The organism is Microcystis sp. M179S2, from assembly GCF_020245805.1.
GTDB lineage: Bacteria > Cyanobacteriota > Cyanobacteriia > Cyanobacteriales > Microcystaceae > Microcystis > Microcystis aeruginosa.
Genome location: NZ_JADBUE010000141.1, coordinates 1 through 57671, shown reverse-complemented (window position 1 = coordinate 57671; position 57671 = coordinate 1). Strand labels below are relative to the sequence as shown.

At 41.1% G+C, this 57671-nt stretch carries 26 protein-coding genes and 1 pseudogene (1 of these 27 running past the window's edge); 15 read left to right on the top strand and 12 right to left on the bottom strand.

Translation table 11 applies throughout. The annotated features are described in order from the left end of the window. Nucleotides 1-11403, bottom strand: the 5' portion of a protein-coding gene (locus IM500_RS08410; RefSeq protein ID WP_190723010.1) for a type I polyketide synthase. It extends 303 nt beyond the left edge of the window; 11403 of the gene's 11706 nt are visible here — the first part of the coding sequence; it begins with the start codon at nt 11401-11403; the stop codon falls past the left edge of the window. Between the two features lie 914 nt (nt 11404-12317). Here IM500_RS08410 and IM500_RS08405 point away from each other — a divergent pair. The 3 genes from IM500_RS08405 to IM500_RS08395 are packed head-to-tail and all read left to right on the top strand — an operon-like array spanning nt 12318 to nt 30949. Next, nucleotides 12318-20681 carry a non-ribosomal peptide synthetase gene (locus IM500_RS08405; RefSeq protein ID WP_287738114.1) on the top strand — a complete coding sequence of 2788 codons (8364 nt, stop codon included), beginning with the start codon at nt 12318-12320 and terminating at the stop codon, nt 20679-20681. A 15-nt stretch (nt 20682-20696) separates the two neighbouring features. Continuing rightward, entirely contained in the window at nt 20697-27077 is a 6381-nt protein-coding gene (locus tag IM500_RS08400) for a non-ribosomal peptide synthetase (RefSeq protein ID WP_287738113.1), read from the top strand. Continuing rightward, on the top strand, nt 27074-30949 hold the full coding sequence (locus IM500_RS08395; RefSeq protein WP_190723013.1) for a non-ribosomal peptide synthetase: 3876 nt from the start codon (nt 27074-27076) through the stop codon (nt 30947-30949). Before IM500_RS08400 ends, IM500_RS08395 begins: the two co-directional genes overlap by 4 nt. A 93-nt stretch (nt 30950-31042) precedes the next feature. Here the strand turns inward: IM500_RS08395 and IM500_RS08390 are convergent, their stop codons facing one another. The 4 genes from IM500_RS08390 to IM500_RS08375 all read right to left on the bottom strand — a co-directional run bounded on the left by IM500_RS08390 (nt 31043) and on the right by IM500_RS08375 (nt 36198). Next, entirely contained in the window at nt 31043-33094 is a 2052-nt protein-coding gene (locus IM500_RS08390; RefSeq protein WP_190723014.1) for an FAD-dependent oxidoreductase, read from the bottom strand. Nucleotides 33095-33337: 243 nt separating this feature from the next. Beyond that, the gene (locus tag IM500_RS08385) at nt 33338-33901 is read right to left on the bottom strand and encodes a Uma2 family endonuclease (protein ID WP_190723015.1); all 564 of its coding nucleotides are present in this window, start codon (nt 33899-33901) and stop codon (nt 33338-33340) included. Between the two features lie 163 nt (nt 33902-34064). After that, nucleotides 34065-34628, bottom strand: coding sequence for a Uma2 family endonuclease (locus IM500_RS08380; protein ID WP_061431783.1), 564 nt, complete (start codon nt 34626-34628; stop codon nt 34065-34067). 43 nt (nt 34629-34671) lie between these two features. Next, the gene (locus IM500_RS08375) at nt 34672-36198 is read right to left on the bottom strand and encodes a bifunctional aminoglycoside phosphotransferase/ATP-binding protein (protein WP_190723016.1); all 1527 of its coding nucleotides are present in this window, start codon (nt 36196-36198) and stop codon (nt 34672-34674) included. Nucleotides 36199-37108: 910 nt separating this feature from the next. On the opposite strand from IM500_RS08375, the gene IM500_RS08370 reads away from it, so the two are divergent. Then, nucleotides 37109-38929 (top strand): EAL domain-containing protein, encoded by a 1821-nt coding sequence (locus IM500_RS08370; RefSeq protein WP_190723017.1) that lies wholly within the window; start codon nt 37109-37111, stop codon nt 38927-38929. Between the two features lie 613 nt (nt 38930-39542). Next, complete coding sequence (locus IM500_RS08365) at nt 39543-40544, top strand: phosphoribulokinase (RefSeq protein ID WP_287738112.1); 1002 nt, start codon at nt 39543-39545, stop codon at nt 40542-40544. A 51-nt stretch (nt 40545-40595) separates the two neighbouring features. On the opposite strand, the gene IM500_RS08360 is transcribed toward IM500_RS08365, so the two are convergent. Together IM500_RS08360 and mtnA are read right to left on the bottom strand one after the other, a co-directional pair. Next, nucleotides 40596-41309 carry a response regulator gene (locus IM500_RS08360; protein WP_287738111.1) on the bottom strand — a complete coding sequence of 238 codons (714 nt, stop codon included), beginning with the start codon at nt 41307-41309 and terminating at the stop codon, nt 40596-40598. A 1069-nt stretch (nt 41310-42378) separates the two neighbouring features. Further along, nucleotides 42379-43440 (bottom strand): S-methyl-5-thioribose-1-phosphate isomerase, encoded by a 1062-nt coding sequence (gene mtnA, locus IM500_RS08355; RefSeq protein ID WP_190723019.1) that lies wholly within the window; start codon nt 43438-43440, stop codon nt 42379-42381. Between the two features lie 220 nt (nt 43441-43660). Here mtnA and IM500_RS08350 point away from each other — a divergent pair, with 220 nt between their 5' ends. The 3 genes and pseudogenes from IM500_RS08350 to prmC all read left to right on the top strand — a co-directional run bounded on the left by IM500_RS08350 (nt 43661) and on the right by prmC (nt 46165). Further along, on the top strand, nt 43661-44095 hold the full coding sequence (locus tag IM500_RS08350) for a hypothetical protein (RefSeq protein WP_045362781.1): 435 nt from the start codon (nt 43661-43663) through the stop codon (nt 44093-44095). A 387-nt stretch (nt 44096-44482) separates the two neighbouring features. Continuing rightward, a pseudogene (locus IM500_RS08345) lies at nt 44483-45275 on the top strand (Tic22 family protein). Nucleotides 45276-45280: 5 nt separating this feature from the next. Beyond that, on the top strand, nt 45281-46165 hold the full coding sequence (gene prmC, locus IM500_RS08340; protein WP_061431789.1) for a peptide chain release factor N(5)-glutamine methyltransferase: 885 nt from the start codon (nt 45281-45283) through the stop codon (nt 46163-46165). Here prmC and IM500_RS08335 read toward each other — a convergent pair. The 4 genes from IM500_RS08335 to IM500_RS08320 form a co-directional block, all read right to left on the bottom strand. Then, the gene (locus IM500_RS08335) at nt 46162-46698 is read right to left on the bottom strand and encodes a hypothetical protein (protein WP_061431790.1); all 537 of its coding nucleotides are present in this window, start codon (nt 46696-46698) and stop codon (nt 46162-46164) included. The genes prmC and IM500_RS08335 overlap by 4 nt on opposite strands. Beyond that, a complete protein-coding gene (pyrF, locus tag IM500_RS08330) occupies nt 46662-47363 on the bottom strand; it encodes an orotidine-5'-phosphate decarboxylase (RefSeq protein WP_190723020.1) in 702 nt (233 codons plus the stop codon). Before pyrF ends, IM500_RS08335 begins: the two co-directional genes overlap by 37 nt. A gap of 14 nt (nt 47364-47377) precedes the next feature. Then, entirely contained in the window at nt 47378-47842 is a 465-nt protein-coding gene (locus tag IM500_RS08325) for an MEKHLA domain-containing protein (protein WP_190723021.1), read from the bottom strand. Nucleotides 47843-48000: 158 nt separating this feature from the next. Continuing rightward, nucleotides 48001-49182, bottom strand: a complete 1182-nt coding sequence (locus IM500_RS08320; protein WP_190723022.1) for a M20 family metallopeptidase — start codon at nt 49180-49182, stop codon at nt 48001-48003. 227 nt (nt 49183-49409) lie between these two features. Between IM500_RS08320 and queF the strand changes: the two genes are divergently transcribed. The 7 genes from queF (at nt 49410) to IM500_RS08285 (ending at nt 56025) form a co-directional block, all read left to right on the top strand. Then, nucleotides 49410-49805, top strand: coding sequence for a preQ(1) synthase (gene queF, locus IM500_RS08315; protein WP_002740916.1), 396 nt, complete (start codon nt 49410-49412; stop codon nt 49803-49805). A gap of 227 nt (nt 49806-50032) precedes the next feature. Beyond that, the gene (locus IM500_RS08310) at nt 50033-51064 is read left to right on the top strand and encodes a PstS family phosphate ABC transporter substrate-binding protein (protein WP_190723023.1); all 1032 of its coding nucleotides are present in this window, start codon (nt 50033-50035) and stop codon (nt 51062-51064) included. 353 nt (nt 51065-51417) lie between these two features. Further along, complete coding sequence (locus IM500_RS08305) at nt 51418-51840, top strand: Het-E N-terminal domain-containing protein (RefSeq protein WP_190723024.1); 423 nt, start codon at nt 51418-51420, stop codon at nt 51838-51840. Between the two features lie 26 nt (nt 51841-51866). Further along, nucleotides 51867-52262 carry a hypothetical protein gene (locus IM500_RS08300; RefSeq protein ID WP_287738110.1) on the top strand — a complete coding sequence of 132 codons (396 nt, stop codon included), beginning with the start codon at nt 51867-51869 and terminating at the stop codon, nt 52260-52262. A 65-nt stretch (nt 52263-52327) separates the two neighbouring features. Further along, nucleotides 52328-55219, top strand: a complete 2892-nt coding sequence (locus tag IM500_RS08295) for an NACHT and WD repeat domain-containing protein (RefSeq protein WP_287738109.1) — start codon at nt 52328-52330, stop codon at nt 55217-55219. 279 nt (nt 55220-55498) lie between these two features. Continuing rightward, the gene (locus tag IM500_RS08290) at nt 55499-55807 is read left to right on the top strand and encodes a type II toxin-antitoxin system HicB family antitoxin (RefSeq protein WP_002754318.1); all 309 of its coding nucleotides are present in this window, start codon (nt 55499-55501) and stop codon (nt 55805-55807) included. A 2-nt stretch (nt 55808-55809) separates the two neighbouring features. Beyond that, a complete protein-coding gene (locus IM500_RS08285; RefSeq protein WP_002797028.1) occupies nt 55810-56025 on the top strand; it encodes a type II toxin-antitoxin system HicA family toxin in 216 nt (71 codons plus the stop codon). A 219-nt stretch (nt 56026-56244) separates the two neighbouring features. Here IM500_RS08285 and IM500_RS08280 read toward each other — a convergent pair whose 3' ends face one another. After that, nucleotides 56245-57459, bottom strand: coding sequence for an ATP-dependent 6-phosphofructokinase (locus IM500_RS08280; RefSeq protein WP_287738108.1), 1215 nt, complete (start codon nt 57457-57459; stop codon nt 56245-56247). Between the last annotated feature and the right edge of the window lie 212 nt (nt 57460-57671).

The window sequence follows — 57671 nt, the reverse complement described above, 5'->3', positions numbered from 1 at the left end:
TTTGTTCCCATTTAACCCTGTCACTTCTCTTAATATTTTCTCCAGTCCTTCTACTAAAGCGGTTATTCGTTCGTCTATAGAGACAGATTTTAATTGTTCTAATAGTTTTGCTGGACTTGTTTGTTTTTGATTGTTTAGGGTTAATACCTCGCTAAAGAAGGGTTGACTAATGTTGAAAGTTTGATTAAAAATTGACCAATTAATATCGATAACTATTCCTTGGTTAATATCATCTAAAATTATCTGGTTGAGATATTGAAACGCTTGCTCAGAAGGCATCATCTGCAAACCCCAATTAGCGAAACGTTGTTGATCAATTTGGTTGCTCGTCTCCCAAGCTCCCCAATTAATACTAATACCAGGTAATCCTAAACTTTGCCGTTGCTGCATTAGAGCATCCATGAAAGCATTAGCCGCCGCATAATTACTTTGACCCGGTGAACCAAGGATGACAGCCGCAGAAGAAAAGCTTACGAAAAAGTCTAAAGATAGAGAGCGAGTATAACGATCTAATAATAAAGTTCCTGCTACTTTTGGACTCATTACCTTTTGATATTTTTGCCAACTTTGATTACTGATAAGCCCATCTTCTAAGACCGCTGCTGCATGAATTATTCCTCGTAAGACGGGCAAGTCTGCCCCAAAACGAGAGAATAAATTTTTCATATCTGTGGGGGAAGTAATATCAGCTTCAATCAAGGTTACTTTTGTTCCTTTCTCTACTAATGGGGCTATCAATTCTGTTGAAGATTTAACATGGCGACTACACAAAACTAGGTGACTTGCTCCCATTTCTGATAACCATTGAGCCACTAATCCGCCGAGTTTTCCTCCCGCTCCCGTGATTAAATAAGCCCCTGACTGATTAATAAACTGTCGTTTTTCTGAGGTAGGAAGAGATGCAGAAACTAACCTGGCTGCGTAGCGGTTTCCTTGACGTAAAGCCAAACGGAATTCATGGGGGAAACACTTTAATTCATTGAATAAAAGTGCAGCTTCATTAGCTTCTTTATGGATTGGTAAATCTAAACAAACACAACCCATTTTAGGATACTCTTGATTAATGACTGCTCCTAATCCCCATAAATGGGACTGTTGAGGAGATAAAGCCGTATCATTGCTAATCTTATTAGCCCCGCGAGTAATCAGCCATAAATGGGGTAATTTCTCCCAGTTATTAGTGAGGGTTTGCACTAAATTTAAGACGGCATGAGAACTCTGATCTACTGTATCTAGAACTTCTTCAGCTTCTGAAGATTCCCAACAAAAAACAACACCAGTCGGAAATTCTCCAGATGGATAAGCTTCTTGATAGAGACGCTGAAAATCAGATTTCTGAGCCGGATTGATCACAAAAGAATCTTGAGAATAACATTGATAATTCTGCCCCATTTCTACAGTAATTACTTTTTCTCCTGCCTTTTTGTATAAATTAATTAGGGAATTTAAGTCTGTTTCTGGACGAACCAAGACTAACCAAGAATTTTGAGGATCGACGGCAACAGTTGGCATTGAAGAAAGTTTTTTCCATTCCACTTTATAAAAGCAATTATTTGACTTTTCTTGCCATAAACTCTGTAAAATAGCTGGATTTATGCGCCGTGCTGTTAAGTCAGTAAAGCGAGCGCAAAGCTGTCCTTGTTCATCATAAATATTAACATTTACTCTCATTTCACCATTAGTATCTGAGATGACCTGAACTTCCGTCCAAACTTGCGAAGTTGGATTTAGGAATATTTCCAAGGAAGAGAATCCATAAGGTAGATGCAATTCTTGACCATGAATTTCGGGGAAAGCTGCCCCAATACTCTGTAAGCAAGCATCCAAAAGAACCGGATGAAAATAATAACGCCGATCCGCTAAACTAGGGTTAATACTAATTTTAGCTTGAGAGCCTTTTTTGAAAGAATATAACTCTTGAATCGCTTGGAACTGCTCTCCATACCTGATACCCATCTGCTGATAAAGCTCATAGAATTCACGAATAGAAATCGATTCTTTAGAGTTTTCCCTTTCTAATTTAGTTTGGTTTAATTCTGAGGCAGCCAAGCTTTGTATATCCTTAGGTTTGACTTCACCTGTAACATGAAGAACCCATTGTTCTTGTGCAGAATCACTGCTAAATATCTCAAAAGTATAAATCAGTTGAGATGATTTTTTAGGTTTAAAAATTATTTGGATTATTGAGGGAGTTGGAGATAAGATTAATCCCTGATGGATAGAGACATTTTCAAGGGTGACAAAATGCCCATTAAATATTTTCTGACTTGCGGCTAAAATGGCTTCAATAAAACCGGTAGCTGGAAATACAATGTTCTCAAATACCTTGTGTTCTTCTAAATAACTAGGGTTAAGAGAACTCACCTCACCTTCAAAGATCATGTCTCCCGTTGCTAACTTTTTAAAATCTCTAATGAAAGGATGTAACTGAGTCTTGATTTGCCCTAGAGAAAATTCCGAATTAGATAGCCAATACCGTTCTCTTTGAAAGGGATAAGTCGGTAAACTAATTCGCTTACCTTGTTTAAATACTTTAGTCCAGTCTACAGAATAACCATTAACAAAAAGTGTCGCTAAACTTCTATACATTTGTGCCTGTTCATCCTGCCCGGGTACAATACTAGGCAACCATAATAGATCCTGGTTGGCAGCAATAAGGCGAGCCATACTCAGTAATACAGGCTTAGAACCGACTTCTAGAAAACAACGATAACCCTGAGCAATTAAAGACTGAAATCCTTGACTAAACTGTACAGTATTACGCAGATGATCTACCCAATAATCAGGAGTTGTAATTTCTGAACCTACAGCTTTCCCTGTCAGATTACTAATAATCGTTAAGTTAGGTTCATGAAAAGAAATTGTTTTTAAGACCTGGGAAAAATCATCAAGAATAGGCTGCATTAAAGGAGAATGAAAAGCATGAGATACCGCTAAACGTTTAGTTTTATACCCTTGATCAATAAATTCTTTTTCGAGTTGCTCAACAATCTCTTTAAATCCAGAAATGACGGTAATTGAGCCATTGGCTGAAGCAATATTAACTTGATTTTCATAAGAAGTTAGAGCGTTTGCTACCGTCTCATAATCAGCATAAATAGCGGACATACTGCCATTGTGGGGCAATTTTCCCATTAATTTACCCCGTTGAGTCACTAATTTTAAGGCATCTTCTAATGAAAAGACTCCTGCCCAACAAGCCGCCACATATTCCCCAATACTATGTCCTAAAAGGGCTGAAGGTTGTATTCCCCAAGATTGCCATAATTTGGCGAGTGCATATTCAAGGGAAAAAATCACCGGCTGAGTGATTTGGGTTTCCTCTAATAACTCACTATTTTGCTCTTGAAAGATTAAATCTAAGAGAGATTTTTCTAAAAGGGGTTCTAGAATTTGATCACAAAGATCTAATGTTTCCTTGAAAACAACTTCTCGGTTATAAAGGGTTTCTCCCATGCCGGAATATTGAGAGCCTTGTCCAGAAAAGAGGAAAGCTATCTTTGGCGGAGTCTCTGATAAAATCGGTCGGATTAATGAGTCAGAATCTTCACCATCTTGGTAATCAATTAATGCTCGTTGTGCCGTGGTTATTGAGTCTGCTAAAATACAGATTCGTTGCGGAAAAATCCCCCGCCCTGTACTGGCGGTAAAACAAACATCAGCTAAATTGATAGACTCAGTCAAAATATCTTGATAACTTCTCGCTAACTCTTGCAGCGATTTTTCAGAACGAGCCGAAAGGGGTAATAGATAAAAATTATTCTCCGAAGGTTGAGGTAAATCAGCGTCAATTTCCCCAACAATGATATGAGCATTCGTTCCACTAAATCCAAAGGAACTTACTCCAGCAATCCTTGGACGTTCGCTGATATGCCAAGGTTTTCCTTGTACAGGAACTTCAAAAATATGAGAACTCCAATCAAAGCGGGGATTAGGATTTTTAAAGTGAAGATGAGGAGGTATTTTATGGTGTTGTAACGCTAGAACGGTTTTAATTAATCCGGCAATTCCGGCAGCACCTTCTAAATGGCCTAAATTCGTTTTTACTGAACCAATAATTAAAGGCCGATTAGGGGAGCGTTGGCCAAAAACGGCGGACATACTTTCTAATTCAATGGGATCACCAAGGGCTGTTCCAGTGCCGTGAGCTTCAATATAATCGATTTGTTCAGGCTTGAGATTAGCACGTTTAAGGGCTTGATGTAATAATTGTTCTTGAGCTTGACCATTAGGAACAGTTAGCCCACTACTTGGACCATCATGATTGACGGCTGTGCCATAAATTTTCGCTAAAATTTGGTCTCCATTCTTAACTGCTTGGCTCAATCTTTTCAGAACAACTATTCCACAGCCTTCTCCTCGCACCATGCCATTCGCGCTCTCATCAAAGGTTTTGCAATGTCCATCAGGGGCAAGCATATGGGCGCGACTTTCGATTAAAGAAATAATGGGAGTTAAAATCATATTAACCCCTCCAGCCAAAGCCAGATCGCACTCACCATTAAGTAAGGCATTATAAGCTAAATGAATCGCTACTAATGAGGAGGAACAAGCGGTGTCAATAGTCATTGATGGACCCTGTAAACCAAGGACATAAGAAAGACGACCCGCCGCCATACTAACAGAAGTTCCTGAACCAGTATAAGCATTAATGGCTTGAGGAGAATAACTTAATTGGGCATAATCTTGAGTCATGCAACCGATAAAAACTCCCGTCTGACTGTTGCGTAATTTTTGGGGATTTTGTCCAGCAGATTCTAAAGCTTGCCAGGTGGTTTCCAAGAGTAAACGCTGCTGAGGATCCATAGCGACAGATTCTCTAGGAATAATGCCAAAAAATTCTCCATCAAATTCCTCAATTTGTTCTAGAAATGCACCGTAAGGAGCGTATATTTTGCCGGGGACATCGGGATTAGGATCATACCATGTTTCCTGATCCCAGCGCTCTTGAGGAATTTCTGTTATAGCATCTTTTCCCTGTTCTAAAAGTTCCCAGAAAGATTGTAAATTCTTAGCACCGCCGGGGAATCGACAAGCCATGCCGACAATAACAATAGGATCATCATCGAGTTGTGATTTTTCTGGCTGTTTTTGAGAAATTTCTGCTTTTATTTGAGGGGTAAATACTGGTTGACAATTATCTAGAACTTCTCGCTGTAAATAATTAACTAAGGCTTCAACGTTCGGAAAACGAAAAGTAATTGTCGAAGGGAGAGAACAATTAAAGTCAGTTTGTAACAGATTTCGTAACTCTGTAGAAGTGAGAGAGTCCATCCCCAAATCAAAAAAGCCTTGTTGAGGGGAAAAAGTTTCATCATTTGAGCGTCCTAAGACAGTAGAAACACGCATAATGATATGATTAGTTAGCCAATTAGGACGCTCTTTTAAGGTTAAATTTTGCCATTGTTTTAAAAACTCAGATGAGGGGGCTGCTTGGGGGTTTCCTTGAGGCAGAAAGTTTTTATAAAAGCTTTGATGAATATAAGGAAATTGTTGCCAGTCAATCTTAATTACACCAGCGCGAATAATCTGATTTAGGAGAATTTTTTCGAGAGCATTAAGGGCTAAATCGGGTTTCATAGCCCCATATCCTTTAGCGGCTAATCTCTCCAAAACATTGCGATCTACTGCTGCACCTATTTCGCTCCAAGGACCCCAATTTATGACCGTTCCGGGTAAATGATGCGCCTGACGATAATAGATAAAAGCGTCTTCAAAGGCATTAGCTGCCGCGGCATTGGCTTGTCCAGCTGAGCCAATTAAAGATACAGCAGAAGTATAACAGACAAAGAATTCTAATGGGTCATTTAGGGTGAGTTGATGAAGCAACCAAGTTCCTTTAACTTTGGGAGCTAAAACATAATTAAAGCGCTCTGGTGTTAGTCTTAATAAGGTGGTATCGTCTAAGGTTCCAGCAATGTGAAAAACGCCCCGTACAGGATATTTAGAACGGCATTCTTCTAAGACAGTGTGCAGTTTTTCAGCATCGGTAATATCAAGTTTTTTGAGGGTAATTTCTGCCCCACTAGAGGAGAGATTGGCTAATATTTCAGGGCTAACTCCTTCTGCCCCTCGACGACTACACAAAACTAAATTCCGCGCCCCTTTTTCAATCATCCATCGGGTTGTTGCTAATCCTAACCCCCCTGTGCCTCCTGTGATTAAATAATAGCCATCAGGACTAAAATTGATATTTCCCTCTTCAAGTTTTCTCTGCACTAAACGGGGATAAAAACGCTGTTCCCCCCGCAAAGCAACCCGGTTTTCTTGGGGATTACTGTAGATTTCTTGCAGCAGTTTGTCGGCTGAGTTTACTTCATCTGGATCTAGGTCAATCGCCTTAAAATTAAGTTCAGGATGTTCTAAGACTAGGCTGAAGGCTATTCCTAATAAGGATGCTTGAGAGGGAGAGGTCAGGGTTTTAATGGCTTTTGCTGGTACTGCTCCTTGAGTCACTAAAATCAGAGCCGGCGGATTTTCTTGCTGCAATAACGCTTGTAAGAAAAAGAGAAATCTTTGACAATGAATCTCGACTTGTTGATCCATTTCTCCAGGGATTTTTTCTAAGCCCCAGAAGTACAGTATTTGACGAGTTTCTGAAGTTATCGAGTTTCTCAATATTGATAGGTAATCTTCAGCAATTTCTGGGTTAATATCTTGGGAAAAGACGCAGGAACAACTTATTCCTCTCTGTTGGAATAGAGGGATTAAACCGTTAGCAATTCCTTGACTATCTGCCCAGATTATTTGATGATAGTAAGATTTTGCCGAAAGAGAAGGTAATTGCTCACTGCTGCGACTAATGATGACACTTTGTTTTAATAAATTTCGGGTTTTTGCTTGGCTTGGTTCGATAATATTAATGTCTTCAAATTGATTCTCAATCAGTAAATTTTGCCAATCTTTTGTGCTGATTAACGGATAACCATTCCGCCGCAGATCTTGACTACATAACCACCATCCTTCTGTCAAGCCAAAGGTTAAATCTACCCAACGTCTTGCCCCTGTACTTTCTAAGAGGATTAGTAGTCCCTTAGGAGCGATGAGAGAGCGCACATTTTCCAGGGTTTTTTGAAGGTTGGCTGTGGCATGAAGAACATTAGCGGCGATGATTATGTCAAAACTGCCGGGGAGAAAATCTTGAGTAAAGGGATTTTTTTCAATGTCTAAAGTTTGATATTTAATAAAGGGGTAGTTTCTAAAATTTTCCTTAGCTCTTGTTAAGAAACTAGAGGAAATATCGGTGAATACATATTCGATATGTTCTGTGGGTAAGTGAGGTAAAATGCCAGCAGTAACGGCTCCTGTTCCTCCTCCAATTTCGAGAATTCTTAGGGGATAATGGGGGGGTAAATTCTCAATAGCACGGCTGATTGTGGTGGCGACTAACTGATTCATCAATTTAGCTCCGGCAGCTTCCGAATAAATTGATGCGATCGCTTCTAAATCCCCTTGAGGAAAGAGTAGTTCTAATGGCTCAACTTGACGACTCATGACTGCTGCCAAAGCAGAGCCACAACGCTCCATGAGACTAATTTCTGCTGGATAATCGGCAAATTCTTGGCGGAGAATTTTAATTTGCGATGGCGATGAAGGTGCTTCTAATTCTTTGAGGAATAACCAGCCATCTTTTGTCTGATTAACGATTTTTTCTTCAGCTAAAATGCTTAAACATCGAGATAATAAAGGTCGGTAAAAATCGACAATTTGACCTTGATTTGCTATCTGTGCTTCGGAATAAGTTTGACCTAATTTTGGCTGTCCATTAAGTTTTGTTAAGGCTTGCCAAATATAGGTTACGCTTAACTTTTCTAAGGCCTCCATTAAGCGCTCATATTGCCCCAATTTTTCCCCTAGTTGTTGTTCTAACTGTGCGGGGTGAATTTGATTTTTAATCACCTGGGGAGCTACTAAAGTGTCTCTACCATTCCCTAATAATTCCTCGCAAGGTATCCATTCTTCTAGATAGATTTGAGGGGGGATTTCTTGGGGGATAATCTCTTGAGATTGAACGGCTTTTAGTTCTAAGTTGGTGAGGGATGCTAAGGGTTGACCTTGGGGGGAATAGATATCAATATCAGCGATAATAATGTTAGGGTTAGGGGAGGAGTTCTTCAGTCGAACCGCGCTGATTACCTGCTCATCAGGAGGGTGGAAAAATGCCAATTTACCAAGGCGAACAGGAACATAAGTTACTGAGGATTCTTCTTTAAATAAAATGGCAGCAATACCTTGAAAACAAGCATCTAACATAGCGGGATGGAAATGATATTTTTCCCGCTCTAACCTATCGGTTAATTTGATTTGAGCAAAAGCTGTATTTTCTCCGCGCTTCAGTTGATGAATGAGCCGAAAGTTACTCCCGTAATTTATCCCTGATTTTTGATAAGTTTCATAAAAGGAGTTTATATCGACTTCTTCAGGACAATTTTTGGCGATTTCTTCTAGATGACAATGGGTTAAATTAGTTGATTTCAATTCCTCAATTTTTCCAGTAACTAATATTTCCCAATTTGGCTCAAGTTCATGGTAAATTTTAAAGCTTTTTTGCTCAATGATTAACTGTAATGTGTCTTCCGTATCTTTTAAAATTAATGCCTTCTTAAATTCAACATTTTCTAAAATAACTCTTTGATTCTCCCCGGCAGCTAAAGCCATTTCTATCAAGGCAGATGCTGGCAATATGGCCTGATCAAAAACCTGATGTTCTCCTAAAAATGCAGGTTTATGTTGACTAATGCTCCCTCGATATTGAAGGAGAGCTAAGGGAGAAGGAAAACGATCGCCTAGTAAGGGATGTCCAGAGTAATAATTAGGGTTTTTATAGCTAGAAGACTCTGATTTATTGCCAGAATTTATCCAGTAGCGTTTGCGGATAAAAGGCGAATTAGGTAAACTAATTTTTTGCCCGGGATGTGAGCGATGAAAGGCTTCCCAGTTAATATTAAATCCTCGTACATAGAGTTGACCTAGCACCCTTTGCTCATGCTGATCACTGTGACAATCTTCCCCTAAACTAGATAACCATAGAATTGAATTTACCCCTAACTTTTGACGACCTATATTAATGAGATTGGCACTGATTCCCATTTCTAGGAAGATTTGATATCCCATTTGATGCAAAGTAGAAATTCCCTGGGCGATTTCGTCGGATTTTTGCCTAATCCTTTCCCCTCTATTCACGGAATTTCTGAGGGATTTTTTCACCACTTCACCCTGATAAATTAGGGTAATATCGGGAGAGTTAGAATCGACTTCTGGGGTGCTTTTGAGCAAGGATAAAAGTTCTTCTGAGTTGGGGTTTTGTGGACCAATTTGAGCGCGTTTCGTCACCAGCTTGACGGTATCTTCAAGGGAAAAAACGCCCGCTTGTTGAGCGGCGAGATATTCCCCTAATCCAGAACCTAAAATCGCAGAAGGAGAAATTCCCCACGATTTCCAGAGTTCACAAAGAGCATATTGATAGGCAAATAATACCGGTTGTACAGACAAAGGAATCTGAGGCTCTAAGGCTTTTTTAGATGACAATAATTCCTGAAGAGAAAATTCTAAATATTTTTTAAACAGATGATCACAGTGCCTAAAAGCATCATAAAATACTGGCTCATTATTGAGCAGGGTTTCAATGATTTCTGGACTAATTTCTTGCTCGTCATGGCAGAGAAAAGCAATTTTAGGATTGCTTTGCGCTTCTCCATAAATGATGTCGAAGCTATTATTTTGAATATTTTGAAATTGCTTTTCATCCCCATCGCTCTTGAGAAAAGCCTGAATGCCTTGGCGCAGATTCTCTTGATTAGAAACTAAAAGAGCGAGACGATGTTTATGGGGAAAACGACCGGTATTTAAAGATAGGGCAATGTCCTTGACGTTGAGAGATGTTTTCTGCTCAAGATCATCCACAAATTGAGTCGTAAAAAGACGTAAACGTTCGGGTTCTTTAGCCGAAAAAGTAACGAGAATGGGGGATATTTTGGGGTTTTGGGGTTGCGGTTGAGGCGGTTCGCTTAAAATAACATGAGCGTTGGTTCCCGATGCTCCAAAAGAACTGACTCCAGCCGCTTTGAGCTTGCCATTGTTAACATTCCAAGGACAATTTTGCGTAACGATACTAATCGGTAAGGCATCCCAATTAATATGAGGATTGGGTTTTTTAAGATTTAGATGAGCCGGAATTTCACGGTAGTGTAGCGATAATGCGGTTTTAATTAATCCTGAAATTCCAGCCGCCGCCGCCAGATGACCTAAATTAGTTTTGAGAGAACCGACTAATAACGGGTTAGATTTCCGACGATTGAGGCATAATGCCTCGGCTATGGCTTTAATTTCGATGGGATCTCCCAAAGATGTTCCTGTACCGTGAGCTTCAACATAATCGATCGCCTCGGCATCTAAACGAGCGTCAGCCAGAGCTTCTCTGATTAATTCTCTCTGCACAGGCCCATTAGGAACGGTAAAGCCGCCACTAGCTCCATCGTTGTTGACTGCGGTCCCTCGAATCACTGCCCAAATGTGATCACCATCTTCCAGAGCGTCACTGAGTCTTTTTAAGACGATGACTCCGCAACCTTCGCCGATTCCAAACCCATCGGCACTTTCGTCAAAGGTTTTGCATTGGCCATCTGGGGCCAACATCTGATTGCGGCACAAGGCGATGACGACTTCTGGAGTTAAAACTAAGTTCACTCCTCCGACTAAAGCTTGTCTGCATTCTTGGGAACGTAAGGAACGGCAAGCGAGATGAACAGCGACTAAGGAAGAAGAACAAGCGGTATCTACTGCCAAACTCGGACCATTAAGATTTAAAAGGTAAGAAATACGCCCAGCTGCCGCATTAGTATGATTACCCGAAATATGATAGGCTCCGATGGCATTATAGTCCTCATTTGAGGTAAGAATACGGGCATAGTCATTGTTGGTAATCCCGATAAAAACCCCTGTTTTTCCCCTTCTAGCCGTCGTTGTTGCCATTCCTGCATTTTCCAAAGCTTCATAGGCTACCTCTAAAAGCAACCTTTGCTGAGGATCCATAGCGACGGCTTCCTTGGGAGCAATTCCGAAAAAATGGGCATCAAACTGGGAGACATCATCAAGAAACCCCCCCTGAGAAACATAGATTTTACCCACTTTATTCCGATCTGAATCATAAAAATCCTGCTGGTTCCAGCGCTCCTTAGGTATTTCTCTGAGGTTATTTTTACCCGCTTTGAGGAAAGACCAGAAGGATTCAGGTGTCGCAATATTATGACCGAAACGACAACCTAAACCGACGATAGCTAAGGGTTCGCTTTGTTGAGACTCGAAAGCTTTTAATTTTTCTTTAGCTTCACTAAGAGCTTTAAAAACTCTAGCTTGGATTGATTGGTCGTTTTCGGATAAGTTCTTTTTATCTTGAAAGTCCATAGTGTTAGAATCGACTTGGAAAAGAATAATTATTGCGACTGACGGGGTGACAAGCAGATGGAAAGTGAAACAGGGTGTAGAGTGTCGGGGTTAGGGTGTAGGGAAAAAGCTTGAGACTTTCGCCGAAAGATAACGAGGGAATTTGGTTTTTACCTGGTGAGTCGATTAATTTGATGGCTTACAGTGAGGAAATTTTCCCCGCACCTCACTTAAATTTCCACCTCGTTGTCACTTCTTCAGCTATTACGACCAGACAGCTAATCGTACCTGATCAAGGTAGTAATTGTCAATAGACATCTGCAATAAACGTTTATGGGGTGTGGCATCCTCAGATCTGATAGTCTTGCGCTAATCTATCTTTAAATGTCACACTTTCCGCACTTCTTAATATTCAATTAATAATTTTTACTAATTTATTGCTCCCACAGTAGTTTCTACAATGAAGATTTTTCGTCAAAACATCCCAGGGAATGTAAAAATTTGTAAAAGTATATGGAGATGTGCAGAATGTCGGTTAATATGCTATGATGTCGAGGCTCAGAACAATTGTGAACAAGCGACAGAAACCTCGACCTTAGCCCTAGGCGGGTTTCCTGTAGTTCGTATAGCAATAATCCCACTCGTCAGAGACGGGAATTATCGCTTTAAGGGAACTGGGAACGGGGAAAAAAGCATTGTACCCCATGACTCTGAATACCGCCATCAACTACTATTTAGGGAAAAGGTTAAGTAGTCGGACATAAATTCTGTTGTCTATCTTAAGAAATGTAAATTGCCGCAATTCTTACTGACTCCTGACTTGAAAGTGGCAAGTGGCAAGTGGGGAGAATACACAAAAGCTGTCTCCTGTCTCCTGACTCCTGACTCCTTACCCTACAGTTAACTTTACTTTTGTCCAACTACTTAGAACAGCAATGGAAGCACATCTGGTTTCAATAGATTACCAAATTCGGCAACTTCAAGAAATAGATCCAGTAACTACTCTATTTGGTAATGTAAGTCAGAATAAAACCGGGGAGCAAGATAGCGTTATTGAAGTTATCTCTACAGATTTACAGGAAAAAATCAACAGTTTAACGGCAAACAATTCCGTTAATAAATTAGCATTTTATCTGGCTGTTGTCCAAGTTTTAATGTTTAAATATACTGCTCAAGTCGAGTTTGCCACGGCTACAGGAGCTTTGAATACAGAAAAATTAGAGAGCCTGATATTCTGCCGATTCAATCAACAGAATTTTAGTTCATTTAAAGATTTACTAAGAATCATTCGTAAAGATTTACAAGAAGGATATCGCCATCAAAACTATACTCTGGATAGTTTGGTCAAAACCTTGGCAGCAAGAGGAGGAAATCTAGAGAATATTTTTGACGTTGCTGTGATCAAAGAAGGGCTGTGCGCCGACATTTCTTCCTTAAATCGGTTTCAATTAGTTTTTGCCATAGCAGCGGATGATAGTGGTGTTTCTGTCACTTTTATTAAAGATAAATTTCCCAGAGATTTTGTCGAGAGAATGCTAGGACATTACCGGAAAATCTTAGAAACAGTGACGAGTAATCCCGATATATATTTATCAGAAATTGATATATTAACGACAAAAGAACGAGAACAATTGCTGAGAGATTGGAATGATACGGCCATTCAATATCCTGAAAAGCAATGGATTCATCAGCTATTTGAAGAGCAAGCCAAACTTTACCCTGAGAGAGTGGCGGTCATTTTTGAAAATCAAGAATTAACTTATCAAGAATTAAATGAAAAAGCCAATCAACTTGGTCATTATCTACAAAAATTAGGAGTAAAACCAGAGGAATTAGTAGGAATTTATCTAGAGCGTTCCTTAGAAATGGTAGTAGGATTATTGGCTGTTTTGAAGGCCGGAGGAGCTTACGTCCCCTTAGATCCTAATTATCCTCAAGAACGCCTAAGTTATCTATTAGAAGATACTGGGGTAAAAGTGATCATTACTGCGGAATCGCTGCGGGGATTGTTGGCGGAATACCGGGGAATTGTTGTTGCTTTGGATACAGATTGGCCAGCAATTTCTCAAGAAAGTCAGAACAATTGTGACAGTGGCGTAACGGGGGAAAATTTAGCCTATGTTATTTATACTTCGGGATCCACAGGTAAGCCTAAAGGCGTAATGAATAATCATAAGGGGATTAGGAATCGTTTGTTGTGGATGCAGGATACTTATCAGTTAACTAAGAGTGATGGCATTTTACAAAAAACCCCTTTTAGTTTTGATGTTTCAGTCTGGGAATTCTTTTGGCCCTTATTAGCCGGTGCAACCCTAGTGGTAGCTAAACCAGAAGGTCATAAAGATAGTACCTATTTAATACAATTGATCCAAAAGCAGCAAATCACTACCCTTCATTTTGTCCCCTCAATGTTGCGAGTGTTTCTGCAAGAACCAGAGCTAAAAGAATGTAGTTCTCTCAAGCGGGTTTTCTGTAGTGGGGAAGCTTTGTCATTAGAGTTAACACAACGCTTTTTTGAGCATTTTGACTGTGAACTTCACAACCTCTACGGTCCGACTGAGGCGGCGATTGATGTGACTTACTGGCCCTGTTTGCCGGAGAATCAAAAAGCTCTAGTGAGTATTGGTCAACCAATTGCCAATACTCAGATTTATATTCTTAATCCGGATTTACAACCAGTTCCTATAGGAATTGTGGGAGAATTACACATTGGTGGCATAGGTTTAGCTCGTGGATACCTCAATCGTCCCGAATTGACGGCCGAGAAATTTATCCCTAATCCTTTTGCTAAGGTCGAAGGAGAAATAGGGGGAGAAATTAGGGCAAAATTATATAAGACGGGAGATTTAGCCCGGTATTTACCCGATGGAAATATTGAATTTTTGGGGCGTATTGACCATCAAGTTAAGATTCGAGGTTTCCGGATTGAGCTTGGGGAAATTGAAACTATACTCAGTGAACATCCAGCAGTTGAGCAAGCGGTAGTCATTGCATCGGAGACAGAAACAGGGAGTAAAACACTAATTGCTTATGTTGTGGGTCAGTCTCAAGAGGGGGAACTCTTGGCGACTTCAGAAAAAGGGCAATTATTCGATGAGCAAATCGAGCAATGGCAAAGCCTCTATAACCAAATTTACAGCCAAACATCGGCAGATTCTGAGGGTATATTTAATATTGTTGGCTGGAATAGTAGTTACACGGGGGAACCTATCCCAGTTGCTCAGATGCGAGAATGGCTAGATGATAAAGTTAAGGTTATTCTCGCTCAACAACCTAAAAAAGTTCTGGAAATAGGTTGTGGAACCGGGTTAATATTATTCCAAGTTGCTCCCCATTGCCAGTGTTATTGGGGAACCGATATTTCATCAGTAGCCTTAGACGATATTCAGCGAATTAATCAAGAAGGGCCTCAGCTAGAGCAAGTCAGGCTATTGCATAGCACAGCCGATAATTTTGAGGGTTTGGAGTCAGAAGGATTCGATACAATTATCCTTAACTCGGTTGTGCAGTATTTCCCCCATATAGATTACTTACTGAGGGTTTTAGAGGGAGCTATCAAGGTACTAACTCCGGGGGGGTGTATTTTCCTTGGAGATGTGCGAAACTTGCAACTCATGGAAGCTTTTCACGCTGATGTAGAACTTTATAAGGCTAACCCTGAAGATTCGATTAAGGATTTTAAACAGCGAGTACAGAGAAAAATTGAGCAAGAAAATGAATTATTTATTGACCCAGATTTTTTTAGAGCAATTCAGTCCTATTTTCCTCAGATTACTGAAGTCGAGATTCATCTAGAGAGAGGTCAACACCACAACGAATTAACTCAATTCCGTTATAATGTTGTTCTGCGGATTGAAACGATTCTGGATTTTAGCACCGACTTTCCAGAATTAAACTGGACTGAACAGCAGCTGACTTTATCTGAGGCAAGAAATCAACTGGGGAAATCTGAGGGGTTAAGGGTGATAGGTGTCCCTAATTCTCGCTTGTTCAGACCTTTAAAAAGTGCGGAATTGTTGAGGAATTCTCAAGACTTGGGGACGACCGAGGAATTTCAAGCCATTAAATCGGACATTATACCAGAAAATGCCGTAGAACCTGAAGATTTTTCGGCTTTAGCTGAGGATTTATCCCTTTCGGTTTGGGTAACTTGGTCGGATACTCCAGACCGTTACGATGTGATTTTTGCCCCGCTGGAAAATTCCCGTAGAAATTACATCGCTTTTACCCCCACCCACACCGCAAAACCTGAATGGCAACTTTATGCAAATCACCCTTTAAGGTCTAAGTTAAACAGTAAACTGATTCCCCAACTGCGGAGTTATCTGCAAAACCAACTCCCAGAATACATGATACCTCATGCCTTTGTGCAATTGGATGCTATTCCTCTGACAAATAGTGGAAAAATTGACCGTCGCGCCCTACCCTCTCCAAGCTATAACAGTTTAAGGAATTCGGAGAATTTTGTCGCACCTTGTACCCCTCTTGAGGAAATTTTAGCACTGATTTGGGCTGAAGTTTTGGGCATCGAAGAGGTTGGTATTCACGATAATTTTTTTGAACTTGGGGGGGATTCGATTCGGGGAATACAAGTGATCGCTAAGGCGCGACAAATGGGTTTTCATTTTTCCTTACCCCAATTATTGCAACATCAAACCATTCAAGAATTGGCCAATTGCGTTAGCTATGAAATTGATACTTTAGGGACTGAAAAAACGGAAGTTTTTAGTTTAATTTCTCAAGAAGTTCGCCTCAATTTACCGGAGGAAGTGGAGGATGCTTATCCTCTAACTGCTCTACAATTGGGGATGATATTTCATAGTGAATATCAGGGGAATCTATCGGTGTACCATGATGTGTTTACCTATCATATTCGTGCTGATTTTAGTTTTCCCGCTTTACATAGTGCTATTCAGGAGATTGTCCAGCGGCATCCGGTATTACGAACCAGTTTCGCACTCTTTGAATATCAGGAACCCCTACAATTAGTTCACCGACAAATCGATGTTCCTTTAGGATTAGATGACCTAACCCATCTATCTACTTCTGAACAAGACACGGCTATTGATGATTGGATTGAGCGGGAAAAAATCTGCACTTTTGACTGGAATAGTCCTCCTTTATTTCGCTTTCATCTCCATCGCCGCAGTCAGGATAACTTTAACCTAACTTTCAGTTTTCATCACTCTATTTTAGATGGTTGGAGTGTGGCTTCGTTGCTCACAGAATTGTTACAGCAGTATCTCTACCTTCTCGACAAAAAAGTTCTCCCTCTCTCTCCACCTCCCGCTCTCAGTTTTAGGGATTTTGTTGCCTTAGAAAAGAAAACTATTCAATCGCCAGAATGCCAGAATTATTGGCAAGAAAAACTCAGAGATGTGACGCTGACTAAACTTCCTCAGTGGTCGAAATCTAATCAAGTTAATCAAGATTGGGATTGGTTAGTTCCTATATCTAGTCAGGTATCTCAGGGATTAAAACAACTCGGTAAACAAGTGGGAGTCCCCCTAAAAAGTGTTTTATTGGCGGCTCATTTTCGGGTATTAAGTTTACTGAATAATCAGAGGGATATTGTTACGGGTTTAGTCTCTAATGGACGGTTAGAAGCAGCCGATGGGGAAAAGATATTAGGTTTATTTTTGAATACTTTGCCCCTACGTTTAGAGTTATCTGGAGGCCCTTGGAGCGATTTAGTTAAGCAAGCTTTTGATGTTGAAAGAGAATGCTTATCTTGGCGAAGATATCCCCTCGCTGAGTTACAAAAATCAGGTCAACCTTTGTTTGATACGGCTTTTAATTTTATTCATTTCCATGTTTATCAAGGTATCATCGGGGTGAAAGATTTAGAGGTCTTAGGAGGGAAGTTTTTTAATCAAACTAATTTTACATTGTTAGCTAATTTTAGTCTTCATCCCCTTTCATCTCAAATAGAACTTACCCTTAAATATGATGGGAATTATCTAGGGGAAAAGCAGATGGAGTTAATCGGAGGATACTACGAGAAAACTCTCATCGCTATGGCAACGGAAGGGTTAGAACGTTATGAAACTTGTTGTTTACTTTCTGAGCAAGAACAACATCAATTATTAAAAGAATGGAATGATACTGAGGTTCACTATCCGGATGGGTGTATTCATCAATTGTTTGAGGAGCAAGTTAAGCGCAGTCCTGATGCGATCGCTATTATTACAGAAAATGAACAATTAACCTACCGTCAATTAAACGAAAAAGCGAATCAATTAGGGCATTATTTAGGCAAAAAAGGGGTAAAAACGGAGTCTTTGGTGGGAATTTGCCTAGAACGGACCCCTGAGATGGTTATAGGGTTATTAGCTATTCTCAAAGCAGGGGGAGCTTATGTACCTTTAGATCCAGCTTATCCAACTGAACGCCTCAATGTTATCTTAGAAGATGCTCAAGTTTCCTTGTTGCTAACACAAGCAAAATTAGTAGAGAAATTAGGGAATTATCCAGGGAATCTGGTGATATTAGAGGCAGAAGCCAGAAATATAGCCCTAGAAAGTCCCGAAAACCTCTCTTTACCCGTAAGTTCCAGTAATACCGCTTATGTGATTTATACCTCCGGTTCAACGGGGAAACCAAAAGGGGTTGTCATTGAGCATCACAGCACCACAACCTTACTGAATTGGTCCAAGGAAGTCTTTAGCAGTGAGGAATTAGCGGGGGTTTTGGGAGCTACTTCTATTTGTTTTGATTTGTCAGTATTTGAACTATTTTTGCCCTTGGCTGTGGGGGGTAAGATTATTCTGGCCCAGAATGTTCTAGATTTGCCTAGTTTAAGTGCAGCCAAAGAGGTAACATTAATTAATACCGTACCTACAGCGATCGCTCAACTGCTGGAAATTGAGGCGATACCTGAGACTGTGCAAACGGTAAACCTCGCCGGAGAAGCTTTGTCTAATCAATTGGTCCAGAAGCTTTACCAGCAGGAGAACATTAAGAATGTTTATAATCTCTACGGTCCGTCAGAAGATACCACTTATTCCACTTTTAGCTTAGTGCCTAAAGGACACCATGGACAACCGAGTATCGGCCGGCCTATTGCCAATACTCAAGTTTATATTCTGGACTCTTTTAAGCAACCGGTTCCTCTAGGAACTATTGGTGATTTATATATCGGGGGTAAAGGGTTAGCTCGATGTTATCTGAATCAACCTGAATTAACCGCCGAGAAATTTATCTCCAATCCGTTTAGTAATGAACCCAATGCCAAACTCTATAAAACAGGAGATTTAGCCCGATATTTACCCGATGGAAATATTGATTTTTTGGGGCGGGGTGATAATCAGGTAAAATTGCGGGGTTTCCGTATTGAATTAGGAGAAATTGAGGCAACTCTAGGGACTTATCCCCAAGTTAAGCAAAAGGTGGTGAAGGTTTGGGAAGACTCCTATCGGAATAAGAGGTTAGTCGCTTATCTAGTAGGAGAAAATGGCCCGATAAATACTGAGGATTTGCGTCGTTTCTTGGGACAGAAATTGCCAGAGTATATGATTCCGGCTCTTTTTGTCTCCTTAGAAGCTCTCCCTCTGACTCCCAATGGAAAAATTGACCGTTCCAGTTTACCCCTCCCTGAGATACCTTGGACATCTGAGCAGGATTTTGTCCCCCCGCATACTCAGAAAGAAAAGATTTTGGCCAGTATTTGGCAAGATGTTCTCAGAATTAAACAAGTGAGTCGTTATGACCGCTTTTTTGAAGTTGGGGGCGATTCTATTCTCAGTATTCAGGTTGTCGCTCGCGCTCGTCAAGCCGGGTTGAAGATTACCCCTAAACAGATATTTGAATATCCTACTCTTGCTGAACTAGCTACAGTTGCCGATTATTCCACAGCCGAATTAGCTAAACAGGGTTTAGTGACGGGTATTGTGCCTCTCACTCCCATTCAACTGTGGTTTTTTGAGCAAAATCGCGCTGAAATGCACCACTTTAATCAGTCTGTCCTCTTAGAAGTTCCCCGTCACCTGAAAGCTGATTTGTTAGCTCAATCTCTGAGAAAATTAATTGAACATCATGACGCTTTGCGGTTACGGTTTACTGTGGAGGAAGGACAATGGCAACAAGTTAATGAAGGAATGCCGGAGGAAGTACCTTTTGAAGTGATTGATTTGTCTTCTATTCCTCAATCTCAGCAAAGGGAAACTCTCTTAGCAATGGCAACAACTCAACAGGCAAGTTTAAACCTCTCTACTGGACTATTAATCAAGGCGGTACTATTGGAATTGGCACCCTATCAACCCAGTCGGTTACTGATTATTATTCATCACTTGGGGGTTGATGGTGTATCTTGGCGAATTTTGTTAGAAGATTTATTGATGACTTATCAACAGCTAGAAAGGGGGGAGAATGTAGAACTTCCACCTAAAACCATAGCCTTTCAGGATTGGGCGCTTCTCTTGAGGGATTATGGACAAGGGGAAAAAGCGAAAGAGCCATTAGACTATTGGTTAACTCAACCTTGGTTAGAGGCGAGAAATTTACCTGTAGATGACGAGGCTGGAAAACAATACAATACAGTAGCGACGGCAAATGATGTCACGGTGACTCTAGATGAAGAACAAACCCGCACCCTCTTGCAAAAAGTCCCCGCTGCCTATAACACTCAAATTAATGAGGTTTTGTTAACCGCTTTAGCGGAAACTTTGACAGAATGGACAGAAAATTTGACCATATCTCTTGATTTAGAAGGACACGGACGAGAAGATTTGTTCAGTGAGGTTGACTTATCGAGGACGGTAGGTTGGTTTACCAGTCTTTTTCCGGTTATTTTGCGACTCCCCCCCGAAAATCACCCCGGTGAGCGGCTCAAATCTATTAAAGAACAGTTACGAGCTATTCCTCACAGGGGAATTGGCTATGGAATTTCGCGATATTTGAGTGATGATGCTGATATTAAGTCTCAATTAGCTGAAATTCCTGCCAGAGAAGTTTTGTTTAATTATTTAGGTCAATTTGAGCAAGGACAATTGCAAAAAGGGGATTGGAAATTAGCGGATGAGTCTAAGGGGCCCAATCACAGTCTTAAGGGACATCGTAGTCATTTATTAGAGATTACGGCCAGAGTTATCGAGGGACAGTTACAAGTAAACTGGACTTATAGCGATCTCATCTATGAACGTTCGACGGTAGAATATTTAGGGCGCAGCTATAAAGAAGCTTTGCTGAAATTGATTGAGCATTGTTTATCTCCTGATGCTGGGGGTTACACTCCCTCAGATTTTCCAGTAGCGCACTTGAATCAACAGGAATTAGACGATATTCTGGCAGAAATTGACTAATAAGGAGAATCTTTCATGGCAGACACAAAAAATCAACCCGCCAAAAATGTGGAGTCTATTTATCCTCTTTCCCCCATGCAGGAAGGGATGCTCTTTCATAGTCTTTATACTCCTGATTCAGGGATTTATTGTAGTCAAACTCTAATTACTCTGGAGGGAGAAATTAACCTTGCAGTTTTTAGGCAAGCGTGGGAAAAAGTTGTAGAGCGTCACTCGGTATTAAGGACTCTATTTCTTTGGGAAAAACGGGAAAAACCTCTGCAAATTGTGCGAAAAAAGGTTGATTTGCCTTGGGATTATCAAGATTGGCGCAATCTTTCCCCCACAGAGCAACAACAACGTTTAGATTTATTGTTAGAAACAGAGCGTCAACAAGGGTTTGAACTCAAAGTTGCTCCTTTAATGCGTTGCTTGATGATTCAACTATCGGACCAAACTTATAAATTCCTCTGCAATCATCATCATATTATTCTGGATGGTTGGAGTATGCCTATTATTTATCAAGAAGTTTTAGGGTTTTATGAGGCAGGTATTCAAGGGAAAAGTTATCATCTTCCTTTGCCGCGTCCTTATCAAGATTATATTGTTTGGTTACAGGAGCAAAACCCATCTATTGCTGAGAGTTTTTGGCAGCGAACTCTTGAAGGGTTTATGACTCCCACCCCCCTGAGGGTGGACAGACTCCAGTTAATGAAATCTGAAGGTAAGCCGACTTATAAAGAGTATAACTGTCATTTATCGGCTTCTCACTCCAAAGACCTGCAATCTTTGGCGCAAAAGCATAATCTGACCTTATCTACTCTAGTACAGGCCGCTTGGGCGATTCTTCTCAGTCGCTATAGTGGGGAGTCAGAAGTTTTATTTGGGGTTACGGTTTCTGGTCGCCCTCATGATTTATCAGGGGTAGAACATAGGGTAGGATTATTTATTAATACATTGCCGCTGCGAGTCTCCATCAGAGAATCAGATTTATTGCTATCTTGGTTACAGGAATTACAGCAAAAGCAAGCAGAAATTCAGGATTATGCTTATGTTTCTCTGGCTGAAATACAGAGATTAAGTGATATTCCACCGGGGGTTCCCCTGTTTGAGAGTTTGGTCGTTTTTGAGAATTATCCTAGAGAAGCGTTATCGAGAGATTCTCGTCAATCCTTAAGGGTTAAGGATGTGGAGAATTTTGAGGAAACTAATTATCCTTTGACGGTGGTTGCTATTCCTAAAGAGGAGTTACTGATTCAGTTAGTCTATGATACTAGCCGTTTTACTCAGGATACGATTGAACGGATGGCAGCACATTTACAGACTATTTTAACAGGGATTGTTACTGATACTCGGCAACGGGTAACACAATTACCTATATTGACAACACAAGAGCAACATCAGTTATTAGTAGAGTGGAACAATACCGAGGCAGATTATCCTTTAGATAAGTCTTTACATCAATTATTTGAGGAACAAGTTGCACAGAATCCGCAGGGAATAGCGGTTATTTTTGAAGGACAAAAATTAACCTATCAACAGTTAAATAACCGGGGCAATCAGTTAGCTCACTGTTTACGAGATAAGGGTGTAGGTCCAGAAAGTTTGGTCGGGATTTTTATGGAGCGTTCCCTAGGGATGGTCATCGGTTTATTAGGGATATTAAAAGCCGGGGGAGCTTATGTACCTTTAGCTCCGGATTATCCTACCGAGCGCTTGGGGGATATCCTCTCAGATTCGGGGGTTTCTTTGGTGTTAACTCAGGAATCTTTAGGGGATTTTCTTCCCCAAACTGAGGCCGAGTTACTGTGTTTAGATAGGGATTGGGAAAAGATAGCTACCTATAGTCCAGAAAATCCCTTCAATCTAACGACTCCTGAGAATTTAGCCTATGTTATTTATACATCAGGTTCAACGGGAAAACCCAAAGGCGTGATGAATATTCATAGAGGAATTTGTAATACTCTGACATATACTATTGGTCATTATAATATTACCTCTGAAGACCGCATTCTCCAAATTATTTCCTTGAGTTTTGATGGTTCAGTCTGGGAAATTTTTTCGTCTTTAATATCTGGTGCTTCTCTAGTCGTGGCTAAACCTGACGGGTATAAAGATATAGATTATTTAATAGATTTAATTGTGCAAGAACAAGTAACTTATTTCACTTGTGTTCCCTCAATATTGCGAGTTTTTCTGCAACATCCCAAGAGCAAATATTGCCACTGTTTAAAACGAGTAATTGTCGGGGGAGAAGCCTTATCTTATGAACTCAATCAACGATTTTTTCAGCAGTTAAACTGTGAATTATATAACGCTTATGGACCAACAGAAGTAGCGGTTGAGACTACTATCTGGTGCTGTCAGCCAAATTCCCAAATTTCTATTGGAACTCCCATTGCTAATGCCCAGATTTACATTCTCGACAGTTATCTCCAACCGGTTCCTATTGGTGTTGCTGGAGAATTACATATTGGTGGAATGGGTTTAGCGCGTGGATATCTCAATCGTCTGGAATTAACTCAAGAAAAATTTATTTCTAACCCTTTTGCTGAGGGGAAATTATATAAAACCGGAGATTTAGCTCGCTATCTTCCTGAGGGCAATATTGAATATTTAGGGCGGATTGATAATCAAGTTAAGCTGAGAGGTTTACGCATTGAATTAGGAGAAATTCAGACGGTTTTAGAAACTCATCCCAACGTTGAACAAACTGTTGTGATTATGCGGGAAGATACCTTATATAATCAACGGTTAGTTGCTTATGTAATCAGAAAAAATTCTTTATTAACTCCTCAGGAGCTACGCCGTTTCTTACAGCAGCAACTCCCCGCTTATATGGTCCCTTCTGCCTTTGTAATGTTGTCGGATTTTCCCTTAAATAACAATGGCAAGATAGACAGGAAAAAATTACCTATCCCCGATGAGACATCAATTATTGAATCTGCTTATATAGCCCCAAGAAATGAAAAAGAAAGCCTCTTAGCTCAGATTTGGCAAGATGTTCTTCAGGTATCCAAAATAGGGGTTAGTGACAACTTCTTTGAGTTAGGAGGACATAGCTTAAAAGCTATTTCTCTAGTGAGTAAAATTCAGGAAAAGTTAGGGCAATCTTTGCCCATTAAACAAGTATTTGCCCATCCTACCATTGCTGAACAAGCAGCATTATTAAGCACTGTTACCCCTCTGACGGTAGCCACTATTCCCCTTGTATCTGCACAGGAAACCTACGAAACATCCCATGCTCAGAGACGTTTCTATGTCTTGCAACAGATGGATATCAATAATGTAGCTTATCATATTGTTTCCACCCTCAAAATAGCAGGAGATTTTAGCCCAGATGTCTTTGAAAAAGCCATACAATTATTGATTTCCCGTCATGAATCCCTGCGGACATCTTTCATTTTAATTAACGGTGAACCACAACAGAACATCCTGCAAAATCGTCCTTTTGATTGGGAATTTAAAGACTGGACAAATAAACCTGATGAAGAAATCCTAGAAACGATTGCAAAAGAGAGAAAACCGTTTGACTTAGAGAAAAGTCCCCTGGTGCGCTCTAAGATTTATAAACTATCTCCGAATGAATATATTTTAGAGTTAGAAATTCATCATATTATCTGTGATGGTTGGTCAATGAGTTTGTTAGCTAAAGAATGCTTACAATACTACTCTGATTTAGCCAAAGGATTACAGCCTAGTATAGAGCCATTGCCGATACAATATAAAGATTATGCAGGATGGCAAAATAATCTTTTAAGAAGCGAAAATAATCCCAAAAACCTAGATTACTGGCGGCAAAAACTGGACAATGGACAACTGACCAGAGTTCACTTACCGACAGACTTTAAACGTCCCCAAATAAAGACGTTTAAGGGTTCTCATTTAAGCTGGACATTTGACCGAGAAACGATTTCTAAATTAAGAAAAATTTGTCAAGAAAACGAAATAACCCTATTCATGGCATTGGTAGCGGCTGTAAAAATATTACTGTATCGCTACAGTGGTCAACATGATATTACTATTGGTACAGAAATCGCCACCAGAAGCCATCCTCAACTGCAATCTCTAATCGGTTTATTTCTCAATACCTTAGTTATTCGTGACCAAATTGAACCCGAAAAAGGCTACAAAAATCTACTCGCAAAGGTTCGTCAAACCGTTACCGAAGCCTTAGAACATTCCGATTATCCCTTTGATATTTTAGTAGAAAAATTAGCTGTTTCTAGAGAAATTAACCGCACTCCCTTGTTTGATATATTAGTCCTTCTGCAAAATTTTGATCAACCTGTAGGCTTGGAAAATATACAAATAAAATCTCTAGATTCCCTGACCCCGACCAGTAAGTTTGATCTATCTTTTGTGTTTAGTGAAGATCAGGAAAAACTCAGATTAGAGCTAATTTATAACACCGACTTATTCCAAGAGGAGAGGATGAAAAAATGTCTCATTCACTTCGATAAACTCTTGAATGAAATGCTATCTAACCCCGCCCAACCAGTCAAAGACATTTCTTTGTTATCGGCAGCAGAAACCGCTTTTATTGCCAATTTTATCAATCCTATTCCTCGCTTAGAAACCCGTACTATTATCCATGATTTTATTGACCAAGTTGCAGCCAAACCAGAGAAAACATCGATAATTTATCCTGGGGGTAAATTTAGCTATCAAGAATTACATGAACTAACTAACTTTTGGGCTTATGCCTTAAAAGAATTAGGCGTGGAAAAAGACAAGGTTTGTGGTGTTCTCCTAGAGGGAGATTATCGTCAGTTAATCGCTATGCTGGCAGTATTTAAAGCTGGAGGAATCTATTTACCTTTACGTTTAGATGAACCAGAGGAGCGCCGGCAACGCATGATGATTAAAACTAGCCCCGAAATTATCTTAGTTGCGGCTGAGAATTTAGAGGGGATTAAACCCCAACTATCCGCATTAGAAAAACCGCCTCATATCTTAGTGGTTAAGGCTCATAAAATTCAGCAATATCATCAGTGGAATGGCATGGATTATCAAGAGTTTCCTTGCCAATTAAGCAAACTGCAACCCCTTCTAGCTATGCCGGATGCTGATGATTCTAATTATATTATGTTTACTTCTGGCTCAACCGGTGAACCTAAAGCAATTTTAGGCAGTCACGGCAGCTTACGTCATTTCATTGATTGGGAAAAACGGGAATTTGGCATTAATGAAAGTTGGCGCTGTTTACAAATTGCTCAAATTAATTTTGATGCTTATTTGAGGGAAACCTGTGTGACTTTATGCTCAGGGGGAACTCTGTATATTCCAGAGAGTACAGAGCGAGAAGACTTAGAGCTTTTATTACTGCGAATAGGAGAATGGAAAATTAACTTACTACACACTGTCCCCTCGGTAATGCGTCTATTTTTAAAGATGGGGCGTGGTTTAGTTAATGCACATAATCTCCTGAAAAGTTTGCGAATTTTTGTCTTAGGAGGAGAGCCTTTATTTGTGAAAGAACTGGCTGAATGGCATCAAATTTTTGGCTCTCAGACAGAATTTGTGAATATTTATGGGGCAAGTGAAACTACATTTGTTAAGCATTTTTATCGAATTCCTAACCCTAATAATATTCCCTATGAACGGGTTCCGGGTGGTCAAACTTTGCCAGATGCCGCTTATGCAGTGGTTGATGGAAATCGCGCCAGGGCAATAGGAGAAGTAGGAGAAGTGTTCGTTAAATCCCCCTATTTAACCAAAGGTTATTATCAAGATGAAAGCTTAACTCATTCAGTTTTTGTGCCTAATCCTTTGAATGGGGGGAGGGATATAGTTTATCGTACTGGAGACTTAGGCAGACTGCTTCCTGATCTAACTTTAGAAGTAATAGGACGCAGTGACAATCAAATTAAATTAAATGGGGTACGGATTGAATTAGGAGAGATTGAAGATGTCCTCAGTGGGATTGAGGGAGTAGAAAAAGCCTTAGTTATGGCTAATAAAAAGGAGGAATTAGTAACCGTAATTGCTTATTATCAAGCAGAGGATACAGTTCATCAGGAATATATTCGAGGTAAATTAAAGCAACTCTTACCGATTTATATGCAGCCTAGCTTTTTAATGCGGTTAGAAGCTTTTCCCTTGTTACCCAATGGAAAAATTCATCGTCTAGCTTTGCCAAAACCCGAAGAAAATATTACTGACTCAACTAACCAAGTCCCAGATTTTAATCCACAAGAAGCTTTATTAGCTTCCCTTTGGGGTGAGTTATTAGAAGCAGAAGTTAGTAACAGTAATCAGTCATTTTTTGAACTAGGAGGAAACAGTCTAAAGGCGATGCGCTTAGTGTCACAAATCCGTAATCAATTTGGGGTTTCCCTCCGATTACGGGAAATTTTTACCCATAATACTTTAAAAGAACAAGCTGTATTAATTCAATCCCGACAAAAACGATGATCAACTTACCACAATCTGACTCAATTAACCCACTGGAAAAACAAAAATATTACCAAGTCTCTCACGGTCAAAGAAGGCTTTGGATTTTGCAGCATATCAGCGAATCTTCTAGTGCTTATAATATTAGGCTTGCCATGAGAATTAATGGCAAGTTAGATGTTTCTATATTAACAGCAGCCTTTCAAGAACTGGTGAACCGTCATGAAATTCTCAGAACCACTTTTACCAGTGTTGGGGGCAATATTAAGCAAGTTATTCATGAGCAAATACCCACAGAACAGTTAATCATTTTTAAAGATTTAAGAGCAGAAAAAGATGCTGAACTCTTGGCAGATGATTTAATTCAAGAGTCGGCAAATTTACCTTTTAGTTTAGAAAAGTTGCCCCTTATTCGGGTCTTATTGGTGCAGATTAAGTCAGAAGAATTTATCTTTGGTTTGACTGTCCATCATATTATTGGAGATGCACAATCACTTGATATTATCTTTCAAGAGTTCTTTACATTATACTCTGCTTATAGTCAACAAAAAAAAGCTGAATTACCCCCTCTTACTCTACAGTATAAAGATTATGCGGCATGGCAAAATCAGTGGTTAGAAAGTGAAGAAGTTAGAGAACAACATGAGTATTGGTGTGAGGTTTTTACCGAACATCCCCCTATCTTAAACTTACCGATAGACTTCCCTCGACCTCAAGTAAAATCTTCTCAAGCGGCTTCCTACACTTATCAATTTAGTGAGAGTCTTAGCCAACAATTACAAACCTTTGCAACTGGAAATCAGACGACTCTATTTATTACCCTACTGACCTTCTTTAAAATATTACTCTACCGCCACACCGGCCAGCGTGATTTAGTAGTTGGTATCCCTATTTCAGCACGAAATCATCCTGATTTAGAAAACCAGATCGGGTTTTATGTTAACACCTTGGCTTTGAGATCTTTATTACCAGAGGGAGTAACTTTTAAGCAAGTCTTAGGGGAAGTAACTAACACCTGTCTTGATGCCTATGAATATCGTGATTATCCTTTTGATAAATTAGTATCCGCTCTCAATTTAGAACGTGATTTGTCCAGAAATCCCTTATTTGATGTCATGTTTTCTTTACTGGGTAAAGAAAGCAAAACCGTCTTAAAAATTCCTGGTTTGGAACATCAACCCTATCCCTTAAAACCACGCATGGCTCAATTTGATATGACTTGGAGCTTCTTTGAAGATAGTCATAATCTTACATTAGCTATTGAATATGAGCCAGATTTATTTTTGCCTGAAACTATCGCCAGAATGAACGGTCACTTTTTACAAATTATTGAAAGTGTAATTCAGAATCCCGATTGTAAATTATCTGAGATTAATTTATTAACCCCTGAAGAACGGCATCAATTACTAATAGAGTGGAATCAAACCGAAGTCGCTTATTCTCAACAGTGTCTGCACCATTTATTTGAAGAAAAAGTTAGAGATAATTCCGAGGCAATAGCTCTTATTTTTGAGGGCAAAAAATTGACCTATCGAGAGTTAAATAGTCGAGCTAATCAAGTCGGTCACTATTTACAAGAAAAAGGCGTAACTTCAGAAGTTTTAGTGGGGATTTTTATTGAGCGTTCTTTTGAGATGATCATCGGAATATTGGGAATTATGAAAGCTGGGGGAGCTTATGTTCCTTTGGATCCTAATTATCCCCCTGAGCGCTTGGATTATATGATATCTGATTCGGCGATTTCTCTGTTGTTAACTCAGCAATCTTTAGTTCAATCTCTGCCCGAAAATCAAGCCGAAATACTGTGTTTAGATACAGATTGGTTAAAGATAGCTAATTATAGTCAAGAGAATTTGACCTCTCCAGTTAAACCAGAAAATTTAGCTTATGTTATATACACTTCGGGTTCAACGGGAAAACCTAAAGGTGTGATGAATATTCATCAAGGAATTTGCAATACTCTAAAATACAATATTGACAATTATAATCTTAACTCTGAAGATCGCATTCTCCAAATTACTCCCTTTAGTTTTGATGTTTCAGTTTGGGAAGTTTTCTCATCTTTAACATCTGGTGCTACCCTAGTCGTGGCTAAACCTGACGGGTATAAAGATATAGATTATTTAATAGATTTAATTGTGCAAGAACAAGTAACTTGTTTCACTTGTGTTCCCTCAATATTGCGAGTTTTTCTGCAACATCCTAAGCTCAAAGATTGTCACTGTTTAAAACGAGTAATTGCCGGGGGAGAAGCCTTATCTTATGAACTCAATCAACGATTTTTTCAGCAGTTAAACTGTGAATTATATAACGCTTATGGACCAACAGAAGCCGCCGTTGATGCTACTGTCTGGTGCTGTCAGCCAAATTCCCAGTTAATTCCTATTGGACGTCCCATTGCTAATGCCCAAGTTTATATTCTCGATAGTTATCTCCAACCAGTTCCTATTGGTGTTGCTGGAGAATTACATATTGGTGGAATGGGTTTAGCGCGTGGATATCTCAACCAATCTGAATTAACGGCTGAAAAATTTATTCCTCATCCTTTTGCTCAGGGGAAATTATATAAAACGGGAGATTTAGCTCGCTATCTTCCTGATGGAAACATTGAATATTTAGGGCGGATTGACAATCAAGTTAAGCTGAGAGGTTTCCGCATTGAATTAGGAGAAATTCAGACGGTTTTAGAAACTCATCCTAACGTTGAACAGGCTGTTGTGATTATGCGGGAAGATACCTTATATAATCAACGGTTAGTTGCTTATGTAATCAGAAAAGATACTTTATTAACTTCCCAAGATTTGCGTCGTTTCTTACAGCAGAAATTACCCGTTTACATGATCCCTTCTGCCTTTGCCATGTTGTCGGATTTTCCCTTAAATCCTAATGGGAAAATAGACGTTCATAAATTGCCTATACCGGATGAAACTTCTCTAGTTGAATCACCCTATTTAGCCCCCCGCAATTCAACGGAAACTATCTTAGTAAGCCTTTGGCAACAACTTCTACAAGCTGGCAAGATAGGGGTTAATGATAACTTCTTTGAGTTGGGGGGTCATTCCTTACAAGCTATGAATCTTATGGCTTTAATTTATGAAAAAATGGCCATAGAAATTCCTTTATCAATGATTTATGAAAAGCCAACAGTCGCCGAATTAAGCGATTATATTATCTATGCTCAGGAGATGAATATTCAACCGAAAGAACGCCCGTATGTGGTGTTTAATAAGGAGCAAGAAAAGGCCGTCTTTTTATTTCCACCCGCCCTTGGTTTCGCTGCTGCTTATGCCAATTTAGCAGAGTATCTAAGGAATTATGCTATTTATACTTTCCGGTATATTAGCGATGAATTAATGTTAAAAAAATACGCTGAATTAATTGAGGATTTGGCTCAGAATCAAGATATAAAATTAATGGGACATTCCGCCGGCGGATTTTTAGCGATGTTAATGGCGCAACAATTAGAAAGTCGAGGGAGAGTTGTTTCTGATGTCATTTTACTGGATACTTACAGAGGAGGACGTGAGGCTAAAAAAGCTGATATGTCAGAGATTCAAGAAGGGGTTGATGCTTTCTTATTAAATCCCAAACGTCAGGAATTAAGAGGTTACTTTTTAGAAAATCAAAAACTCCGTGATCGCACTTATCATCAAGTGTGGGAATACTTTAATTTTCTTTGGAATTCTGACTTAAAAAATGTACAAATTCAAGGGACCATTCATTTGATTCGTGCTGAGGGAAACTATGAAGCTCAAGATGATTGGACACAAGCAACAAAAGGAGAAAGAATCAATCATTATGCCACTGGTATTCATCGTGAAATGATTGATCCTCCTTATCTTCCAAAAAACGCTCTGATTATTAATAGTATTCTCAACCCAAAACAGTCGTAACCGTTGAGGGGGGGGGACGAAATCGGGCAATCTGAGAGACATGGATGAGCAGTACCTAGGGTCTGCTGAAAAAGTTTTTTCAGCAAACCCTAATTAATACCAATCATCCATCGACCGGAAAATTGAGGCATCGGGGAACACAGTTGGATTACCACTAGCAGCGATTTTTTGCCGTAATTCTCGCAATTGTTGATTGCCGATGAGAAAATCACTTTCTACTAATTGATAGGGCAGTACATTATTATCTAAAGCATACACTGCCGTGATGCCAGCAGCTACCCCAGAGGACCACTCGAAGGAATGGACACGATAGGCAGCCGCAGCAATATGACTAAGGGCGATACTTTTGCCCGCTATCAGTAAATTATCGATTTTTTGGGGAATTATAGCCCTTAAAGGAATCTCAAAAGGATAAGCTTGGCCCTGTCCCCGTCTTTCTCCTGCTTTTTCTGTATTACCCGGTTTTTCGGGGGGATGTTCTGTCATGCAGGGATGAAAATCAATCGCATAGTGACCGATACCGACGGAATCGGGGTAAATAGTCGATCGCTTGCGTTTAACGGCCTGATCGGGGGATAATGTGCCATCAAGTACGGAAAATCCCTCTAATCCTGCCAAGGTGGCAATTAAGCGCCGATATTCTGCCGGAGAAAGATTTTGACGATAGAAATCGCTTTGAAAATTTTGTCGGGAAATATCGATTTCTGTGACGGTAAAACCAGCGGGGTAAGTCAGGGAAGGACGACCGATAATCCGTCTTGCTTCCCGAATATAGGGATATTTTGACAAACCGTGGGCAGTTCCCATGGGAGAATCAAAACCGGAGAGATAACGGTTATTCAAATGGGGAACTTTTACCCCGTCCCCTAACTGGGAATCGGTGGTCCCTTCTACTAACCAATAATAGTAGGAAATGGCGTGTTCTTCGCCCCTCGCGAGGGTTTCGGTGCGTAATCCTCCCATCCATCCCCCCGGAGATAACTGTCCTAACTTTTGCAACTGTTCACGGGTGTAGATAAAGTTATCCTTCGCAGTCCCCGGACGGTAATCATTTCCCCAGGTCCAATTCTGCATGGAAATATCCCCCGGGACGGGTTCGGTAAAAGTAATTCCCCCAAAGGTTTTCTCTTTACCCAGTTGCGGACTCCAAATACGACGATAGGTGAAAACTAGGTCAAAATCGGCTAATCGCGGCAATTCATAGCTAAAATAGGGGGCATAGCGTTCATAATAAACGGGTTTCTCGTGGGTTTGTGGTTTTTCTGTTTCCTCCATGGCGAAGGTATAGGTAAAGCCTTGGGTACAGTAGGGGTCTCCAGTGACGCTAGAGGAAGAAGGTTCGAGATAACTGCGCTTATCGACACCTAAACGGTAGGGAATATCTGATAATCCGATTATTTCCCCGGTTTCGGTCGCTTCAATCACATACCAATCTGCTAATTGATTCGGTTGGGAGGATTTGGGGACAAAACGGAGGATTTTCTTATCAAAACGGGGAGAATTTTCGTAGCGATAGATATCCTCCATTTTTTGCGATAAAAACTCGGTATTTAGGGGAGGAGTACCTTTTGCGGGACTATGTTGAATAGCAATTACACCGGTAATCTGTTGACCAGTACCGCGATTGGGTAAAGTTTCAATATTTAATTCTTTGACTACCGTGGAGGGAAACCATTTCAGAGTTCCTTTGCCTTTTTTGGCAGCGTCTTCTAACTGTTGAAATAATAATTTATGTCCATCAAAAGGCAAAAAACAAGACCCGCTTACCCAACATTCTCCGGGGTTGCGTTTCCCGTAATGCTTTCTAATTCTTTCCCTAAATTCTAGATAACCTTTCGGGAAAAATAATTTTTCTCTTTGTGTCCGTCTTTCATCTAATGCGGAGGTTCCCTGAGAAGATATCTGTCCCCCCACCCAGTCGGTAATCTCGGTTAAACAGACGGTTTTTCCTAATAATAAAGCTTCGTAGGCCGCACCGGCACCGGCTAAACCACCACCCACCACCAGAATATCACAGCCGACGGTTTTATCCAGTTCTCGCGGGGGGGCAGCTAGGGTAAGGGGAGTGAAAGCTTGTAGGAGAAATAATCCCAGAGAGAGGGATTTGAGGGGAGTAAAGTGATGATTGAAAATTTTAGGGGACATTATTGACAAATATCAATGTTGTGACTGAGAGTTTCCTCTTTCTTTGAAGAAGAAGCCAGAGCATCTGTTCCTGAAATCCTGATTGTTTTTTTGGACAATATTGAGAACTTTGTAGCTTGATGCTGGCTTTTGAGAGATTATACATCGCCAAGCTGACAATCGATCGCTTTTCCGGAAATGTTTTGACACAATAGAGATATCCTGATTCTGTCTCATTCCCTTTGTTATTCCCTGTCATCCTTGCTAAGTTAAATTCAAAACAAACCCGGGTAACACATCTTCCCCGGATAAAATAGCAGGTAAATTAATAATTTCCCCATCGCTATTTAGTCGGTAGATTTCCACCTGCTGCTGTTGAGGATTAATCAACCAACCTAAACGTAAACCACTGGCTAAATATTCACTCATCTTGTCGCGTAAAGAGGTTAAAGAATCGGTACGAGAACGTAATTCAATCACAAAATCGGGACACAAAGGCGGGAACTTTTCTCGCTCTTCTGCGCTCAAAGCTTCCCATCTCTCCCGTTTTATCCAAGCAACATCAGGAGAACGATATCCTCCATTTGGTAAACGAAAAATTGTCGAAGAACTAAACACCTCACCAATTTGAGTTTGCTCGTTCCATACCCCAACTTTAACAATCAAATTAGCTTCTTGTTTACCAGTATTTCCACCCACGGGAGGCATAATTAATAATTCTCCTTTTTGATTACGTTCTAAATTCCATGTTTGATTAGCCTGACAGAGATGATAAAATTGTTCATCAGTCAAATTAACTGTCTCTAGATTTAACACTACAGTTTCCATAATCGCTTCTCCTTCTTGCTGCTTTATACAAGATAACTCATCGCATTTATCTTAAGAGTGAGGTACAAAGTCTCTGGTTTTAGGGAACGCCAGAACTGCTGTATCAGTTATCAGTTCAGAGAAAAATATGTGTAATTAATTCTGTCTGGGTACTCAATCCTTCCTAAGTTAAATTCAAAACAAACCCGGGTAAGACATCTTCCCCGGATAAAATAGCAGGTAAATTAATAATTTCCCCATCGCTATTTAGTCGGTAGATTTCCACCTGCTGCTGTTGAGGATTAATCAACCAACCCAAACGTAAACCACTGGCTAAATATTCGCGCATCTTGTCGCGTAAAGAGGTTAAGGAATCGGTACGAGAACGTAATTCAATCACAAAATCAGGACACAAAGGTGGGAACTTTTCTCGCTCTTCTGCGCTCAAAGCTTCCCATCTCTCCCGTTTTATCCAAGCAACATCAGGAGAACGATATCCTCCATTTGGTAAACGAAAAATTGTCGAAGAACTAAAGACTTTACCGGAATTACTTTGACGATTCCAAATCGTTACATCAGCAATTAAATCAGCTTCTCGATTACCACTATTTCCACCCACGGGAGGCATAATTAATAATTCTCCTTTTTGATTACGTTCTAAATTCCATGTTTGATTAGCCTGACAGAGATGATAAAATTGTTCATCGGTCAGATTAACTGTCTCTAGATTTAACACTACAGTTTCCATCGCTTCTCCTTTTTGCTACTTTATATCATTGATTCATATCAACCTATTTACCTAATTGACTCTCTAAAAATTCTGGCCAATTGGGATTAGTAGTATCTAGGGAAATTAGATAGGGTTGTTCTTTTTCATTAAAAGGTTCTGTTTTCTCAATTTGGGCATTTAAAACCTCGATAGTAGCGTCAGAAATATCGCCTTTTCTAGCGGCAATCCGTTGTTTTAAAACTTCTATAGGTGCGCGACAATGGACAATATGAAAAGGAATCTGTAAATTTTGGGCATAGGTTAATAAGGGTTCTCGCCAAGCATATTTATCGTAGCGTGCATCGAGAATAACCGGATAACCTAAAGCTATTAAAATTTCGGCTAATTCCGCCAGTCGAGCGAAGGTTTTTTGACTCATTTCGAGACTATATATGTCTAGACTTCCTGTTTGATTTAAGTCAATTCCAGCCAAATGTTTGCGAACTGCATCGGAACGAATCTGAATAGCATTAAGATTTTTAGCAATTACTTTTCCTATGGTACTCTTACCCGAGCCAGAAAATCCCGACATCAGAATTAATCTCGGTTTCTGCGGTTGTGTGTACTGCCAAGCTAATTGATAATAATCCTGTGCATTGGCTTTAATTTTCTCAGAAAAAGTGTCACCATCAAGCAAAAAACTATTGACTTTTGCCCTCACATACGCTTGTCTAGTCAGGTAGAGAGGCAAGACTTTTAAACCCTCCCAGTCGGCGGTTTGTTCTAAATAAGTATTGACAAATAAATTAGCGAAATCTTCTCTCCCCCTAGCGGTTAAATCCATGGCTGTAAAAGCAAGATCATACATGACATCAACGAAGCGAAAAGATTCATTAAATTCTATGCGATCAAATAATTGTATTTCTCCCTGCCACTGACAGATATTATTTAAATGTAAGTCGCCGTGACATTCGCGAATCATCCCTTTTATTTGTCTTTCCTCTAACCAATCTCCGTGTTCTGCGAAGAATTTATCTGTATAAGCTTTCGTTTCATCGTATTGTTTTTGGGTTTGGACAAAATTAATATATTTCTCGGTTTGTTGGTAGTTTTCATCAAAAGCTTGTTTAATAACTTCTAAATTGCCAAATTGAGTAATATAGGAATTAGTCACAGCTTGTCGATGAAATCCTGCCACTTTTTCAGCCAAAGATTTTATAGCTTTTTCCGTTAGTTCTCCCCGTTCAAAAACTTTACTCAGTAAACATTCTTGGGGAAACTGATTCATTTTTAAAATGTATTCGATCGCTTTCCCTTCTCCATTTAAACTTATGCTACCCCGTTCCTCATTAATTGACAAAACTTCCAGATAGATATTCGCAGCAACTCTTTGATTTAACTCTAGTTCCTGTTCTAGATAATACTTTCTCTTTTCTAAAGTGGAGAAATCTAAAAAATGATAATTAACTGGTTTCTTGACTTTATAGGCATAATCTCCTGTCAAGAAGATAATTGAAGCATGGGTTTGGATAATTTCAACGGGAATTTTGACAGAATGAGGATAAAAGTCGGGATTTTTTAATTCTTCGATTAATCGGTTGCTATCCATAGGGAGAACTCCTGTCGGTTGCCTCTCATTTTTGTAAATTTACTAGGTTGGGATTTTTAAAGGGAAACTCTCGGCTAGAATTGGCTGTTATTTCCGATTTTATCACTTAATCTTTGACTCTTGGGGGATTCTACCCCCCAAACCCTCCGTTGGGGAGTGGGAAGTGGGAAGTGGGGAGAAGGGAGCGGGTTTTTCAAGTTTGATTGGCAGTTAATCGTACCACTAAAAACCGATTTGCTATCAGATGTCCGTGGAGGAACTGTCTCCCCCAAACGCTGGAAAGCATTAGCGGGAGCAAGTGGGATGCTTACAGGGGTTTGTTTATACATTTGTACCAGTTTAAGGATGACTGTTAACGAAGGCAGGGGGCAGGGGGCAGGAGGCAGGAGGCCGTTTTTGTAACGGGGATTTATGCCCCGCTCCCAAAACTTTTCGCCTTAAAAGGCGAGGTTTTAGACCCGATTTTTTCGATAATTGCTGATTGTCGGTAAGCTGTTGACTATCTAAATTACTCGTTAAGACCCCCTAGAAGCGGGGTCAGCTTTAAGCCAAGGAATTAGGGGTACAGTTAGTTTTAGATAATTTTGATGCTGGCTATTCCTTCTTAAGTTATATTGATAAATATCCCCTCGACAGCTTGAAGAGCGAACCTTTATCCCATCTTTACCATCAAAAACCGAGCATTTAGCCATGTTATCGACTATAATCGGCCTAGTACAGAATTTGAAGAAGTACAAGGATTTTGGTTGACTCAGGCCTTGAAACCAGAAGATGTGACTCAATTCTTGTTAAGTAACTGTTCCGAATCACACCCAACACTTGATTGAGAAAATAAATTAAGTCAAAGACGAATAAGCCATGACTTTTTGAGGGAGCATATTAACTTATATTTTGTCGAGGTATCGAAAAAATGATTAATGGTTCATCCAATTCCCGTTATCTCCTCATTGTGGAAGATCCTCAAGGGAGAAGAACAATTACCCTAGAAGACATGAAATATTCTCTCGGCCGTAAGTCCGATAATCAAATTGTTCTTCGCTCCAAATACGCGTCTCGCTATCATGCGACTTTAATTAAAAAGAGTATTGATCGCCAAAATTTTTCCTATTGGATTCTTGATGGTGATTTAGAGGGAAATAAAAGTCATAATGGTATTTATGTCAATGGGTCTAAATGCTTGGTTCATGAATTAAAAGATGGTGATTTAATTAACTTTGGCTGTGATATAAACGCCAGTTTTCATTTAATAGCCAGTCAAGAAAAAATAGAGCAAGCACCGGTTAAAAGTTCAGGACAGCTACGAGTGGATCTGACGGAAAATGAAGCAAATTATAGCCGGGATAACCTCCACACAAAAAGTACCCTAATTCTCCATCATTCCCCATCCCAGACCATTAGTTTTGATCACAGGACTCAAGAGGAATCTTTCCTAGATCCTCTCACGAATTTGCCTAACCGTTCTATCTTTAATGAATATCTGTCAAATGCTATTAATAATGCCCAGAAAAGTAATCAAATGCTCGGTCTGTTATTAGTGGATGTAGAGCGGCTAAGAAATGTCAACAATCGACTAGGTTATCGACTGGGAGATAAGCTATTAAAAATCGTCAGTGAACGGTTAAGAAAAAATTTGAGATCGGGGGATATAGTCGCTCGTTGGGGAGGGGACGAATTTATTATCCTGCTGCCACAAATTAATAAGGCTAATGATCTGGAAAAAGTTAGTCAAAGAATTATTGAAACCCTAGAAAATAATTACGAAATCGAAAATCACTCCCTAGCCGTGCGATTCAATTTAGGTTCAGTTATCTGTCCCCCCGTCGGCACAGACAGAAAAATAATTTTACAGAAACTGGAGGAAAATTTAGTAGCGGTCAAGAATAATATCAATAATAACTCCAAGATAGAGTCAGTTAATGTTCACCCTAAAAATACTCGTAGTTCTAAAGTTGAATATTTTCTCTATCAGGCAATCAGAAATAATGAATTAGCTCTTTACTATCAACCGCAAGTTAATATGACTCAGTGGCAAGTGGAAGGGTTAGAGGTATTATTGCGCTGGTTACACCCTCAATTCGGATTAATCGCTCCTAATCGTTTCTTACCCTTAATCCAAGAAAGCGAGTTAATCCTTGAGCTTAATCGTTGGGTGCTGAAAAATGCCTGTCAACAAGCACAAATATGGCAGCAGCGAGGATTATTATACACTCCCATCTCGATCAATCTGTCCCCGCACCAATTGCGGGATCCGCAGTTGCTCACCATCCTCAAAGAAGTCTTGACTGAAAGCAAAATCGGGCCTTTCTTTCTGGAGATGGAAATAACCGAGACAAGTTTACTAGAAAATAGCCGCGAAACCGGTCGAATTCTTGGGGATTTGCAGGAATTGGGTATTAGTATCACCCTTGATGATTTTGGCAGCGGTTACGCGTCGATCGCCTATCTCGGTCAATTTTCCGTGAAAAAACTGAAAATAGAGCAATCTTTAACGAAAAACCTGAGTAATAATCCCCAAGATACCCGTTTTATCTCGTCATTGCTGGCGATAGCGAAAAGTTTTAACTTAATAGTGATCGCCAAGGGAGTAGAAACCCAACAACAATTAGAAATCCTGCAAGAATTAGGTTGCGAGAGAATGCAAGGCAATCGCATCAGTGGCCCTCTAGCAGTGGAGGAAATGACTAAATTTCTCCACACCCACCGCAGCCTGTCAGTAATCAGTGATCAGTGATCAGTTACCAGTTATCAGCTCTGGGTTTTTAGTAAGGAGGAGTAAATAGGGTTTGCGGCAAAAAGCTTTTCCTAGGGGCAGGGTGTGGGGTGTGGGGTGTGGGGTGTGGGGTTTTACCCATTTTCAGGTGGTCAATTACCTAATTTTCAGGGAAAAATTACCTGAATTTTCCCCCCAATCACTCCAATGGTCGGCACTTTTTGAGGTCAAAAAAGTCTAAAAGCCTTATCCAAAAAGGTTTTTAGATTTATTCAGCAAGCCCTAAATAGCATTAAGTACCTAAGCAAAATTAATTACACATATCTAACCACCTCTTGCCTCTTGCCTCTTGCCTATCTTCACTAGGAAATTAATTTTGCACGACTACTTAACAGTGCTGTCCTTTCACTGATCACTGTTTACTGATAACTGATTACTGATAACTGATTTTGGTCACTGATTCCGGTATGATCTGAACAGAATATCTAGTATCAAATACCTACTCATTCTAGCGTGAGGCTCTTGCCGAACCTGTCAGCAGCAGCAATTTGTGGCGGCGGGGTGCTGCTGGATCCAGAGTCTGGTTTAATTACTACTATGGGTTAACAATTAGTCGTGTATTTAGAGGGAAACTATGGCCAATAAGCCAGAGCGCGTGGTTCTAATCGGTGTAGCTGGGGACTCCGGTTGTGGGAAGTCTACTTTTTTACGTCGTTTGACGGATTTATTCGGGGCCGAGTTTATGACAGTGATCTGTTTAGATGACTACCATTGCCTCGATCGCAAACAGAGAAAAGAGGTGGGTGTCACCGCACTCAATCCGAAAGCGAATAACTTTGACCTGATGTACGAGCAGATTAAAGCTCTCAAGGAAGGTCAAGCCATTAATAAACCTATTTATAATCATGAAACGGGGATGATCGATCCCCCCGAAATCATCGAACCGAATAAGGTAATCGTGATCGAGGGACTGCACCCCTTATATGATGAACGAGTCCGGTCCCTATTAGATTTCAGCGTTTATCTCGATATTAGCGATGAAGTCAAAGTTAACTGGAAAATTCAACGGGATATGGCCGAGCGCGGTCACACCTATGATGATGTGATGGCGGCTATTAATTCTAGAAAACCGGATTTCAGTGCCTATATCGATCCCCAGAGACAGTACGCTGACGTGGTGATTCAGGTGCTGCCCACCCAATTACTCGAAGATCACGAAAGTAAGTTACTACGGGTCCGTTTAATCCAGAAAGAAGGGGTGGAAAACTTTGAACCCGCTTATCTGTTTGATGAAGGTTCCACCATCGATTGGCGGCCCTGCGGTCGTAAATTGACCTGCGCTTATCCCGGCATTAAACTCTACTATGGTCCAGATGGCTTCTTGGGGAATGAAGTGTCGATTCTGGAACTAGATGGTCAATTCGATAACCTCGAAGAAATGATCTACATCGAAAGCCATTTGAGCAAAACCGGCACTAAATACTACGGTGAAATGACCGAATTACTGCTCAAACACAAGGATTATCCCGGCTCTACCAATGGTACGGGTTTATTCCAAGTATTAGTCGGTCTCAAAATGCGTGAAACCTACGAAAAACTAATGGCAGCCGAAGCAAAAGTGGCAGCCCAAGTCTAGTTTCTAGTTTTGACCAAGCCGGCATCCTACCCGGGTAGGATGCCGGTTTTTTTAATCCACTAATCCCGATCGCAGGGCCAGCACTGCCGCTTGAGTCCGATCATCCACAGAGAGTTTATTTAAGACATTGCGGACATGGGTTTTCACCGTGCCGATGGTGATATAGAGTCGCTGGGCAATCTCGGCATTACTACAACCCGCGACAATCAGATCGAGAATTTCTCGCTCTCGTGCCGTTAGGGGGGCATTTTCCAGCAATTGGTGATATTCTCGGTCAACGCCTTGAATTATCACTGTTTTGGTCCCGGCAGCCGCACCGACGGGAACATTTTGGCGCACTTGTTGCAGAACAATATTGGCGATCGCAGGGTCAAGCCAATGATTGCCTTCGTGGGTGGAATAAATCGCCTCGATTAACTTATCAATGCTAATATCCTTCATACAGTAGGAATCAGCACCAGCACTAAAAGCCGCTAAAACCTGTTCTTGGGTTTTGTGCATGGTTAGCATGAGGATTTTCGTGGCCAGGGGGTCTTCGCCCCGATTTTGTTGGAAGCGTCGCACTAACTCGATCCCATCGATCATGGGTAAACCTATATCGATGATCGCTACATCGGGTTTAGTCTCCTCTAGCAGTTTCAGTCCCTGTAATCCACTGATCGCTTCCCCTACCACTTGGATACCTTCCCGATGCTGGAGAGCCACCACTAAGCCCATGCGGGTTAAATCGTGATCTTCTACAACGATAACCCGGACTTTATCCATATTTTTTGACCAGTTTCGCCGAAGTAAGTGATGATTTGATAATTTTGGCTTTTCGATTATTAGAGCCGCTCCTTAACATTGACTTCACTCCCTTCCTCCTTCTCTGAATTCCGCTTTCTTATCTTCATTCGGCAATCCCCTTTTTCCGGTTGATTTTATTGATACTTACTAAAAGCAGAGATGGCAAATATACTTAGCCTCCCCTAAAATATACTCAAATCTACCCAAATTACCCAGAATTTTCTGCTTTAATTATTTATTTATAATATCATACAAATCTCGATTATGCAAGGATTTGGCTTTTCTGGTTTCTGTGTGGAAACGAGGCCTATACTGATAGTTGATTTATTCACCAAAATAGCCCTGAAAGTCTTTCCCAGTAAACATTTCAGAATTTGATCGGCAAAAATTATTACACAAAGTCGAGAAGAGCCAAGATAATTTTAAGAAGAATACATCTTTGAGCTGCTTGGATTTTCATAGAATAGAACCAAACTCTGGTTCAATTAATTTTTTAGTCTATTGGGACTTAGGCATTTTCGGTCTCGGTCAAAAAAAGGATACATTTGAAGACTAATTAAGTGGGTGGGTGGAATTAAATATAAGATGAACGTAGGTTGGGTTGAAGCATGAAACCCAACGTCCGCATGGGTTACGCTACCGCTAACCCATCCTACAAATAATTGTGCCTCCCTACTTATTAGGGTTTGCTGAAAAAGTAGGGACGCGATCGCCGCAAGATGCAAGGTTTTCGAGCCACTAGCTTTAAAAGCTTGCAGAGCCTTCGCCAAAAAAGCCACCACAACGCTTACCCCGTCTATATTTCACATTTATTCAGCCAACCCTAATTAGGATTATTAACTAAATAATAGTGTTTAACTATAGATAAAAGTAAATCTTAATCATGGTTTTTCTTGATTGTATTGTTGTACACCATTTTGGTTTATTTGTCAATAGTGATCTTACCCATTTTTTCCTTGGCCGTCACCTCCAATGGGATTGAGGCGGAATTTTTCCCCACTGTGCCAATCCAGATAAAAATGGTGTCAGTGGGGAAAAAGCTCACCCCCTAGGAGTCCTGTAAAAAAATTAATTCAGCCGGTGTTACCGCTCCTTTTTCCGTAATGATAGCGGTGATTAAAGCGGCGGGAGTAACATCGAAAGCGGGGTTATAAAAGTTAACATCTCTAGGGCAAAGGGTAGTTGTCCCCACCTGATAAATTTCGGCACGATCGCGCTGTTCGATCGGTATCCCCGTACCATCCTTAAGGGAAAAATCCACCGTCGATAGGGGGGCAGCCACATAAAAAGGCAGATGATGAGCTTTTGCCAGCACCGCAAGGGAATAGGTGCCGATTTTGTTGGCCGTGTCCCCATTGGCCGCAATGCGATCGGCCCCAACGATCACCGCATCGATCAGTTTTTGCTGCATACAGTGGGCCGCCATGCTATCGGTGATCACGGTGACGGGAATTCCCTCCCGCAGACATTCCCAGGCGGTTAATTTTGCCCCTTGCAGCCGCGGCCGGGTTTCGTCTGCATACACTTGTATTAATCTCCCTGCTGTCCAAGCGGAACGAATTACCCCTAAAGCAGTACCATAACCGGCCGTGGCTAGGGAACCAGTATTACAGTGGGTTAAAATTGTCAGTTTTTCCGGTTGCTCCGGCAGCGCCAATAAACCATGGTGACCGATCGCCCGACAGGTTTCCACGTCTTCTTTTTGGATATTTTGGGCAGTTTCAAGGAGATTTTTGGTAATTACTGCCACTTCTGGGCCACTTTCCCTGGCCACTTTTAACATTCGCTCGATCGCCCAGAATAAATTCACCGCCGTCGGCCGGGTTTGGGCTAATCGATCGGCTATTCTAGTTAAATCAGCCAGAAATTCCTCTTTCTGGTCGGTGGTAATTTCCTGCGCTCCTAAAACCATACCGTATGCAGCCGCCACCCCGATCGCCGGAGCGCCGCGGACAATCATCGTTTCGATCGCCCGGGCCATGGCTTCACTGCTGGTGATTTCAACTTCCCCATACTCCATGGGTAAACGGGTTTGATCGATCAGCCAAACTTTGTTATCTTGCCAACGCACGGGATAGATCGAGTTACTCTCGCAAGCGGTTGTGGTCATAAACATTTTTAGATTGAGAATTAGCTAAATTTACCACTATAGCAGCGGCCTTTCTCCACGGCTGATCAGCAGTAAAAACTATTTTGTGTTTTTTTGTAAAAAGTAATTTTAAATACAGAAACTTTTTTTAGAATGTATAGATAAGTGACTAGGAAAAATTTAAGAATACTTTCTCACCTAGCCCGACCTTTTATACTAACCGATTAAGAGGATAATTACCGTGAAAACAGCAAAATATCCCGAAAAAATTGCCGCTCTCTGGACAACATTCCTCTTGGGAACCCTATTTCACACCCAACTGGGTTTAATGCCGCTCTTCCATGGTCAATCGATCGTCGAGAGTCATCAAACCAGCAATCTCGATCCGATTTTCTGGGGAATGTTGCTCTTTTTTTTGCTGCCAATGTTAGCGATTATCGGGGTCAATTTTAGCGAAAGTCGCTCCTTGAGAAAGACCCATTTCTGGCTGACAATTCTCTATTCTGTCTTGAATTTAGCCCATCTGATCGCCGATCTTCTGGTCAGACCGATCGCCTGGTATCAAATCGCTCTCATGGCAATTTTATTGATCATCGGACTGATTTTAAATCTAGTTTCCTATCAATGGCTGCGGTTAGCGATCGCCCATCCGCACCATCTCTCCGAAAGTCATTAGTAGTGCCAAGATCAAAAGGTAGCCAGTTGACTAACTGATTCAGACAAGAGGAGGCCTTTTGATCTCAAGTTGGTGCTTATTAAGGCAAAAGCAAGCTTAAACCGTAGCTAAAGCGATTTTTTTGAAAATATAGCTTAAAAAATCCAATTAATCCCTATTATTCCCCAGATCAGCCCATAAATTGCCCCTATTTCCTGGCCGCCGCTGCGACCACATCTCACCAAATATGGAGCTTTTTAGCTATGATGGTTCAGAAGCAAGCCAATAAAGGGAACTTTTGGGGCTGGTTATTCATCGGAAAACTCCTGATCGGAGGAGTTAAGCAGACGATATAGTTCAGATTAATGGCAAATATTGGTTAATAGTAATAACGAGGTAATTATTTTGATGAAATCTCTCATTCGTTGGACAGCAACTCTTGGTTTAGTAGGAACGACAATGTTGACTTCGCTGCTGGGCAGCTATTCTAAAGCACTCGCTTTACCGGAAGAACAAATCGTCAAAACCTTGCAGTCTGTACCTGTCTTCGCTATTGCCGACGATCAAGGAGTTCCCCTAATTGCCGTAGGAGAAAAAGAACAGAAATTCACGGGGGTTTTTATCAGTCGGCAGGACGCACAAAACTTTTTTGAACGACTGAAAAAAGAGAATCCTGAAGTGGCTAGTAAAGTTAAAGTTCAGCCTGTTTCTTTGGCACAGGTCTATAAAATGCAAACCAGTCAAACCGATCAAAATCGTTTAATTATCGATTTTGTTCCCAAAGAGTCGGAAGTAGAATCAGCGAAAAAACTGCTCAGTGAAAGAGGTCAACAATATCAAGGTGGTGTACCTTTGTTTGTGCCGAAAGCAGGAAAAGAGAGTAATTTTCTGGTGATCAGTCGCAATAATCAGGATTTGATTCCTTTCTTCTTTGAAAAGGCCGCCGCTTTGCAAATGGTAGAACAATATAAAAAAGCTAATCCCGCAGAAGCGACCACGGTGAAAATTGATGTTATTCCCTTAGAAAATGTCATCGCCACCCTACAACAAAGCAACGATGAAGCTTTAACTAAAATTCTCCTCTATCCTAGCCAAGAAACGATTGATTTTATTCGGGCAAATAGCAACCAAAATGCTCCCAAACAACCGCCAGCAAAGCCCTAATCATAATACCAATAATCCCCCCGCCCCCAATCGTTAAGTCTTGTGTCTGCTAGTATTTCCGGTCAAGAATTAAGTCAATGGCGCCAACAGGCGATCGCCGATTTAGAGCAAGCGCAACTATCTCCGAAAGAAGTGGATATCTTTCTGCAAGCAGTGACAGATATAGATACTCTTTCCCTGCGCTTACAATCCTTTCGCGAACGAGAAAAAATCCCTTTGAGTTATTCTTGGTCGGAAATTACTAAACGCTGGCAAAAACGCCTGCAATCAAGGGTTCCCTTACAGTATTTGCTCGAATCGGTGGTCTGGCGTAATTTTACCCTCAAAGTCTCCCCAGAAGTCTTAATTCCTCGTCCCGAAACCGAGTTATTAATCGATATTGTTGGAGAAACCGTCAGAGGAGAAGACGGGGGAATCTGGGTAGATCTGGGAACCGGTAGCGGTGCGATCGCTATTGGTTTAGCCAGTATCTTGACAAAAGCAGAAATATATGCTATTGATTACAGTCAAACGGCTTTAGCGATCGCCAAAGAAAATATCATCAATACCGGTTTTGCCGAGAGAATTATCTTAAAACAGGGTTCTTGGTGGACACCCCTAGAGAAGTGGCAAGGACAGATTAGCGGTATGCTGTCCAATCCTCCCTATATTCCCAGTGCAGAAATCCTTGACTTACAAATTGAAGTGCGGGAACATGAACCCCGTTTGGCCCTCGATGGAGGTGAAGACGGATTGACCGCGCTGCGCTATCTAGTGGCCACTGCTCCCGATTATCTGCGATCGGGAGGCCTTTGGCTAGTGGAAATGAGAGCCGGTCAAGGGGAAAAAGTAGCGCAAATGCTGGAAAATCAGGGCAATTATCGACAAATTCAGATTATTAACGACCTAGCAGGTTTCGATCGCTTTGTTTTGGCCGAGCGAATTTAGCGCAATGCAGCCGCTTCGCAGTCCCGCAGCCAGAGACGCACCGCTTGGCCGATGGTGCCTTGGCTGGTTTCTAGGGGAGGTAAGGGGACTTGAGCGGGTTCAAGGGCAGCTAATTGACTGTAAACCGTCACTAATCGCCATCCTTCCCCAGTTTTAGTTAAAAATAACCAGTGATAATTCTGGAGAGTGACAAAGCGATTTTTGCTATACTGACGCTCTAAAGTCGTAAAAAAAACCTGTTGAGTGTCATCGGCAATTTGACCAGAATATTGACTGGCAGTTAAAGGTAGGGGTGTAAATTCGGGACGACCGGCAATAATCACAAAAACCGGTGTAGATAATTCTTGATCGATTTGGGAGCGGGTAATAACTCGATTAGCATAACTGGGTAAATCTGACAAGAGGCGATCAACTAAAAGATTTAAATCCTCCGGACAGCTAGAAAGAGGACGACTAACTGCTGGCAAGTTAATCCCGAAAATAACCAGTAATACCCCTAAATATCGGCTAATTCGTGACAAATTTTTGCCCATGCTACCTTTGGCTCCTCGGCACCGGTGATCGGTCGTCCAATTACTAGATAATCAGCCCCAGCTTTAAGCGCTTGGGCCGGAGTCATCACCCGACTTTGATCCCCTTTCGTTGACCAGGAGGGACGAACTCCGGGGCAAACTAAGAGAAAATCCTCTCCACAGACGCGACGCAATTGCGCCACTTCCTGGGGAGAACAAACCGCCCCATCAATTCCCGATTCTTTGGCCAATAATGCCAGATTTAACCCATATTCCGATAGTTCTAGGGGAATTTTGAGGTCGAGGGCTAATTCGCGGGCGTTAAGGCTGGTTAAAACGGTGATAGCGAGAAGTTTTGGCGGCGATAGCAGGTCAGAGATTGCCCCCTTAGCCGCCGTCAGTGCTTGCCGTCCGGCCGTAGCGTGCAGGGTGAGTAAATCCACTTGATAGCGACTAGCTGAACGACAGGCCCCGGCGATTGTATTGGGAATATCATGAAATTTTAGATCGAGAAAGCTCTTTTTTTGTCTTTCTTGCAGAATCCCTAGAATTTCTGCACCGCTACTGACAAATAATTCTAGTCCCACTTTCCAAAAATTGACTTCCGGCAACAGATCAAGCAGTGCGATCGCTGATTCTAAATCCGGCACATCGAGAGGAACAATAATTCGGTCTGAGTTGGTCATATTGGGGTGATAAATCAGAGAAAAATCCAATCGGCAAAAGTGGCAGCCTGTCCGCAGTAAATGCCATCACGATCGATGATATTCCAAACGATCGCTTTTTCGATGCGAAATAGTTGACCGTTTTTCGTGATCCTTACCCCGTGATAATCGTTGATATAGCCCTGTTTTTTGACTAAATCTAGCATTTTTTGGCGTTCTTTGGCGATTTCCTCCCCCTCTACCGTCGCTCGCGAAGGAGTTGTTAATAATTCTGGCCAAGTTAAACCCCAGAGATCGAGGGCGCAGCGATTACCATAATTGAAGATCGGATTAGTTTGTGTACCGTGGGAAACTAGCACAAAAGGGGCATAAAAGAGCATTTTACTCTGTTCTTTGCCAGTACCGATCCGGGGTAAAAGCGATCGCCCGATTAATCGTTCATAATTATCCAGCAGCAATTCCGTCCAAGCTATAATAGCTAAATCTTCCCAAATTTCCATAAAATTATCTTGAAAAACCGGTTTAAGTAGGGAGGCACAATTATTTGTAGGATGGGTTAGCGGTAGCGTAAACTATGCGGGTGTTGGGTTTCATGCTTCAACCCAACCTACGTTCTAAATCTTGCCAAATTTCCATAAAATTATCTTGAAAAACCGGTTTAATCTGGCCGTTGCCAATATTTATAGGCCGCGTAGGCTAAAGTAATCACTCCCGTGAGAATTGCCGACTCATCCACTAAAAATTCCGGATGGTGAAGGGGGGGATTGAGGAGGTGAGGAGAACCCACTCCCAGACGGAACATTGTCCCCGGGGCCTGTTGCAAATAAAGGGAAAAATCCTCGGCCCCCATGGAGGGTTCCGAGAGAATTAAAACCCGATCCTGTCCCCAAGCTTCTAAACCAGCTTCTTCGACTAACCGGGTTAAAAATTGGTCATTTTGTACCGATGGCACGCCCCGGCGATAATTTACTTGACATTTAGCGTTATATGTGCTACAGACATTCGTGACCAAACTCTCGATCCATTCCGGGAGATGGGCGTGGGTTTCTGGGTGCAGCGATCGCACGGTTCCCGCCATGCGTACCTGATCGGCGATGACATTGGGGGCGCGACCACCGCTAATCTGCCCGATGGTGAGGACAATGGGACGCAAAGGGTTTTGAGTCCGACTAATTGCCTGTTGTAAAGTGGTGATTACTTGCGAAGCGATCCAGATAGCATCGATCGCCTCGTGGGGCCGGGCCCCGTGGCCGGATTCCCCTTGAATAAAAATCTCCAGATCGTCGGCAGCTGCAGTTAAGGCCCCGTAACGAACTCCGATCGATCGGGCCGGAATCGAGGGGAAAACGTGCAGCCCCAAAACGGCGCTGACATCCCGCATCACCCCCTCCCGGATCATCCAATTGGCCCCCTGGGCGATTTCCTCTGCTGGTTGAAAGAGAAAGCGTATTTTTCCCCCCAAAGGTTCCGAGAGACGGGAAAGCACCATCGCCACCCCTAAACCGACGGTAGCATGAACATCGTGACCGCAGGCGTGCATAATCCCCGGTTTGCGGGAAGCAAAGTCTAAATCGGTTCTTTCTTGGATCGGTAGGGCATCCATATCGGCGCGGATGGCTAAAATCCTTCGATCACTGCCTTTTCCCGCCAATTCTCCCTTAACTCCCGTTTTTCCCACCGCTTCCTGCACCGATAGACCACAGGAAGACAAAACCCCGGCAATATAGGCGGCCGTTTGATATTCTTGCCCACTTAACTCTGGATTCGCGTGAATGTGGCGGCGAATCTCCACTAATCGGGGTGCGAGACTCTCGGCTATGTTTTTAATCTCGGAGAGCATGAAACCAGTTTTACAGTATCTTTAGAGTTAATCATAGAGCATTTTTTACCTGAAAATTCGACTTGGCTGATTTTAAGTCTGCATTGTCTTCTCGGCATTCTTTCAACCCTGGACTAAGCTAATTTGTCAATAGGATGCAGGAGTTACTATTCATCTGTTGATTCGGTAACGCCTCTTGAGAGAATATTCCAGCTATGATAGGAAACATTGTCTAGTTAGGAAAAAACATGGTTCAGTCTTCCGAAAAAATTGAAGTTAAGTACGGGGAAAGAGAAATTGCCGAAGGAACATTAATTACTTTCCCCAATCCACGCCCTGGCAGAAATTACGATATTCAGATCACTCTGCCGGAATATACCTGTAAGTGTCCCTTTTCCGGTTATCCCGATTTTGCCACTATTTATCTTAGCTACGTTCCCGATCAAAAGGTGATGGAATTAAAGGCGATTAAACTTTATATTAATAGTTATCGCGATCGTTATATTTCCCACGAAGAAGCAATTAACCAAATTTTAGATGATTTGGTGGCCGCTTGCGAACCCTTGCAGATGAAAGTTAAGGGGGATTTTCATCCCAGAGGTAACGTACATACCGTGGTGGAGGTGATGTATAAAAAAGAATAGCATAATTGTCTAGTTTGGGGATGGGAGCAACCCCATCCCTTGCTGTTCTAGTTTTTGTTGTTCAAGTTTTTTGCTGTTGGAAGGTGTTCTGCGCTCTGCTTTCTGTTGTTCGTGTCTCTATGGTTGCTCCTTAACCCTTGGCACAACCCGAAAGAATTGTAAAAGTTAGTGTCATTAAAAAAAGCTGGGATTATCATTAAAGTAGTCCGAATCGTGATCCTGATTTTATGTCCCAGAAAAATGAAATTCTTCCGCTGCTGTTGACGGTTATGGTGACATCGACACTTTTAGGAGGAATTGCTTGGTGGTTGCTCAACAAAACCTTTCCCAATCTCAATGATCGATCTAATTCTTCTTCCTCCTCGAATAATCAAATTTCCGAAACGTTAGCTGCGGTTAAAAATGTCCCGGAAGGATTATTTAACTACGGGGGAAGTACCACTTGGGCCCCGATTCGCAAGGAAGTGGACTTTATTATCCAGCAAGTCTGGCCGAAATTTCGCCTCGTCTATACCGATCCCACTGCGGGAACCCCCGGCACCGGCAGCGGTATTCGGATGTTAATCGAGAATCAATTGGCTTTTTCCCAAGCATCTCGATCGCTCAAAGATGAGGAAATACAACGCGCTCAACAACGGGGATTGACCTTAAAAGAGGTTCCCGTGGCTATCGATGGAATTGCGATCGCAGTTCATCCCGATTTACCGGTTTCCGGTCTAACAATTACCCAGTTAAAAGATATTTATACAGGAAAAATTCGCAATTGGCGGCAAGTGGGCGGGCCTAATTTAGCCATTATTCCCTATTCCCGACGCAAGGAAGATGGGGGAACCGTGGAATTTTTTATCGATCAGGTTTTAGAAAAAGCCGATTTTGGAAATAATACTCAGTACGTTTATAGTACAACTCCCGCTCTCAGAAAAGTTTCCCAAAATTTAGGAGGAATTTACTATGCTTCTGCACCGGAAGTAGTTCCCCAGTGTGGAATTAAAACTTTACCCCTCGGTAAAAGCGAAAATAAGTTAGTTGCCCCCTATCAAGAACCTTCGATCCCGTCTTCCCAATGTCCCCAGAAGCGTAATCAACTGAATGAATTAGCTTTTCAAAAGGGAGAATACCCGATCACCCGTCGTCTTTTTGTTATTATCAAACAAAATGGTCAATTAGACGAACAAGCGGGGGAAGCTTACGCTGATTTATTATTAACCGATCAAGGACAGGAATTAATTGAAAAAGCTGGTTTTGTTCCCTTGAGATAATTTAATCCAACTTCTACAAATCTAGGTTAAAGTGAATTTGAGCAATTTTCATCTGAGTGTGCGCTTGATTGGGCGCATCTAGAGGACTGCTACTCCCAGTTTTGTCCAGATTTTCGGCTATCCCGTCGCAATCATCCCTCAGTGCGAAAGATTTTTACCGAACAAGCAGGGCATCGATGACGGTGGGATTTACACCTTCTGTCGCTACTATCCCACCTACGTCCAGCTTGCAGTAGTAGCCAACAACCCCGACGAGCAAGCCATTTGCGCCCAATACCTGCGCCATAATCGCGTCAGATACTTTGCTTTGATCTAAAATTGAGTCAGCAATATCTAATTTGGAGTCTCAGGCAATGGAACCAATTTCTCTAATTCTCGCTGCGTTGGCTGCTGGTGCGGTTGCTGCTGCTAAGGATACGGCAGGAACAGCGGTTAAGGATGCTTATGAGGGTTTAAAAGCGTTGATTAAGAAGAAATTTGCAGAAAAAGGGAAAACAGATGATAGTGATATCGTCGATAAACATGAGAAAAAACCAGATTCAGAGGGGGTAAAAACACTGCTCAAAGAAGAGTTACTTGAAGCAAAAATTGATAGAGATGCAGAGGTTATTAAGACAGCAGAAGCATTACTCAAGCAATTAAAACCTGAAGAATTTGCCGCAGGTAAGTGTAATATTAATGTTGGTGGTGATATTAAGGGAATGGTGGTAGATGGTACTTTTAAGGGAATTGCAGGAGAAATTAGTGGTGGAGATATTAGTCAGAACATTAATTAGTTGAGGATTATTTAGGAGGGAAATTTATGTCAATTACTGTTGAGGTAGAACTTAAAGATTTTCTAATTCAAATCAATCAAAAGTTAGACAATCTTCAAAAAGATGTTACTGATATTAAGATTGAACTTAGTGAAGTTAAAGGTGAAATTAAGCGTCTGGAGGGAAAAATTGATGGTGTCGAGAAGCGTCTGGAGGAAAAAATTGATGGTGTCGAGAAGCGTCTGGAGGAAAAAATCGATGGTATTGAGAAGCGTCTAGAGGGAAAAATTGATGGTATTGAGAAGCGTCTAGAGGGAAAAAATGATGGCGTGGAAAAGCGCTTAGAGAATCAAGAGTTTGTCAGTCGAGGGATTTTAGTTGCTTTAATTGTAACGATTTTAGGCGGTTTGGCTAAATTGTTTGGTTTAGTAGGAAGTCCTTAAAGAGTGCTAATTCTAAAACTGCAATTTAAAGTTAACTTTAAAAGAATAATTTTGGGGTAGCAAAAATGACTGATAAAAGTTATTATTTAGAAATAGGGGGTGATGTTAAAGGTCTTATTGGTGATGGTGAATTTAAGGGAATTGCAGGTGATATTAGTGGGGGTGTAATCAATCAATATATTATCACCCAAAAGTCAGGAGTTGAGATTCAGGCTCAAACTTTAATTACGGGTTCACCTTATTTGGGTTTAAGGAAGTTTGAAGTAGATGATAAGGATAGGTTTTTTGGAAGAGATAATTGGATTATTGAGTTAACTGATTATTTAAAGCAAAAGAATGTTTTATTGCTTTTAGGTGCGTCGGGAAGTGGTAAGTCTTCTCTCGTGCAAGCGGGTTTAATTCCTAAGTTAAAGGATGATTTTGGCGCAAATAGATTGGTTAATTTAACTTTTGTTCCTGATGTTAATCCCTTTGAGTCTTTTTATGGTTGTCTTTTGGCAAATAGATATAAACAATACCAAGCAAAATTAGCACAATCTGTTCAGGAAGATACTTTAATTAAGGTGGTTGAAGGATTAAAAAATAATTCTGATTTATGGTTTATTTTTATTGACCAATTTGAGGAATTATTTACTCGTACACCGAAGACGGAAAGAGATATTTTCATTAAAAGTTTGATTAAATTAATTGAAAAGAATGATAGTTTAGTTAAAATTGTAATGACAATGAGGGCGGATTTTTTAGATAAATTAAGTCCTTATCCCAGTTTAGGAAAAATCCATGATCAGTATAGCAAGATGTTAACGGATATGGACGAAAGTGAGTTAAGATTAGCTATTGCTGAACCGGCGGCGAGAAATGGGGTAATCTTTGAAAAGGGATTAATTAATCAAATTATTGCCGATTTTTATGAACAGGCTGGCTCTTTACCTCTGTTACAATATACGTTAGATTTATTGTGGCAAAAAGATCATATTCAAGAGCGGGTTTTAAATATTAAGATTTATCAAGAGATTGGTGGGGTAACGGGTGCGCTAGAAAAACAAGCGGATAAAATTTATAGTAAATTTGATGAACAGCAACGGAAAGCAGCAGAGGAAATTTTTCTAGAGTTAATTAGTTTAGAAGGGGAAAAAGCGGTTAGCAGAAGGGCGGATAAATCGAGTTTTGAACAGGAGGAAATGCAAAGGGAGGTTCTCTATCAATTGATAGATAATCGTCTTTTGGTGAGTAAGGGAGAAGACGGGAAAGCAACGGTTGAGGTGGCACATGAGGCGTTATTACGTTCTTGGAAAGTGTTACAGGATTTAATTCGAGAAAAAGAGGAGATAATTGTTCTGAGAAGTCGTTTATATGCTGATGCTAAACAGTGGGATGATTTACAGAAGCAAGATGCAGTAAAAGCGAGTAGTGAGCTTTGGGGCGGTTCTAAGTTAGCCAAAATTGTTGAGTTTCAAAAGAATAATTCTCTGCCTAATTTAGATCCTGTGGCGATTGAGTTTATTAAGGCGAGTATTAGTCAAGCTGAACGTCAAAAAAATGAAAAAATTAGAACAGCGAGAAGGATTGCGGCGGGTTCCTTGGTGGCGGTGGTGGTTAGTAGTAGTTTGGGTTTGATGGCTTGGAATAAGACAAAAGAAGCCGAATTTAATCAAGCTGAGTCTCTTGGTAGATATTCCTTATCTCTATTGAATGAACATAAAAACTTGGAGGCTTTCGTCGAAGCGATTAAAGCGGGAAAAATTCTACAAAAGCAGCAGACGTACAACAAGGAGGTGACTAATGCCTTACAGGAACTTCTCAACCGCAAAAGTGAACGCAATCGCTTAGATGGGCATGATAGAGATGTCACAAGCGTTAATTTTAGTCCCGATGGCAAGACTTTGGTGAGCGGTAGTTGGGACAAGACTATCAAACTCTGGAATGTAGAAACAGGCCAAGAAATCCGCACCCTCAAGGGGCATGATAACTGGGTCAATAGCGTTAATTTTAGTCCCGACGGCAAGACTTTGGTGAGCGGTAGTGCTGACAAGACTATCAAACTCTGGAATGTAGAAACAGGCCAAGAAATCCGCACCCTCAAGGGGCATGATAGCTATGTCTTAAGCGTTAATTTTAGTCCCGACGGCAAGACTTTGGTGAGCGGTAGTTGGGACAAGACTATCAAACTCTGGAATGTAGAAACAGGCCAAGAAATCCGCACCCTCAAGGGGCATCATGGCAATGTCATAAGCGTTAATTTTAGTCACGACGGCAAGACTTTGGTGAGCGGTAGTTGGGACGGGACTATCAAACTCTGGAATGTAGAAACAGGCCAAGAAATCCGCACCCTCCATGGGCATGATGAGCCTGTCAATAGCGTTAATTTTAGCTCCGACGGCAAGACTTTGGTGAGCGGTAGTGATGACAAGACTATCAAACTCTGGAATGTAGAAACAGGCAAAGAAATCCGCACCCTCAAGGGGCATGATTACCGTGTCACAAGCGTTAATTTTAGCCCCGACGGCAAGACATTGGTGAGCGGTAGTGATGACAAGACTATCAAACTCTGGAATGTAGAAACAGGCCAAGAAATCCGCACCCTCAAGGGGCATGATAACTGGGTCACAAGCGTTAATTTTAGCCCCGACGGCAAGACATTGGTGAGCGGTAGTGATAACAAGACTATCAAACTCTGGAATGGGTCAACAGGCCAAGAAATCCGCACCCTTAAGGGGCATGATGACAACGTCAATAGCGTTAATTTTAGTCCCGACGGCAAGACATTGGTGAGCGGTAGTGCTGACAACACTATCAAACTCTGGAATGGAAACAATGGCTGGGATTTAGATGCTTTAATGGAACGTAGTTGCGATTGGGTGCGGGTTTATTTGCACAATCCTAATTCTGGTGTCAGGGAGGAGGATAGGCATTTGTGTGATGGGATTGGGGGTAAATCGTCAGTATCAGGATTTTGAGGATTAGAGGATTTTCAGGATGCTCAATCTTAAAAGATTGTCAGGAGTTTCCAAGTAAATAATCCAGTTAATCCTAAAATCCCGTTAATCTTGGTTTAGACTTCTTTGTGAGGATACAGAAGGATTATAGGGCGATGCAGAAGAGTTGTAGGACAATACAGAAAGATTGTAGGACAATGCAGGACTTAAACGCTTTAATGGGGCGTAGTTGCGATTGGGTGCGGGTTTATTTGCAGAATCCTAATTCTGGTGTTAAGGAGGAGGATAGGGGTTTGTGTGATGGGATTGGTGAGGAGAAGTGATAATATAGTTACATATTATGGAGATTTAGAGAAGAAAATGATCTTACTCAATTATTGTGAAAAAGCTTTACAAAAAGCACAATACAAAAGGCTAAATGACGGTACTTGGTTTGCTGAAATAGAAGGCTTTCAAGGCGTTTGGGGAAATGGATTGACCGTTGAAGAATGCCGTCAAGACTTACTAGAAGTTCTAGAAGAATGGATCATTTTAAAATTACAAGATGGCGACCCTTTACCTATCATAGATGGATTAGAAATTAAAGTTACAACAGTTGCAGAAGTTTAGTTATGCCATCAGCAATTTCTCGCAGAAAATTAATCAGAAAATTGAAAGCTTTAGGTTACACAGGACCTTTTTCTGGTAGTAAACATCAATTTATGAAAAAGGGTCAACATAAAATTCGCATCCCTAACCCTCATGGAAATCAAGAAATCTCTATAGATTTAGTTAAGGAAATTCTCAAACAAGCGGGTATTAGTGATGAAGAATGGGACAACAGTTAAACAGTATTGGTTATATATTTAGGATTTGATCTTTATGATTCTTTTCATATCGCTTGCGCTGAATATGCTAGAATAGACGTATTGTTAACCACCGATGACAGATTACTGAGAAAAGCCATAAAATACAGTAAATTATTGCAAGTAAAATTAGCAGAATTAAATATCTTAACCAATTAAAAAAGCGAGAAAGTATTAGCAACCCTTCTCGCTTTATTATCACTAAACCAACGCCTCCACAGCTTGCGGAACTACTGCCGTCTCGGTCGTGGTCGTGGGATTTTCCCCTAGATAAATTCCCAAAGAACGGGCTGTTTTGACGATAAAACCCTCAGGATCCACGGGATAGGCACAGCGATGCTCTTGATGACATTGTTTGATAATTTTGATCACTGGTTTCAGGGGCAAACTACGCACTTGTCCCCCGCGCCAAATCACCACGCGATCGAGTTTTCCCTGTTCGATTAATTCTACGGACTTAATGCCGAAAGCCGTGGCTAACAGTCGATCCATGGCCAAAGGAGGACGACTTCTTTGCAGGTGTCCCAAAGACATGGCCCGCACATCCATGGAATTGAGATAACAGAAGACGGGATCGGTAACGCACAAAGAACGAGTTTTGTCAAATATTAATTTTTCTAAATAATCGGCAATATACTTCTCTTTTTGGTTATTTTCGTTCTTAACACCCTCAGAAATCACAATGAGAGCGAATTTACGACCTTGAGCGCGTAATTCTGCCAAATGACGACAACAACCGTCGATAATTTCGGGAGTGAGAGCCGGGGTTAATTCGGGAATAAAAATCGCATCGGCCCCCCCGGCAATTCCGGCATGAAGAGCTAGATGACCGGCATCTCTACCCATCACCTGCACAATCATCACCCTTTCGTGACTAGCGGCGGTAAAGGTGAGATCATACAAAGCTTGGGTGACGATATCGACGGCAGTGGTAAAACCGACTGCCCATTCCGTATAGGGAACGTCATTATCGATGGTTTTGGGAACCGCGATAATATTCCAATTGCCTTTCTGGGCGAGATCGTAGATGATATCGATGCTCCCATCGCCCCCGACGACGATCAGGGCATCTAATCCCAGCATTTCGTATCCTTGCAGGATTTTCGCAGCAATTTCTGGGTTTTCGGGATGTCCTTTGCTCAAAGAACCCAAGACACTACCACTAAGAAACTGCAAAACGTCTAATCCTTTCAAGACCCCGGGTAGGTTATAGCCATGCTGAGTCAGGATCAAATCTTGGGGGTGATATTTCCCCTCGGCAATCTGCATAAAACCGTCGGTCCCGTAGGGAATGCCGTACACATCCCAACCCTTGAGTTTTGATGATTTCACCACGGCACGAATTACCGCATTTAACCCCGGGCAATCGCCACCACTGGTCAGAATGCCGATTTTTTTCCTTTGATTCTCGTTCATGGTTATATCCTCCAGGATTTTTTTTTCTTTGTCGGGAGTCGGGTGGGTGTTAGGGTTTTGGGGTGTTAGGGTTTTAGGGTTTTAGGGTTTTAGGGTTTTAGGGTTTTGGGGTTTTGGGGTTTTAGGGTTTTAGGGTTTTAGTTGAAATTCCCCATTCCCCCATTTCCCCATTTCCCCATTTCCCCATTTCCCCATTCCCCCATTCCCCCAGT

Excerpts from the sequence above, each read along its gene's own strand:
- IM500_RS08280 (WP_287738108.1), bottom strand. The coding sequence starts at position 57,459 with ATGAACGAGAATCAAAGGAAAAAAATCGGCATTCTGACCAGTGGTGGC.
- IM500_RS08365 (WP_287738112.1), top strand. The coding sequence starts at position 39,543 with ATGGCCAATAAGCCAGAGCGCGTGGTTCTAATCGGTGTAGCTGGGGAC.
- IM500_RS08375 (WP_190723016.1), bottom strand. The coding sequence starts at position 36,198 with ATGGATAGCAACCGATTAATCGAAGAATTAAAAAATCCCGACTTTTAT.
- IM500_RS08405 (WP_287738114.1), top strand. The coding sequence starts at position 12,318 with ATGGAAGCACATCTGGTTTCAATAGATTACCAAATTCGGCAACTTCAA.
- IM500_RS08400 (WP_287738113.1), top strand. The coding sequence starts at position 20,697 with ATGGCAGACACAAAAAATCAACCCGCCAAAAATGTGGAGTCTATTTAT.
- IM500_RS08305 (WP_190723024.1), top strand. The coding sequence starts at position 51,418 with ATGGAACCAATTTCTCTAATTCTCGCTGCGTTGGCTGCTGGTGCGGTT.
- IM500_RS08285 (WP_002797028.1), top strand. The coding sequence starts at position 55,810 with ATGCCATCAGCAATTTCTCGCAGAAAATTAATCAGAAAATTGAAAGCT.
- IM500_RS08300 (WP_287738110.1), top strand. The coding sequence starts at position 51,867 with ATGTCAATTACTGTTGAGGTAGAACTTAAAGATTTTCTAATTCAAATC.
- IM500_RS08395 (WP_190723013.1), top strand. The coding sequence starts at position 27,074 with ATGATCAACTTACCACAATCTGACTCAATTAACCCACTGGAAAAACAA.
- IM500_RS08385 (WP_190723015.1), bottom strand. The coding sequence starts at position 33,901 with ATGGAAACTGTAGTGTTAAATCTAGAGACAGTTAATTTGACTGATGAA.
- pyrF (WP_190723020.1), bottom strand. The coding sequence starts at position 47,363 with ATGACCAACTCAGACCGAATTATTGTTCCTCTCGATGTGCCGGATTTA.
- IM500_RS08290 (WP_002754318.1), top strand. The coding sequence starts at position 55,499 with ATGGGATTGGTGAGGAGAAGTGATAATATAGTTACATATTATGGAGAT.
- mtnA (WP_190723019.1), bottom strand. The coding sequence starts at position 43,440 with ATGACCACAACCGCTTGCGAGAGTAACTCGATCTATCCCGTGCGTTGG.
- IM500_RS08335 (WP_061431790.1), bottom strand. The coding sequence starts at position 46,698 with ATGGGCAAAAATTTGTCACGAATTAGCCGATATTTAGGGGTATTACTG.
- IM500_RS08320 (WP_190723022.1), bottom strand. The coding sequence starts at position 49,182 with ATGCTCTCCGAGATTAAAAACATAGCCGAGAGTCTCGCACCCCGATTA.
- IM500_RS08360 (WP_287738111.1), bottom strand. The coding sequence starts at position 41,309 with ATGGATAAAGTCCGGGTTATCGTTGTAGAAGATCACGATTTAACCCGC.
- IM500_RS08310 (WP_190723023.1), top strand. The coding sequence starts at position 50,033 with ATGTCCCAGAAAAATGAAATTCTTCCGCTGCTGTTGACGGTTATGGTG.
- IM500_RS08325 (WP_190723021.1), bottom strand. The coding sequence starts at position 47,842 with ATGGAAATTTGGGAAGATTTAGCTATTATAGCTTGGACGGAATTGCTG.
- IM500_RS08390 (WP_190723014.1), bottom strand. The coding sequence starts at position 33,094 with ATGTCCCCTAAAATTTTCAATCATCACTTTACTCCCCTCAAATCCCTC.
- IM500_RS08295 (WP_287738109.1), top strand. The coding sequence starts at position 52,328 with ATGACTGATAAAAGTTATTATTTAGAAATAGGGGGTGATGTTAAAGGT.
- queF (WP_002740916.1), top strand. The coding sequence starts at position 49,410 with ATGGTTCAGTCTTCCGAAAAAATTGAAGTTAAGTACGGGGAAAGAGAA.
- IM500_RS08370 (WP_190723017.1), top strand. The coding sequence starts at position 37,109 with ATGATTAATGGTTCATCCAATTCCCGTTATCTCCTCATTGTGGAAGAT.
- IM500_RS08380 (WP_061431783.1), bottom strand. The coding sequence starts at position 34,628 with ATGGAAACTGTAGTGTTAAATCTAGAGACAGTTAATCTGACCGATGAA.